54 protein-coding genes and 1 tRNA gene (1 of these 55 running past the window's edge) are annotated in these 56382 nt (G+C 66.4%); 31 read left to right on the top strand and 24 right to left on the bottom strand.

Annotation, left to right across the window (positions count from 1 at the left end):
• From murC to lpxC, 7 genes are all read left to right on the top strand, one after another.
• Window positions 1-1384: the 3' portion of a UDP-N-acetylmuramate--L-alanine ligase gene (gene murC, locus DID98_RS23035; protein ID WP_044844234.1), read on the top strand. It extends 14 nt beyond the left edge of the window; the window shows 1384 of its 1398 coding nt (coding positions 15-1398); its start codon lies off the left edge, out of view; it ends in the stop codon at window positions 1382-1384.
• 1 nt (window position 1385) lies between these two features.
• A complete protein-coding gene (locus DID98_RS23030) occupies window positions 1386-2327 on the top strand; it encodes a D-alanine--D-alanine ligase (RefSeq protein WP_124571484.1) in 942 nt (313 codons plus the stop codon).
• Between the two features lie 19 nt (window positions 2328-2346).
• Complete coding sequence (locus DID98_RS23025; protein WP_124520021.1) at window positions 2347-3099, top strand: cell division protein FtsQ/DivIB; 753 nt, start codon at window positions 2347-2349, stop codon at window positions 3097-3099.
• 26 nt (window positions 3100-3125) lie between these two features.
• The gene (gene ftsA / locus DID98_RS23020) at window positions 3126-4358 is read left to right on the top strand and encodes a cell division protein FtsA (RefSeq protein ID WP_044844232.1); all 1233 of its coding nucleotides are present in this window, start codon (window positions 3126-3128) and stop codon (window positions 4356-4358) included.
• A 111-nt stretch (window positions 4359-4469) separates the two neighbouring features.
• Entirely contained in the window at window positions 4470-5663 is a 1194-nt protein-coding gene (gene ftsZ, locus DID98_RS23010) for a cell division protein FtsZ (protein ID WP_044844231.1), read from the top strand.
• Between the two features lie 189 nt (window positions 5664-5852).
• Window positions 5853-6359, top strand: a complete 507-nt coding sequence (locus DID98_RS23005) for a peroxiredoxin (protein WP_044844230.1) — start codon at window positions 5853-5855, stop codon at window positions 6357-6359.
• 240 nt (window positions 6360-6599) lie between these two features.
• On the top strand, window positions 6600-7517 hold the full coding sequence (gene lpxC, locus DID98_RS23000) for a UDP-3-O-acyl-N-acetylglucosamine deacetylase (RefSeq protein ID WP_124571483.1): 918 nt from the start codon (window positions 6600-6602) through the stop codon (window positions 7515-7517).
• An 87-nt stretch (window positions 7518-7604) separates the two neighbouring features.
• On the opposite strand, the gene DID98_RS22995 is transcribed toward lpxC, so the two are convergent.
• The gene (locus tag DID98_RS22995; protein ID WP_124500207.1) at window positions 7605-8084 is read right to left on the bottom strand and encodes a DUF721 domain-containing protein; all 480 of its coding nucleotides are present in this window, start codon (window positions 8082-8084) and stop codon (window positions 7605-7607) included.
• A gap of 267 nt (window positions 8085-8351) precedes the next feature.
• Here DID98_RS22995 and secA point away from each other — a divergent pair, with 267 nt between their 5' ends.
• From secA to DID98_RS22975, 4 genes are all read left to right on the top strand, one after another.
• Window positions 8352-11150 carry a preprotein translocase subunit SecA gene (gene secA / locus DID98_RS22990; protein ID WP_124488223.1) on the top strand — a complete coding sequence of 933 codons (2799 nt, stop codon included), beginning with the start codon at window positions 8352-8354 and terminating at the stop codon, window positions 11148-11150.
• Between the two features lie 143 nt (window positions 11151-11293).
• The gene (gene argJ, locus DID98_RS22985; protein ID WP_124488224.1) at window positions 11294-12535 is read left to right on the top strand and encodes a bifunctional glutamate N-acetyltransferase/amino-acid acetyltransferase ArgJ; all 1242 of its coding nucleotides are present in this window, start codon (window positions 11294-11296) and stop codon (window positions 12533-12535) included.
• Window positions 12536-12554: 19 nt separating this feature from the next.
• Window positions 12555-13424 carry an ATP-binding protein gene (locus tag DID98_RS22980; RefSeq protein WP_044844225.1) on the top strand — a complete coding sequence of 290 codons (870 nt, stop codon included), beginning with the start codon at window positions 12555-12557 and terminating at the stop codon, window positions 13422-13424.
• On the top strand, window positions 13421-13864 hold the full coding sequence (locus DID98_RS22975) for an NUDIX domain-containing protein (protein ID WP_124571482.1): 444 nt from the start codon (window positions 13421-13423) through the stop codon (window positions 13862-13864). The genes DID98_RS22980 and DID98_RS22975 overlap by 4 nt, the downstream gene beginning before the upstream one ends.
• A 61-nt stretch (window positions 13865-13925) precedes the next feature.
• On the opposite strand, the gene DID98_RS22970 is transcribed toward DID98_RS22975, so the two are convergent.
• The 9 genes from DID98_RS22970 to DID98_RS22930 all read right to left on the bottom strand — a co-directional run bounded on the left by DID98_RS22970 (window position 13926) and on the right by DID98_RS22930 (window position 21896).
• On the bottom strand, window positions 13926-14126 hold the full coding sequence (locus DID98_RS22970) for a DNA gyrase inhibitor YacG (RefSeq protein WP_039317342.1): 201 nt from the start codon (window positions 14124-14126) through the stop codon (window positions 13926-13928).
• Window positions 14127-14154: 28 nt separating this feature from the next.
• Window positions 14155-14910 (bottom strand): cell division protein ZapD, encoded by a 756-nt coding sequence (zapD, locus tag DID98_RS22965; protein ID WP_044844223.1) that lies wholly within the window; start codon window positions 14908-14910, stop codon window positions 14155-14157.
• A gap of 108 nt (window positions 14911-15018) precedes the next feature.
• A complete protein-coding gene (gene coaE, locus DID98_RS22960) occupies window positions 15019-15627 on the bottom strand; it encodes a dephospho-CoA kinase (RefSeq protein WP_124571481.1) in 609 nt (202 codons plus the stop codon).
• A gap of 84 nt (window positions 15628-15711) precedes the next feature.
• Entirely contained in the window at window positions 15712-16623 is a 912-nt protein-coding gene (locus DID98_RS22955) for an A24 family peptidase (RefSeq protein WP_124488226.1), read from the bottom strand.
• A gap of 45 nt (window positions 16624-16668) precedes the next feature.
• Window positions 16669-17874 carry a type II secretion system F family protein gene (locus tag DID98_RS22950; protein ID WP_124571480.1) on the bottom strand — a complete coding sequence of 402 codons (1206 nt, stop codon included), beginning with the start codon at window positions 17872-17874 and terminating at the stop codon, window positions 16669-16671.
• Window positions 17875-17879: 5 nt separating this feature from the next.
• Complete coding sequence (locus DID98_RS22945) at window positions 17880-19157, bottom strand: GspE/PulE family protein (protein ID WP_124571479.1); 1278 nt, start codon at window positions 19155-19157, stop codon at window positions 17880-17882.
• 82 nt (window positions 19158-19239) lie between these two features.
• Window positions 19240-20526: an HlyC/CorC family transporter gene (locus tag DID98_RS22940; protein ID WP_124571478.1), complete on the bottom strand. Its 1287-nt coding sequence runs from the start codon at window positions 20524-20526 to the stop codon at window positions 19240-19242.
• Window positions 20527-20675: 149 nt separating this feature from the next.
• Window positions 20676-20752, bottom strand: a tRNA-Pro gene (locus tag DID98_RS22935).
• A 148-nt stretch (window positions 20753-20900) separates the two neighbouring features.
• Window positions 20901-21896 carry a polyprenyl synthetase family protein gene (locus DID98_RS22930; protein ID WP_044844218.1) on the bottom strand — a complete coding sequence of 332 codons (996 nt, stop codon included), beginning with the start codon at window positions 21894-21896 and terminating at the stop codon, window positions 20901-20903.
• A gap of 210 nt (window positions 21897-22106) precedes the next feature.
• On the opposite strand from DID98_RS22930, the gene rplU reads away from it, so the two are divergent.
• The 4 genes from rplU (at window position 22107) to proB (ending at window position 25216) form a co-directional block, all read left to right on the top strand.
• Window positions 22107-22418 carry a 50S ribosomal protein L21 gene (rplU, locus tag DID98_RS22925; protein WP_006025184.1) on the top strand — a complete coding sequence of 104 codons (312 nt, stop codon included), beginning with the start codon at window positions 22107-22109 and terminating at the stop codon, window positions 22416-22418.
• A 24-nt stretch (window positions 22419-22442) separates the two neighbouring features.
• Window positions 22443-22706 (top strand): 50S ribosomal protein L27, encoded by a 264-nt coding sequence (rpmA, locus tag DID98_RS22920; RefSeq protein ID WP_006476999.1) that lies wholly within the window; start codon window positions 22443-22445, stop codon window positions 22704-22706.
• 188 nt (window positions 22707-22894) lie between these two features.
• Window positions 22895-24007 (top strand): Obg family GTPase CgtA, encoded by a 1113-nt coding sequence (gene cgtA, locus DID98_RS22915; RefSeq protein ID WP_124571477.1) that lies wholly within the window; start codon window positions 22895-22897, stop codon window positions 24005-24007.
• Between the two features lie 90 nt (window positions 24008-24097).
• Window positions 24098-25216: a glutamate 5-kinase gene (proB, locus tag DID98_RS22910; protein WP_044844216.1), complete on the top strand. Its 1119-nt coding sequence runs from the start codon at window positions 24098-24100 to the stop codon at window positions 25214-25216.
• A 102-nt stretch (window positions 25217-25318) separates the two neighbouring features.
• Here proB and DID98_RS22905 read toward each other — a convergent pair whose 3' ends face one another.
• Together DID98_RS22905 and DID98_RS22900 are read right to left on the bottom strand one after the other, a co-directional pair.
• The gene (locus tag DID98_RS22905) at window positions 25319-25927 is read right to left on the bottom strand and encodes a CNP1-like family protein (protein ID WP_044844215.1); all 609 of its coding nucleotides are present in this window, start codon (window positions 25925-25927) and stop codon (window positions 25319-25321) included.
• 13 nt (window positions 25928-25940) lie between these two features.
• The gene (locus DID98_RS22900; protein WP_044844214.1) at window positions 25941-26588 is read right to left on the bottom strand and encodes an RNA pyrophosphohydrolase; all 648 of its coding nucleotides are present in this window, start codon (window positions 26586-26588) and stop codon (window positions 25941-25943) included.
• A 228-nt stretch (window positions 26589-26816) separates the two neighbouring features.
• On the opposite strand from DID98_RS22900, the gene DID98_RS22890 reads away from it, so the two are divergent.
• Both DID98_RS22890 and DID98_RS22885 read left to right on the top strand, forming a co-directional pair.
• Window positions 26817-28553: a proline--tRNA ligase gene (locus DID98_RS22890; RefSeq protein WP_044844213.1), complete on the top strand. Its 1737-nt coding sequence runs from the start codon at window positions 26817-26819 to the stop codon at window positions 28551-28553.
• Between the two features lie 21 nt (window positions 28554-28574).
• Window positions 28575-29183 (top strand): MarC family protein, encoded by a 609-nt coding sequence (locus DID98_RS22885; RefSeq protein ID WP_044844212.1) that lies wholly within the window; start codon window positions 28575-28577, stop codon window positions 29181-29183.
• Window positions 29184-29268: 85 nt separating this feature from the next.
• Here DID98_RS22885 and DID98_RS22880 read toward each other — a convergent pair whose 3' ends face one another.
• Both DID98_RS22880 and ffh read right to left on the bottom strand, forming a co-directional pair.
• Window positions 29269-29820, bottom strand: a complete 552-nt coding sequence (locus DID98_RS22880; protein ID WP_044844211.1) for a hypoxanthine-guanine phosphoribosyltransferase — start codon at window positions 29818-29820, stop codon at window positions 29269-29271.
• Between the two features lie 94 nt (window positions 29821-29914).
• Complete coding sequence (ffh, locus tag DID98_RS22875) at window positions 29915-31282, bottom strand: signal recognition particle protein (protein ID WP_039317379.1); 1368 nt, start codon at window positions 31280-31282, stop codon at window positions 29915-29917.
• Window positions 31283-31372: 90 nt separating this feature from the next.
• Here ffh and DID98_RS22870 point away from each other — a divergent pair, with 90 nt between their 5' ends.
• The 7 genes from DID98_RS22870 (at window position 31373) to DID98_RS22830 (ending at window position 39326) form a co-directional block, all read left to right on the top strand.
• Entirely contained in the window at window positions 31373-32266 is an 894-nt protein-coding gene (locus DID98_RS22870) for an inner membrane protein YpjD (protein WP_124571476.1), read from the top strand.
• A 13-nt stretch (window positions 32267-32279) separates the two neighbouring features.
• Window positions 32280-32594, top strand: a complete 315-nt coding sequence (locus DID98_RS22865; RefSeq protein ID WP_124488231.1) for a PP0621 family protein — start codon at window positions 32280-32282, stop codon at window positions 32592-32594.
• A complete protein-coding gene (ampD, locus tag DID98_RS22860) occupies window positions 32591-33181 on the top strand; it encodes a 1,6-anhydro-N-acetylmuramyl-L-alanine amidase AmpD (protein ID WP_124571475.1) in 591 nt (196 codons plus the stop codon). The genes DID98_RS22865 and ampD overlap by 4 nt, the downstream gene beginning before the upstream one ends.
• 463 nt (window positions 33182-33644) lie before the next feature.
• Window positions 33645-36641: a ribonucleoside-diphosphate reductase subunit alpha gene (locus tag DID98_RS22850; protein ID WP_124520011.1), complete on the top strand. Its 2997-nt coding sequence runs from the start codon at window positions 33645-33647 to the stop codon at window positions 36639-36641.
• 363 nt (window positions 36642-37004) lie between these two features.
• A complete protein-coding gene (locus DID98_RS22840) occupies window positions 37005-38216 on the top strand; it encodes a ribonucleotide-diphosphate reductase subunit beta (RefSeq protein ID WP_044844206.1) in 1212 nt (403 codons plus the stop codon).
• A gap of 83 nt (window positions 38217-38299) precedes the next feature.
• Entirely contained in the window at window positions 38300-38626 is a 327-nt protein-coding gene (locus tag DID98_RS22835; protein ID WP_082088468.1) for a hypothetical protein, read from the top strand.
• Window positions 38627-38654: 28 nt separating this feature from the next.
• Complete coding sequence (locus DID98_RS22830; RefSeq protein WP_124571474.1) at window positions 38655-39326, top strand: histone H1-like DNA-binding protein; 672 nt, start codon at window positions 38655-38657, stop codon at window positions 39324-39326.
• 215 nt (window positions 39327-39541) lie between these two features.
• Here DID98_RS22830 and DID98_RS22820 read toward each other — a convergent pair whose 3' ends face one another.
• From DID98_RS22820 to DID98_RS22775, 10 genes are all read right to left on the bottom strand, one after another.
• On the bottom strand, window positions 39542-40015 hold the full coding sequence (locus tag DID98_RS22820) for a glycine zipper 2TM domain-containing protein (protein WP_011883213.1): 474 nt from the start codon (window positions 40013-40015) through the stop codon (window positions 39542-39544).
• Between the two features lie 19 nt (window positions 40016-40034).
• Complete coding sequence (locus DID98_RS22815) at window positions 40035-40973, bottom strand: carbohydrate kinase family protein (protein ID WP_044844204.1); 939 nt, start codon at window positions 40971-40973, stop codon at window positions 40035-40037.
• Between the two features lie 94 nt (window positions 40974-41067).
• Window positions 41068-41571, bottom strand: coding sequence for a thiol peroxidase (gene tpx, locus DID98_RS22810; protein WP_044844203.1), 504 nt, complete (start codon window positions 41569-41571; stop codon window positions 41068-41070).
• Window positions 41572-41643: 72 nt separating this feature from the next.
• On the bottom strand, window positions 41644-43026 hold the full coding sequence (locus DID98_RS22805) for a DUF3426 domain-containing protein (protein ID WP_124571473.1): 1383 nt from the start codon (window positions 43024-43026) through the stop codon (window positions 41644-41646).
• A gap of 45 nt (window positions 43027-43071) precedes the next feature.
• Window positions 43072-43974 carry a 50S ribosomal protein L11 methyltransferase gene (gene prmA, locus DID98_RS22800; protein WP_124571472.1) on the bottom strand — a complete coding sequence of 301 codons (903 nt, stop codon included), beginning with the start codon at window positions 43972-43974 and terminating at the stop codon, window positions 43072-43074.
• A 2-nt stretch (window positions 43975-43976) separates the two neighbouring features.
• A complete protein-coding gene (accC, locus tag DID98_RS22795) occupies window positions 43977-45344 on the bottom strand; it encodes an acetyl-CoA carboxylase biotin carboxylase subunit (protein WP_044844200.1) in 1368 nt (455 codons plus the stop codon).
• An 85-nt stretch (window positions 45345-45429) separates the two neighbouring features.
• Window positions 45430-45903, bottom strand: coding sequence for an acetyl-CoA carboxylase biotin carboxyl carrier protein (gene accB, locus DID98_RS22790; RefSeq protein WP_124488237.1), 474 nt, complete (start codon window positions 45901-45903; stop codon window positions 45430-45432).
• 64 nt (window positions 45904-45967) lie between these two features.
• On the bottom strand, window positions 45968-46420 hold the full coding sequence (gene aroQ / locus DID98_RS22785; protein ID WP_040143361.1) for a type II 3-dehydroquinate dehydratase: 453 nt from the start codon (window positions 46418-46420) through the stop codon (window positions 45968-45970).
• A gap of 194 nt (window positions 46421-46614) precedes the next feature.
• Window positions 46615-47169 carry a TlpA disulfide reductase family protein gene (locus DID98_RS22780; RefSeq protein ID WP_124571471.1) on the bottom strand — a complete coding sequence of 185 codons (555 nt, stop codon included), beginning with the start codon at window positions 47167-47169 and terminating at the stop codon, window positions 46615-46617.
• A gap of 7 nt (window positions 47170-47176) precedes the next feature.
• The gene (locus DID98_RS22775; RefSeq protein ID WP_124488239.1) at window positions 47177-47821 is read right to left on the bottom strand and encodes a UDP-N-acetylmuramate--alanine ligase; all 645 of its coding nucleotides are present in this window, start codon (window positions 47819-47821) and stop codon (window positions 47177-47179) included.
• Window positions 47822-48053: 232 nt separating this feature from the next.
• On the opposite strand from DID98_RS22775, the gene mpl reads away from it, so the two are divergent.
• From mpl to DID98_RS22740, 7 genes are all read left to right on the top strand, one after another.
• Window positions 48054-49439 (top strand): UDP-N-acetylmuramate:L-alanyl-gamma-D-glutamyl-meso-diaminopimelate ligase, encoded by a 1386-nt coding sequence (gene mpl, locus DID98_RS22770; protein WP_124571470.1) that lies wholly within the window; start codon window positions 48054-48056, stop codon window positions 49437-49439.
• Window positions 49436-50005, top strand: a complete 570-nt coding sequence (locus DID98_RS22765) for a YqiA/YcfP family alpha/beta fold hydrolase (RefSeq protein ID WP_124571469.1) — start codon at window positions 49436-49438, stop codon at window positions 50003-50005. Before mpl ends, DID98_RS22765 begins: the two co-directional genes overlap by 4 nt.
• Before the next feature lie 81 nt (window positions 50006-50086).
• On the top strand, window positions 50087-52177 hold the full coding sequence (locus tag DID98_RS22760; protein WP_124520005.1) for an RNB domain-containing ribonuclease: 2091 nt from the start codon (window positions 50087-50089) through the stop codon (window positions 52175-52177).
• The gene (gene aroE / locus DID98_RS22755; RefSeq protein WP_124488241.1) at window positions 52174-53040 is read left to right on the top strand and encodes a shikimate dehydrogenase; all 867 of its coding nucleotides are present in this window, start codon (window positions 52174-52176) and stop codon (window positions 53038-53040) included. Before DID98_RS22760 ends, aroE begins: the two co-directional genes overlap by 4 nt.
• Before the next feature lie 14 nt (window positions 53041-53054).
• The gene (gene mtgA / locus DID98_RS22750) at window positions 53055-53792 is read left to right on the top strand and encodes a monofunctional biosynthetic peptidoglycan transglycosylase (protein WP_124520003.1); all 738 of its coding nucleotides are present in this window, start codon (window positions 53055-53057) and stop codon (window positions 53790-53792) included.
• A gap of 428 nt (window positions 53793-54220) precedes the next feature.
• On the top strand, window positions 54221-55831 hold the full coding sequence (locus tag DID98_RS22745) for a S10 family peptidase (RefSeq protein WP_124488243.1): 1611 nt from the start codon (window positions 54221-54223) through the stop codon (window positions 55829-55831).
• An 84-nt stretch (window positions 55832-55915) separates the two neighbouring features.
• Window positions 55916-56320 (top strand): hypothetical protein, encoded by a 405-nt coding sequence (locus tag DID98_RS22740; protein WP_044844191.1) that lies wholly within the window; start codon window positions 55916-55918, stop codon window positions 56318-56320.
• Window positions 56321-56382: the final 62 nt, after the last annotated feature.

Here is a 56382-nt window from a genome sequence, read left to right as displayed (position 1 = left end):
CAAACACATTCATTTCGTCGGGATCGGCGGCGCGGGCATGAGCGGCATCGCAGAAGTGCTCGTCAACCTCGGCTACGAGGTCAGCGGCTCCGACCTGTCGCGCAACGCGGTGACCGACCGTCTCGAGGCGCTCGGCGCGCGGATCGCGATCGGCCACGACGCGGCGAACATCGAGGGCGCGAACGCGGTCGTCGTATCGACGGCCGTGCGCTCGGACAACCCCGAGGTGCTGGCCGCGCGTAGCCAGCGCGTGCCGATCGTGCAGCGCGCGGTGATGCTCGCGGAACTGATGCGCCTGAAGCAGGGCATCGCGATCGCCGGCACGCACGGCAAGACCACGACGACGAGCCTCGTCGCGAGCGTGCTCGCGGCAGGCGGCCTCGACCCGACCTTCGTGATCGGCGGCCGGCTGATCAGCGCCGGCGCGAACGCGCGGCTCGGCACGGGCGACTTCATCGTCGCCGAGGCCGACGAGTCGGACGCGTCGTTCCTGAACCTGTATCCGGTGATCGAAGTCATCACGAACATCGACGCCGATCACATGGACACCTACGGCCACGATTTCGCGCGGCTCAAGCAGGCGTTCATCGAGTTCACGCAGCGCCTGCCGTTCTACGGCAGCGCGGTGGTGTGCGTCGACGATCCGAACGTGCGGCAGATCATCCCGTTCATCTCGAAGCCGGTCGTGCGCTACGGGCTGTCGCCGGACGCGCAGGTGCGCGCGGAAGACATCGACGCGCGCGACGGCCGCATGCATTTCACGGTGATCCGCGAAGGCCGTGCGCCGCTCGCGGTGGTGCTGAACCTGCCGGGCCTGCACAACGTGCAGAACGCGCTCGCGGCGATCGCGATCGCGACCGATCTCGGCGTGGCGGACGACGCGATCCAGCTGGCGCTCGCGGAATTCAACGGCGTCGGCCGGCGCTTCCAGCGCTACGGCGAGGTGCCGAGCGCGGACGGCGGCCAGTACACGCTGATCGACGATTACGGCCACCACCCGGTCGAGATGGCCGCGACGATCGCGGCCGCGCGCGGCGCGTTCCCGGGCCGCCGCCTCGTGCTGGCGTTCCAGCCGCACCGCTACACGCGCACGCGCGACTGCTTCGACGATTTCGTCAACGTACTGTCGACGGTCGACGCGCTGGTGCTGACGGAAGTCTATGCCGCGGGCGAAGCGGCGATCGCGACGGCCAACGGCGACGCGCTGTCGCGTGCGCTGCGCGCGGTGGGGAAGGTTGACCCGGTGTTCGTCGCGACGGTCGACGACGTGCCGGATGCATTGGCGAAGGTCGCGCAGAACGGCGACGTGGTGATCACGATGGGCGCGGGTTCGATCGGCGGCGTGCCGGCGAAGCTCGTGCAACACACTCAACAGAAGGCATGACATGAGCGGGATCGATCCGAAACGTTTCGGCAAGGTGGCGGTGTTGTTCGGCGGCGAATCCGCCGAGCGCGAGGTGTCGCTCACCTCGGGCCGCCTCGTGCTGCAGGGCCTGCGCGACGCGGGCGTCGACGCGCATCCGTTCGACCCGGCCGAGCGGCCGCTGTCGGCGCTGAAGGACGAAGGCTTCGTGCGCGCGTTCAACGCGCTGCACGGCGGCTACGGCGAGAACGGCCAGATCCAGGGCGCACTCGATTTCTACGGGATCCGCTACACGGGCAGCGGCGTGCTCGGCTCGGCGCTCGGCCTCGACAAGTTCCGCACGAAGCTCGTGTGGCAGCAGACGGGCGTGCCGACGCCGCCGTTCGAGACGGTGATGCGCGGCGACGACTACGCGGCGCGCGCGACGGACATCGTCGCGAAGCTCGGCCTGCCGCTGTTCGTGAAGCCGGCGAGCGAAGGCTCGAGCGTCGCGGTGCTGAAGGTGAAGACGGCCGACGCGTTGCCCGCCGCACTGTCGGAAGCGGCGACGCACGACAAGATCGTGATCGTCGAGAAGAGCATCGAAGGCGGCGGCGAATACACCGCGTGCATCGCCGGCGATCTCGACCTGCCGCTGATCAAGATCGTGCCGGCCGGCGAGTTCTACGACTACCACGCGAAGTATGTCGCCGACGACACGCAGTACCTGATTCCGTGCGGGCTGCCCGCCGAACAGGAAGCGGAACTGAAGCGCATCGCGCGCCGCGCGTTCGACGTGCTCGGTTGCACCGACTGGGGCCGGGCGGACTTCATGCTCGACGCCGCCGGCAGCGCGTATTTCCTGGAAGTGAACACGGCCCCCGGGATGACCGACCACTCGCTGCCGCCGAAGGCCGCGCGCTCGATCGGCATCAGCTATTCGGAGCTGGTCGTGAAGGTGCTGTCGCTTACGCTCAACGACTGACGCAGGAACGGAACGACGTATGTGGAACAACGTTCGCCAACTCAACCTTGCCGCCAGCGCGCTGTACGCGCTGTTGCTGCTCGTGTTGGCGGCGGCCGGCTGCTACTGGCTGATCCAGCGTCCGACGTTCGCGCTGCGCGAAATCCGGATCGATGGCGACACCGAGCACATCAACTCGCCGACGGTGCGTGCAGGCGTGGTCGGCCGGCTGAAGGGCAATTTCTTCACGGTCGATCTCGACGCGGCGCGGGCGGCGTTCGAGCAGATGCCGTGGGTGCGCCACGCGAGCGTGCGCCGGGTGTGGCCGAATGCGCTGGCTGTCACGCTCGAGGAGTACAAACCGCTCGGGACCTGGGGCAGTGCGCAGCTCGTGAGCGTCGACGGCGAGCTGTTCACCGCGAACCAGGGCGAACTGGATCAGGAATTGCCCGCGTTCGACGGCCCGGAGGGCAGTGCGAAGGAAGTCGTCACGCGGTATCACGACTTCGCGAACTGGTTTGCGCCGCTGAAGGCGGCGCCGGAAGAAGTGACGCTGTCGGCGCGCTACGCGTGGACGGTGAAGCTGTCGAACGGCATGCAGGTCGAGCTGGGCAAGGAACGCAACAGCGAGTCGCTGCATGACCGGAGCCAGCGCCTCGTCGCCGCTTGGCCGGCCGTCACGGAGCGTTGGGGCAACGACATCGAGTACGCGGACCTGCGTTATCCGAACGGATTCGCGATTCGTGCGGCAGGCATGCGGTTCCTGACCGATACCGACAAGCGCAAGAAGTAACGAGAGATCACACGCAAGAGCACTTTATGAGCAAAGACTACAAGGATCTGCTGGTTTCCCTCGACATCGGCACGTCGAAGGTGGTGGCCATCGTCGCCGAGCTGAAGGGCGAAGGCCATTACGAGGTGATCGGCCTCGGCCAGAGCGAGTCGAAAGGTCTGAAGAAGGGCGTGGTGGTCAACATCGAGGCCACCGTGCAGTCGATCCAGCGCGCGCTCGAGGAAGCCGAGCTGATGGCCGACTGCAAGATCACCAACGTGTTCACGGGGATCGCCGGCAGCCACATCCGCAGCTTCAACTCGAGCGGGATGGTCGCGATCAAGGACAAGGAAGTCACGCAGACCGACGTCGCGCGCGTGATCGAGACCGCGAAGGCGATCAACATCCCGACCGACCAGCAGGTGCTGCACATCCTCACGCAGGAATTCATCATCGACGGCCAGGAAGACGTGCGCGAGCCGATCGGCATGAGCGGGATCCGCCTCGAGGTGAAGGTGCACATCGTGACCGGTGCGGTCAGCGCCGCGCAGAACATCGTCAAGTGCGTGCGCCGCTGCGGGCTGGAAGTGAACGACCTGATCCTGCAGCCGCTCGCGTCGTCGCTGGCCGTGCTGACTGAAGACGAGAAGGATCTCGGCGTGGTGCTGGTCGACGTCGGCGGCGGCACGACCGACATCGCGATCTTCGCCGAAGGCGCGATCCGCCACACCGCGGTGATTCCGATCGCCGGCGACCAGATCACGAGCGACATCGCGATGGCGCTGCGCACGCCGACGCCGGACGCGGAAGACATCAAGGTCGGCTACGGGATCGCGAAGCAGGCGCTCGCCGATCCGGACGAGATGGTCGAAGTGCCGGGCCTCGGCGAACGCGGTCCGCGCACGCTGTCGCGCCAGGCGCTTGCCGCTGTGATCGAGCCGCGCGTCGAGGAACTGTTCTCGCTCGTGCAGCAGGTCGTGCGCGAGTCGGGTTACGAAGAACTGCTGAGCTCCGGCGTGGTCATTACCGGCGGGGCTTCGATGATGCCGGGCATGGTCGAGCTCGGCGAAGACATTTTCCTGAAGCCGGTGCGCATCGGCGCGCCGGAATACGCAGGCGGCCTCGCCGACGTGGTGCGCAACCCGCGCTACTCGACGGCGATGGGCCTGCTGGTCGAAGGCAGTGCACAGCGCATGCGCGGTCGCAAGGTCGCCGTGCAGTCCGGCAACGCGGGGCAGATCTTCTCGCGGATGAAGGAATGGTTCCTGAGCAACTTTTGACATACCGAATCGAAATTCGCGCCGGTGCCGGCGGCTGGCGCGCGACAGGGGGTTGCCCGATCTCCTGCCGAATAACGGCCGAGTAGTTCTATTTTCTTGACGGAGGCAACAATGGAATTCGAAATGCTGGAAACCGAAACCAACGGCACCATCATCAAGGTGGTCGGCGTTGGCGGCGCTGGCGGCAATGCCGTTCAGCACATGATCAACCGTGGCGTGCAGGGCGTCGACTTCATCGTGATGAACACCGACGCACAGGCGCTGTCGCGTGCGCGCGCACCGTCCGTGATCCAGCTCGGCAACACGGGCCTCGGCGCCGGCGCGAAGCCGGAAATGGGCAAGGCGGCGGCGGAAGAGGCGCGCGAGCGCATCGCCGACGCACTGCGTGGCGCGCACATGGTGTTCATCACGGCCGGCATGGGTGGCGGCACGGGCACGGGCGCGGCGCCGGTGGTCGCGCAGATCGCGAAGGAGATGGGCATCCTGACGGTTGGTGTCGTCAGCAAGCCGTTCGAATTCGAAGGCGGCAAGCGCATGCGCGTCGCGGAAGCAGGCTCGCAGCAACTGGAGGATCACGTCGACTCGCTGATCGTCGTCCTGAACGACAAGCTGTTCGACGTGATGGGCGATGACGCCGAGATGGACAAGTGCTTCCAGTGCGCGGACGACGTGTTGAACAACGCGGTTGCGGGCATTGCCGAAATCATCAATGTCGATGGCCTCGTGAACGTCGACTTCGAAGACGTGAAGACGGTGATGGGCGAGCAGGGCAAGGCGATGATGGGCACGGCGACGGTCGCCGGCGTCGATCGCGCACGCCTCGCGGCGGAACAGGCCGTGGCGAGCCCGCTGCTCGAAGGCGTCGATCTGTCGGGCGCGCGCGGCGTGCTGGTCAACATCACGTCGAGCCGTTCGCTGCGCCTGTCGGAAACGCGCGAAGTGATGAACACGATCAAGAGCTACGCGGCGGAAGATGCCACGGTGATCTTCGGTGCGGTGTACGACGACGCGATGGGCGATGCGCTGCGCGTGACGGTCGTGGCGACGGGTCTGGGCCGTGCGGCGAAGAAGCAGCAATCGGCTCCGATGACGCTGCTGCGCACCGGCACCGACAACCAGCCGGTGAACGTCTCGCACGGCTATGCGCAGCCGCAGCACGTCAGCACGGCCGACTACGGCGCGCTCGATACGCCGGCGGTGTGGCGCAACTCGCGCGAAACCGCGGCATCGCACGTGCAGGCGCTGCAGGAGAAGGGTGTCGACACGTACGACATCCCGGCTTTCCTGCGCAAGCAGGCTGACTGACGACGCACACAGGCGAAGCCGCGGCAAGTTTGCCGCGGTAACGCCGGCGTGACGGATGCCACGGACCACGACAGGCCGCGTCGGATGCGACGCCGGGCCGGGAAGCGTGCCCTCTTCGCTCGAGCGAGGCGGGATGGGCCGTGCTGTCCGCAACACGCTGAAAAACCGTATCGCTATGAGGGACCAGCCATGATTCAAGTGGGCGACGCGCTGCCCGACGCGCAACTGTTCGAGTTCATCGACGACGCGCGCGAAGGCTGCACGCTGGGGCCGAATGCCTTCAGCGTGCGCGACCAGGTTGCGGGAAAGCGGGTGGTGATCTTCGGATTGCCGGGAGCTTTCACGCCGACCTGCTCGGCGCAGCATGTGCCGGGCTATGTCGAGCACGCCGAGCAACTGCGCTCGGCGGGCATCGACGAGCTCTGGTGCGTGTCCGTCAACGACGCATTCGTGATGGGCGCATGGGGACGTGATCTGCACACCGCGGGCAAGGTGCGCATGATGGCGGACGGCAGCGCTGCTTTCACTCATGCGCTGGGGCTGACGCAGGATTTGTCCGCGCGTGGCATGGGAATCCGTTCCCTGCGCTACGCGATGGTGGTCGACGACGGTGTGGTCAAGACGCTGGCCGTCGAAGCGCCGGGCAAGTTCGAAGTGAGCGATGCGGCGAGTGTGCTCGCGACGTTGAAGTCCTGATCGTGCGGTGCGCCGTTGCCTGCCGGCAACGCTGCTCACCGGCCTCAGGGCAGTTGTAACACGGGCCGATGACCGGAAACGCCTCCGTTCCGGGCATCGGCCCGTCCCGTATCGGCGCGGGTAACCAGTCGAAACAGATTGATACGCAGTTTCAAACAGCGTCGAATAGGGAATTACGCTATAATCTCACCTATCGAATATAACTCCTGATTGATATTCTCAATCAAGACGAAGAACACCATGTTGAAGCAGCGCACCATCAAAGCGATCGTGAAGACCGTGGGCATCGGTCTCCACTCGGGCCGCAAGGTCGAACTGACGCTCCGCCCGGCCGCGCCGGGCACGGGGATCGTATTCTCGCGCGTCGACCTGCCCACGCCTGTCGACATTCCGGCATCCGCGATGTCGATCGGCGACACGCGGCTCGCGTCGGTGCTGCAGAAGGATGGAGCGCGCGTGTCGACCGTCGAGCACCTGATGTCGGCGTGCGCCGGCCTCGGCATCGACAACCTCTATGTCGACGTGACGGCCGAGGAAATCCCGATCATGGACGGCAGCGCCGCGTCCTTCGTGTTCCTGATCCAGTCCGCGGGCATCGAGGAGCAGAACGCGCCGAAGCGCTTCATCAAGGTGAAGAAGCCGGTCGAAATCCGCGACGGCGACAAGTTCGCGCGTCTCGATCCGTATTTCGGCTTCAAGCTGAAGTTCACGATCGACTTTCGTCACCCGGCCGTCGACAAGACCGGCCAGGAACTCGAGGTCGATTTCGCGAATACGTCGTACGTGCGCGAGATCGCGCGTGCGCGCACGTTCGGTTTTGCCCATGAAGTCGAAATGATGCGCGAGCTGGGTCTCGCGCGCGGCGGCAGCATGGACAACGCGATCGTGCTCGACGAGTACCGGATCCTGAACAACGACGGGCTGCGTTACGACGACGAGTTCGTGAAGCACAAGATGCTCGATGCGATCGGCGACCTGTACGTGGTCGGCCATCCGCTGCTGGCGTCGTACACCGCGTACAAGTCGGGGCACGGGCTGAACAACGCGCTGCTGCGCGAACTGCTCGCGCACGAAGACGCGTACGAGATCGTCACGTTCGACGACCCGCAGGCTGCGCCGAAGGGCTTCGCGTTCGACGCGCAGACGGCCTTCGCCTGATCGGCGTCCGGCGCCCCGCGATAAAAAAAGCGACCCTCGGGTCGCTTTTTTATTGGGCGGCCGGCCCGCACGGGCGGCGGTGCGCGTTCAGCGCGACGACTTCGCGCCGTGCCGTGCGGCCATCCGCGCGAGCGCGGCCTGCAGCGGCGATGGCTCGAGGTGATCGGCGAGCTCGCGCAACGCGGCGGCGCCGACGGTCGTCATGCGCGCCTGCTTCACGTGCGGCGGTTCCGGCGCGTCCTTCGGCCGCACGCGTACGCGCAGCGCCGAGACCGGCCAGCCGCGCTTCTGGAGATCGGCGAGCAGGCGCGGCTCGACCTGCCGCAGGCGGGCCGCGAGCGCATTGTGCGCGGCAAAGAGGGTCAGGGTGCCGTCCTTGATGGAGCCCGGTTCGACATGATTCGCAAGATAGTCGGGCAGGAGCGCCGCGAGGTCGCGCTGCAGCGACGCGACCTGTTCGACGCCGGCGCGCAGCGCCGCGAACGCGTCGGTGCGGTTGAGCACTTCGGACACGGGTTGCGGGCGATATGCGGGGAGCGGGCCGAAACGCTTGGAAAATCGGTTCATCGAGGCATTCTTCGGGCGCGCACGGGCGCGGGCGTTGACGCCGATTGTACCCGCGCCGGCTCCCGCACGGGCGGCTTTCGGGCCGTGCGCCCGGTTGCCTGCACGGGTTCGGCGTGCGGCGTGGGTCGGGCCGGGACACCGGCGCATGCTTCCTCGCGTGCTAAAATTCCTCGTTTGATTCCACTAATTCGCTAAGCCGCCGAGGCTCGGGCGTCGGGGCGCGCAACACGCGCCGGGCGCCGGTGCTGCGACGCAGGATCCGATCCGATGACAACCGGTTTTCTCCAGAAAATTTTTGGCAGCCGCAACCAGCGGCTCGTCAAGCAATACCAAAAGACCGTCGCGACGATCAATGCGCTCGAAACGCAGATCGAGAAGCTGACGGACGACCAGTTGCGCGGTAAGACGGATGAGTTCCGCCAGCGGATCGCGGGCGGCGAGTCGCTCGACAAGCTGCTGCCCGAGGCGTTCGCAGTCTGCCGGGAGGCGAGCCGCCGCGTGCTGAAGATGCGCCATTTCGACGTGCAGCTGATCGGCGGCATGGTGCTCCACTACGGCAAGATCGCGGAAATGCGCACCGGCGAGGGCAAGACGCTCGTCGCGACGCTGCCCGTGTACCTGAATGCGCTGGCCGGCCGTGGCGTGCACGTGGTGACGGTCAACGACTACCTCGCGCAGCGCGACGCCGAATGGATGGCGCGCCTCTACAATTTCCTCGGTCTGTCGGTCGGCATCAACCTGTCCGGCATGGAGCACGACCAGAAGCAGCAGGCCTACGCGTCGGACATCACCTACGGCACGAACAACGAGTTCGGCTTCGACTACCTGCGCGACAACATGGTCTACGAGACCGACGCGCGCGTGCAGCGGGCCCTGAACTTCGCGGTCGTCGACGAAGTGGACTCGATCCTGATCGACGAGGCGCGTACGCCGCTGATCATCTCGGGCCAGGCGGAAGACCACACCGAGCTGTACGTGCGGATGAACGCGCTGCCGCCGCTGCTCGAGCGCCAGATCGGCGAGGAGAAGGCCGATGGCACGGGCGTCGAGAAGCCGGGCGACTACACGCTCGACGAGAAGTCGCGCCAGGTGTTCCTGACGGAGTCGGGCCACGAGAAGGCCGAGCGGCTGCTCGCCGAGTGGGGCCTGATCGGCGAGGGCGAGAGCCTGTACGCGCCGCAGAACATCACGCTGATGCACCACGTGTACGCGGCGCTGCGCGCCCACACGCTGTTCCACAAGGATCAGCACTACGTCGTGCAGAACGGCGAAGTGGTGATCGTCGACGAATTCACGGGCCGCCTGATGGCGGGCCGCCGCTGGTCCGACGGCCTGCACCAGGCGGTCGAGGCGAAGGAGCACGTGAAGATCCAGAGCGAGAACCAGACGCTCGCCTCGATCACGTTCCAGAACTACTTCCGGATGTACGCAAAGCTCGCGGGCATGACGGGCACGGCGGACACCGAAGCGTACGAATTCAACGAGATCTACGGCCTCGAGACGGTCGTGATCCCGACCAACCGTCCGCCGAAGCGGATCGACAAGCAGGACCAGATCTACAAGACGGCCAAGGAGCGCTACGACGCGGTGATCCGCGACATTCGCGAGTGCTACGAGCGCGGTCAGCCGGTGCTGGTCGGCACGACCTCGATCGAGAACTCGGAACTGCTGTCGCACCTGCTGAAGCAGGCCGGGCTGCCGCACGAGGTGCTGAACGCGAAGCAGCACGAGCGTGAAGCGGCGATCGTCGCGGAAGCCGGCCGTCCGAAGCGCATCACGATCGCGACCAACATGGCCGGTCGCGGTACCGACATCGTGCTCGGCGGCAACGCCGAGAAGCAGGCCGCATTCATCGAAGCCGACGAAGCGATCCCGGCCGACGAAAAGGCGCGCCGCATCAAGCAGTTGCACGACGAGTGGGAAACGCTGCACGAGCAGGTGAAGGCCGCGGGCGGCCTCCACATCATCGGCACCGAGCGCCATGAATCGCGCCGGATCGACAACCAGCTGCGCGGCCGTGCGGGCCGCCAGGGCGATCCGGGCTCGTCGCGCTTCTATCTGTCGCTCGACGATCCGCTGCTGCGCATCTTCGCGGGCGACCGCGTGCGCTCGATCATGGATCGCCTGAAGATGCCGGAAGGCGAGGCGATCGAGGCCGGCATCGTCACGCGTTCGATCGAATCGGCGCAGCGCAAGGTCGAAGCGCGCAACTTCGACATCCGCAAGCAGCTGCTCGAATACGACGACGTGTCGAACGACCAGCGCAAGGTGATCTACCAGCAGCGCAACGAATTGCTCGAAGCGCACGACATCACCGAGACGATCTCGGCGATGCGTCACGGCGTGATCACCGAAGTCGTCCGCCAGTTCGTGCCGGAAGGCAGCATCGAGGAACAGTGGGACGTGCCCGAGCTCGAGGAAGCGCTGCGCAACGACTGGCAGCTCGACCTCGCGATCCAGGAAATGGTGAACGAGTCGTCGTCGATCACGGCCGAGGAGATTCTCGAAGCCGTGACGACCGCCGCCGACGAGCAGTACGAGGCGAAGGTCGCGCTGGTCGGCCGCGAATCGTTCAGCGCGTTCGAGCGTTCGGTGATGCTGCAGACGGTCGACCGGCTGTGGCGCGAGCACCTCGCGGCGCTCGACCACCTGCGCCAGGGCATCCACCTGCGCGGCTATGCGCAGAAGAACCCGAAACAGGAATACAAGCGCGAAGCGTTCGAGCTGTTCGCCGCGATGCTCGACGCGATCAAGCAGGAAGTCACGCGCATCGTGATGAACGTGCAGATCCAGTCGCCTGAGCAGCTCGAGGAAGCCGCCGAGCAGATCGAGGAGCGCGGCGGTCATCTCGAAAACGTCGAGTTTCAGCACGCCGACTACGCGGAATCCGGCGCGCCGGTCGCGAACGTCGCGGCCGCCACCGCGGCCACGGCGACGGCCGACATGGTCGGCAGTGCGATGACCCACAGCGGCCCCGGCGGCGAGATGCCGAAGGTCGGCCGCAACGACCCGTGCCCGTGCGGCAGCGGCAAGAAGTACAAGCAATGTCACGGGAAGCTGTCATGATCGGCGGCGGCGCGCATCCGCGTGCCGCTTCGTTCGCAGCTTCGAGTCAGTGACGTGAGTTGCGGCGGCCCGCGCGTGCGGCCGCCGGTTCTTCCAATCGATGCCGGCGCGTGCCGGCATTTTCCATCCGGCAGGTGTGCCCCATGGCTGTCAATTTTCCGTCGATCGATCCCGCCCAACTCCATCCCGTCGCCGGCGTCACGCTCGGCTGGGCGGAAGCGAACATCCGCAAGCCGAATCGCAAGGACGTGCTGGTCATCTCCGTCGACGAAGGGGCGACGGTCGCTGGCGTATTCACCGAGAACCGCTTCTGCGCCGCGCCCGTGATCGTGTGCCGCGAGCATCTCGCGAAGGTGCGCGCGGGCGGCGCGGGCATCCGCGCGCTCGTCGTGAACACGGGCAACGCGAATGCGGGCACCGGCGAGCCAGGCCTCGCGAACACCCGCGAAACCTGCGCGGAACTCGCGCGTCTCGCGGGCCTCGACGCCGCACAGGTGCTGCCGTTCTCGACCGGCGTGATCCTCGAGCCGCTGCCGATCGACCGCCTGAAGGCCGGGCTGCCGGCCGCGCTCGCGAACCGCAAGGCCGCGAACTGGTACGACGCCGCGCAGGCGATCATGACGACCGACACGCTGCCGAAGGCCACGTCGCGCCAGGTGACGATCGACGGCCATACGGTCACGCTGACGGGCATCAGCAAGGGCGCGGGCATGATCAAGCCGAACATGGCGACGATGCTCGGCTTCCTCGCGTTCGATGCGAACGTCGCGCAGCCGGTACTCGACACGCTCGTGAAGGAAGTGGCCGACCGCTCGTTCAACTGCATCACGATCGACGGCGACACGTCGACGAACGACTCGTTCATCCTGATCGCGTCGGGCAAGAGCACGCTGCCCGCGATCACGTCGACCGACTCGCCGGCTTATGCGGCGCTGCGCGATGCAGTGACGCAGGTTGCCCAGCAGCTGTCGCAGCTGATCGTGCGCGACGGCGAAGGCGCGACGAAATTCATGACGGTGCAGGTCGAGGGCGGCAAGAGTGTCGCCGAGTGCCGCCAGATCGCGTATGCGATCGGGCATTCGCCGCTGGTGAAGACGGCCTTCTATGCATCCGACCCCAACCTGGGCCGGATTCTCGCGGCGATCGGCTACGCGGGCGTCACGGATCTCGACGTCGGCAAGATCGATCTCTATCTCGACGACGTGCTCGTCGCGAAGGCCGGCGGCCGCAACCCGGCTTATCAGGAAGAGGACGGCCAGCGCGTGATGAAGCAGAGCGAAATCACGATTCGCGTGCTGCTCGGCCGCGGCGACGCGCAGGCAACGGTCTGGACGTGCGACCTGTCGCACGATTACGTGAGCATCAACGCGGACTACCGCTCCTGATCGGGAGCGCTCGAACGACATGGACAAGCTCGAACAGTTTCTGACGCGCGCGGAAGCGCTGCTCGGCCGCCTCGAGGGGATGCTGCCCCCGGCGCCGGCGGCCGTCGACTGGAACGCCGCCACCGCGTTCCGCTGGCGCAAGCGCCAGGGGCGCGGCTATCTGCAACCGGTGCCGGCAGCGTCGACGATCACGCTCGACGACCTGCACAACATCGATCGGCAGAAAGGGCTGATCGAGCAGAACACGCGACAGTTCGTGCAGTGCAAGCCGGCGAACAACGTGCTGTTGACCGGTGCCCGCGGCACCGGCAAGTCGTCGCTGATCAAGGCGTGCCTGAACGCCTATGCGAAGGACGGGCTGCGCCTGATCGAAGTCGACAAGGACGATCTGCACGATCTCGGCGACATCGTCGAGGTGATCTCGCAGCGTCCGGAGCGGTTCATCGTGTTCTGCGACGACCTGTCGTTCGAGGACGGCGAATCGGGCTACAAGGCGCTGAAGGTCGCGCTCGACGGCTCGATCGCCGCGCAGTCCGACAACGTGCTGATCTACGCGACGTCGAATCGCCGCCATCTGCTGCCCGAGTACATGAGCGACAACGAGTCGTACAAGCATCTGCCGGACGGCGAGATCCACCCCGGCGAAGTCGTCGAGGAAAAGATCTCGCTGTCGGAGCGCTTCGGCCTGTGGGTCAGCTTCTACCCGTTCAAGCAGGACGACTACCTAGACATCGTCGCGCACTGGCTGCGCCATTTCGGTTGCGCGGACGCCGAGATCGAGACGGCACGCGGCGATGCGCTCGTCTGGGCGCTCGAGCGCGGTTCGCGTTCGGGGCGTGTCGCATGGCAGTTCGCGCGCGACTGGTCGGGCCGCAAGGAGCAGGCATGAGCACGGATTCCGTAACGAGCGCCGTGCGCGCGCCCGACGGCCGGAAGGTGACGGAAGTCGCGGTCGGCGTGTTGGTGCAGCCAGACGGTCGCTACCTGCTCGCGCAGCGGCTGCAGGGCAAGCCGTATGAAGGCTATTGGGAGTTTCCGGGCGGCAAGCTGGAGGCCGGGGAGAGCGTCGAGGACGCGCTGGCGCGCGAGCTGCACGAGGAACTCGGCATCGAAGTCACGGCCAGCCACCGCTGGCATACGCTCGAGCACGATTATCCGCACGCGTACGTGCGGCTTTATTTCTGCAAGGTGACGGGCTGGACGGGTGAGCCGCACAGCAAGGAAGGGCAGGCGTTCGTATGGCAGCAACTGCCGGTCGAGGTCGCGCCGCTGTTGCCGGCGGCGCTGCCGGTGCTGGAACTGCTCGAGAAGGAAGCGGCGTCGCAATGACGCCGTGACGGCTCGCCTGGAAGGCGGGCCACATCCGCCCATGGGCGGTGCCGTGCGCCGCTCAGCTATCTCGGCGGCCGTCGGTGCCGTCTTCCTCCGACGACGGACCCTCGTCGGAGGACCCGCCGATCCGGTACTTTTCCGCGGCCCATGCACCGAGGTCGAGCTGCTTGCAGCGGGCCGAACAGAAGGGACGGAACTTGTTTTCAGGCGTCCAGCGCACTTCTGCGCCGCACGAAGGACATTTCACAACGGTAGTCATACGAAAGCGTCGAACCGGCACACGGCCGTTACAGATTGCACAGTGTCAGATGGAACGGCACGTCGATGTCCACCGCGCGCGGCCGCACGTCGCCGTCCTGCATGGTGAACCGTACCCACAACATGTATTTGTTGGCGCTCGCTTCGGGAATCACGCGCAGCTCCGGCGGCACGCGCACCTGCATCAGCTGATAGGTGCGCCCCGACAGCATCTGCTGGTAGCTGCCCTGCATCGCCATCACCTTCGACGCCTGGCCCGATTCGCGAGCGAGCCGCAGCACGATCGCCGCGGCATCGCGCAGCGGCAGCAGCGGCAGGATCCATTTCGCGATGTCCTGGCGCCGCTGTTCCGCGGGCCATTGCTGCCACGCGTAGTACGACGGAAGGTCGAACTTGCACGTGCCGCCGGGAATCACCGCGCGGCTGCGGATGCTGGCGAGCCACTCGTTGTCGACCAAATGCTGCCCGGTCTTGCCCTGCATCTGCGCAAGATTGGCGAGCGTCTGCTCGATTTCACCGAGCACGGACTCGAGCGCATTCTGTTCGATGCCCGGATTGCCGCGAAAGGGGGCGAGCGTCTGGCGTTGACGTTCGAGCTCTTTCATCAGATCCGATTTCAGGTCCGCGCGGCCCGTGACCTCGGCGATTTCGAACAGCGTCGTCAGCGCGACGTGATGCTCACGCGGGTCCTCCTGAGCCAAAAAGAACGCGAAGCGCTCGAACAGGTCTTCGAGGCGCAACAGCGTGCGAATTCGCTCGTTGAACGGATACTCGTAAAGAATCAAGCGCGCTCGCCTCTAGGGTAGGGATTGAAACAATGCAGGACATTCTAATGCTCACTGTCTACCCTAGCAACGCACCAATTTCGTACACCATCCGATCGCACGCCGCGATCAGTGCGCGGCAGCCGCCAATGCGAGATAGCGTTGGTGCAGTGCATCGACCTGCGCGGCGAGCGCATCGGGTGTCGTCGCGTCGTTGACGATCACGTCGTCGGCCGCTGCGAGACGCGCCTCGCGCGTTGCCTGTCTCGCGATGATCGCTTCGACCTGTTCGCGCGTGAAATCATTGCGTCGCATCACACGTGCGATCTGCGTTTCGACCGGACAGTCGACCACGAGCACTCGATCGCTGCGCGCCTTCCAGTTACCTGACTCCACGAGCAGCGGCACGACGAAGATCACGTAAGGGCCCCGCGCTGCGCGGGCTTCGCGATCGGTTTCGGCGCGGATCAGCGGATGCGTGATCGCCTCGAGGCGCCGGCGTGCGTCGTCGTCGCTGAAAATGAGTGCGCGCATCTTCGCGCGATCGAGCGAGCCGTCGGCCGCGACGAAGTCCGGTCCGAATGCGTGTTCGATCGCGGGCATCGCGAGACCGGCCGGGGCGGTGATGCGGTGCGCGATCAGGTCGGTGTCGACGAGCGATGCACCGCGTGCGGCGAACAGGTCGGCGACGGTCGTCTTGCCGCTGCCGATGCCGCCGGTCAGTCCTATTGCAAACATGTGAGCCTCCGCCGGGCGGCCGCGCGGAAGCGAAGCGCCTCCCCGCGACGCAGCGAACATGGCGGACGCCGGCAGCGTGTCATGTCAGCCGCCGAGCGCCGAATAGAAAGGGGTACCGAAAAACAGCGTGGCGACACCGCCTGCCGCGAGGAACGGGCCGAACGGAATCGGCTCCTCGAAGCGCATGCGACCGCGCCAGGTCGCGACGAGCCCGACGAGCGCACCCGTCACCGCGGCGAACAGCACGACCTGCGGCAGCGCGGCCCAGCCCATCCACGCGCCGAGCGCGGCGAGCAACTTCAGGTCGCCGAAGCCGATGCCCTCGATGCCGCGCAGCCACTTGAACAGCCAGTAGACCGACCACAGGAACAGGTAGCCGGCCATCGCGCCGACCACGGCCGAACGCAGCGACGTGAACGTGCCGCCGAGATTCAGTGCGAGCCCGGCCCACAGCAGAGGCAGCGTCATCGAATCGGGCAGGTAGCCGGTCTGGATATCGATCGCGCTCATCGCCAGCAGCGCGGCGCACAGTCCGAACGCGGCGAGTGCGGCAACGGTGGGGCCGAACGCGGCGAGCGAACCGGCGGCGAGCAGCGCACCGGCGAGCTCGACGAGCGGATAGCGCACGCCGATCGCATGGCCGCACTGACGGCAGCGCCCGCGCAACAGCAGGTAGCTCACGAGCGGGATGTTTTCCCACGCACGCAGCACGTGACCGCAATGCGGACAGGCGCTGCGCGGGCGCCACAGATCGTAGTGCGGCGGATAGCCGTCGTCCGGCGGCGAGCTTGCGCTGCCGGTTGCTTCCGCGATTTCGGCCTGCCACGCGCGCTGCATCATCACCGGGACCCGGTGCACGACGACGTTCACGAAGCTGCCGACGCACAGGCCGAGCACGACGGCGAACGCATACTGCACCGCGAGCGGCAGCATCGCCAGCGCGTGCAACGTGCTGTCGGGCGAGTCGAAAACGGTGGTCAGGGGCGCGGGCGTCATGGGGCTCGGGTTCGGGCTTGAAAGGCGACAGAATCGGTTGCGATGCTACACCACGTTGCCCAGCTGAAGGATGGGCAGATACATCGCGATCACGAGGCCGCCGACGAGCGCACCCAGGACGATCACGATCAGCGGCTCGCCGAGCGCGGCGAGCGCATCGAGCCGTGCGTCGAGCTGACGCTCGCATAGCGCGGCGATATCGGCGAGCATCGTGTCGAGCGCGCCGGTTTCCTCGGCGACGGCGATCGGCTGCACGACGTCGTCCGGGAAGCAGCCCGCCGCGTGCATCGCATCGGCGAGACGCGCGCCGCGCAGCACGTGCGTCGCGATCTGCGCGGTGGCCTGCTCGAACACCGGATGGCCGGCGGTGCGTTCGAGCGTGGCGAATGCATCGGCGAGCGGGACGCCCGCACCGAGCAGCGTTGCGAGCGAGCGGCACCAGCGCGCGGTGGCGAACCGCGTGAGCGCGCCGCCGACGAGCGGCGCATCCAGCACGTGCCGCGCGGCCGTGTAGCGCAGCGATGGCGAGCGCCGCAGCGCGTGACGTGCGGCGAGCCCCGCCACCGCTGCCCCGGCGACGAACGTGCCGCCCCAGGCCGAGGTCGCGGACGAGAGGGCGAGCAGGGCTCGGGTCGGCGCCGGCAAGGCCGCGCCGAAGCCGTCGAAGATCTGCCGGAACGTCGGCACGACCCACACCATCAGCGCGGCCGAGATCGCGAGCGCGAACACGATGACGGCGACCGGGTAGGCGAGCGCGGCACGCAGCTTGCGCCATTGCGCGTCGGCACGTTCGCGGTGCTCCGCGACGCGGGTCAGTATGGTGCCGAGCGCGCCCGATGCTTCGCCTACCTCGATCAACTGGCGATACAGCGTGCCGAACTGGGACGGGTAGCGTGCGAGCGCGGCGGCGAAGCGTTGCCCGCCGACGATCTCGCGTGCGAGGCCGGCGGCGATGCGCGGCAGCCCGTCGCGCGTGCGGGTGCGCGCGAGCATCTCGAGCGACGGTGCGAGCGGCAGTCCGGCCTGCAGCAGGCTCGCGAGCTGACGCGTGAAGCGCGTGACTTCCCGCGCGCCGGCCGACGGCGGCCGGGCCGTGCCGCGGACATCGAGCGACAGCACCGTGACGCCGTCGCGCGCGAGCGCCGCACGTGCGGCGGCGGCGTCGAAGGCGATGACGTTCCCGCGGCATGGCGTGCCGTCGCGACGACGGCCACGCCACGCGAAACGCGTCTCGTGCGGCGGTGCAGGCATCGCGATCACGCGTCGGGCGTCGCGGCCAGTGCTTCCGCGACGCTCGTCGTACCGTCGCGAACGTGCGCGAGTGCCGCGTCGCGCAGACTACGTACGCCCTCGGCTGCCGCGCATTGCGCGAGCGCACCGACGCTTGCGCGCGCGACGATGCGTTCCGCCATCTCCGGTGAAACCGGCATCGTCTGATGCAGGCCGATGCGGCCTCGATAACCGATGCCGTGACAGGCGGCACAGCCGCGCGCGACGAACGGGCGCCACCCGGATTCCAGTGCTGCCGGATTGCAGCCTGCTTCGCGCAGCGCGCGCACCGACGCGTCCGAACGCACGCGGCAGGTGGGGCACAGGCGCCGCACGAGGCGTTGCGCGGTGACGAGGCGCAACGCGGCGGCGAGGTTGTATGGCGCGACGCCGATGTCGAGCAGTCGCGCGACGGCTGCCGGCGCGTCGTTCGTATGCAGCGTGGACAGCACGAGGTGCCCGGTCTGAGCGGCCTTGATCGCGACGTCGGCCGTCTCCGCATCGCGAATCTCGCCGACCATGATGACGTCCGGGTCCTGACGCAGCAGCGCGCGCAGCGCAGTGGCGAACGTCAGCCCGGCTTTTTCGGCGACGCCGACCTGGTTGATGCCGTCGAGCTGGATCTCGGCCGGATCCTCGACCGTGCACACATTGTGCGCATCGCGGTCGAGCATCTGCAGCGCGCAGTAGAGCGACAGCGTCTTGCCGCTGCCGGTCGGCCCGGTCACGAGCACGAGACCGTGCGGCGCGCGTATCGCGGCTTCCATCGCCGCGGCCTGCCGCGCGTCGAAGCCGAGACGCGCGAGCGTGAGGTCGGGCGGCAGCGTTTCGAGGCGGCGCAACACGAGCTTCTCGCCGAACAGCGTGGGCAGCGAGCTGACCCGGTAGTCGCCGCGCGTGCCGCCGTCGACCGCGATGCGCAGCCGGCCGTCCTGCGGAAGCCGGCGCTCGGCGATGTCCATGCGGGCGAGCACCTTGATCCGCGTCACGAGCGCGTCGCGCAGATGAGCGGGCGGCCGCGCGTGTTCATGCAGGACGCCATCGATGCGCAGGCGGATGCGCCAGCCTGCTTCGAACGGTTCGACGTGGATGTCGGACGCGTCGCGCACGCGGGCGGCGTGCAGCGTGTCGGTCAGCAGCCGTACGGCGGGTGAGTCGTCGAGTTGCGCCGCATCGAGCGACCGCGGTGTTTCGGCGGGCGATGCGTCGGTGGAGACAGGCGGCCGCTGCGTGTGCAGCGGCGCCCCGGGAAGTGGGAAGTGCATGTGAGCCGGCGCTCGGCCGCCTGTTGATCGTGACCGGCAAATGGTCGCGTATCGTGCGCGGCGCCGACAGTCGGCCGTTCGGCTAGCGCGCGCCGCGTGCGCGCGTGCTGCGCGGCTTGAAGAGCTTGACGGTGCGCACGGCCTGGTCGTCGCTGCGCATGACCTCGAGCATCACGTCGCGGATCTTCAGGCACACGTCGCCTTCGGGGATTTCCTCGAGGATTTCGAGGATCAGGCCGTTGAGCGTCTTCGGTCCGTCGGTCGGCAGTTGCAGGTGCAGCCAGCGGTTCAGTTCGCGCAGCGGCATGCTGGCGGCGACGATGCATTCGCCGTTCTCGTTCCAGCCGCCCGCGCGTTCGCCGCGCGGCATCGACGTCGTGAATTCGCCGATCAGTTCCTCGATGATGTCCTCGGGCGTGACGAGCCCCTCGAGTTCGCCGTACTCGTTGACGACGAGCGCGGTCCGCTGGCGGCTTTCCTGGAAATACTGGAGCTGCTGGACGACCGGCGTGCCCGACGGCACGTAGTACGGCTCGGCGAGCAGCGTGCGCAACGTTTCGCGGTCGAAATCCTGGTTGTGCAGTGCGGTGAGCGTCTTGCGGACGTGCAGCACGCCGAGCACCTTGTCGATGTCGCCTTCGTAGACGACAAGGCGGTTGTGATAGCAGGTCTCGAGCTGATGCAGGATGTCGTCGAGCGGCGCGTAGAAGTTGAGCGACTCGATCTGGCGGCGCGGCACCATCACGTCGTCGACCGTGATGTTCTCGAGGTCGAACAGGTTGAGCAGGATGCTGCGGTGCTTGGTCGGCATGAAGCTGCTCGACTCGAGCACGATCGCGCGCAGCTCGTCGGCGGACATCCGCTGGTCGCGGCCCTTCTTCGTATTGATGCGCAGCATCCAGAGAACGCCGTTCGCCAGTTCATTGACGAACCAGACGACCGGCTTGAACACGCGCATCAGCGGCGCGATCACGAGACTGGCGGGCAGCGCGATGCGTTCGGGAAAGGTCGCGCCGACGATCTTCGGCGCGATTTCCGCGAACACGATGATCAGGAACGCGACGATGCCGGTCGCGATCGACAGCGCCAGGTTGTTACGGCCGAACGTGTGCAGCGCGAGCGACGTCGTCAGGACCGGGATGATCGTGTTGAACAGGTTGTTGCCGATCAGGATCACGCTGAGCAGCAGGTCGGTGCGCGTGAGGAGACCCTGCGTGGTTTTCGCGCCGAGCACGCCCTGGCCGGCGAGATGCTTCAGCCGATGGCGGTTGAGCGCCATCATCGCGGTCTCGGAAATGGAAAAGAAGCTGGAGCAGAGGAGAAGCAGGAAGACGGCGCCGATTTGCGCCCATAAGGGAATTTGGTCCACGCGTCAGAAGGGCAGTGAAGGACAGGGATGGAGGGAATATAGCAGAGGCCGGCGGCCGGGATGTGTCGTGCGCGACACGCGCGCTCGCGAGACCAGGCAGAAGAAGGCAAAAAAAAACCGTGCACACGGTGCACGGTTTTTTCAAAATCTGGTCGGGGTGAGAGGATTCGAACCTCCGGCCTCTACGTCCCGAACGTAGCGCTCTACCAGGCTAAGCTACACCCCGATTTTTTGCTCTTCCGACTTCGCCGCTTTCGTTCAGATCGCTGCGTCGTCACAAGCAAGAACGTAACTATAACGATGTTTTTTCGAAAAGGGAATACCTTGATGAAGAAATTTTTCGAAATGCGGTTCGTGTCGTGGTCGCCGCGCGCTTACGACTGTCGCGACGTCGAGTACGAGCACAGTGCGAGCAGGCTTTCCTTGTAGATCGAATCCGGGAACGCGGCGATCGCGGCCGCGGCGGCCTGTGCTTCCTGGCGCGCGCATTCGAGAGTATGGTCGAGCGCGCCCGAACGCGTGATCGCGTCGAAGATCGTGTCGAAGCGATCGGTGCCGCCTTGTTCGATCGCCTCGCGGGCGAGCGCCGATTGCTCGGGCGTGCCGCGTTCGATCAGATAGATGAGCGGCAGTGTCGGCTTGCCTTCGCGCAGGTCGTCGCCGGCATTCTTGCCCATCGCTTCGGCCGTGCCCGCGTAGTCGAGCCAGTCGTCCATGATCTGGAATGCGGTGCCGATCCGGCGGCCGTATTCGGCGGCGGCGGCTTCGGTCGGCGCATCGGCGCCGGCGAGCACCGCGCCCAGGCGGGCCGATGCCTCGAACAGCTTCGCCGTCTTGTAGCGGATCACCTGCATGTAGCGCGTCTCGTCGACGTCCGCGTCGTGCATGTTCAGGAGCTGCAGCACTTCGCCTTCGGAAATGATCGTCGTCGCTTCCGACAGGATTTCCATCACGCGCATCTTGCCGACGCCGACCATCATCTCGAACGAACGCGAATAGAGGTAGTCGCCGACCAGCACGCTCGCCGCGTTGCCGAACAGCGCGTTGGCCGTCTGGCGGCCTCGCCGCAGTTCGGATTCGTCGACGACGTCGTCATGCAGCAGCGTGGCCGTGTGGATGAATTCGACGACGGCGGCCAGCACGTGCCGCTGGTGCGACGTCTCGCCGAGCGCGCCGGCGACGAGCAGCAGCAGGGCCGGACGCAGCCGCTTGCCGCCCGCGCCGATGATGTACTCGGCGATCTGGTTGATCAGCAGCACGTCGGACGCGAGGCTTTGCCGGATAACGCGATTCACCTGCTCCATGTCGCTGGCGATCGGGGCGAGCAGGTGGGCGGCGCTGAGGGTGGGGGAGGCGGTGGACGACGACATGATGATCGAAATGGGTGATGCCGCGGATTATAAGTCGAATCCGCGATATGCCGGTCTGTCGGACGTGTCTGCCCGGTGATTTTGGCCGTCCGGCCAGGGCTTGCGGGCGGCAATCGTGGATCGGCTTTGACTTGGGTGCTAAGCCCATGTATAATCACGTGTTTTCCGCGCGTGGTGTGCGGAAAAATTGGATCCAGAGTGAGGTTCTCAATGTACGCGGTCATAAAAACCGGCGGCAAGCAGTACAAGGTTGCCGTTGGCGAAAAACTCAAAGTAGAACAGATACCGGCTGACATTGACGCTGAAATCACGCTCGACCAGGTTCTCGCAGTGGGCGAAGGCGAATCGATTAAGTTCGGTACGCCGCTGGTCAGTGGGGCTTCCGTCAAGGCCACCGTTGTGTCGCACGGTCGTCATGCCAAGGTCACCATCTTCAAGATGCGTCGCCGGAAGCACTACCAAAAGCACGGCGGCCACCGCCAGAACTACACTGAGCTGCGCATCGACGCGATCAACGCGTAAGCGCCTCGGTAAAGGAGCAATCAGATGGCACACAAAAAGGCAGGCGGCTCTTCCCGGAACGGCCGCGACTCCGAGTCGAAACGTCTCGGCGTGAAAGTGTACGGCGGCCAGGCGATCAACGCTGGCGGCATCATCGTGCGTCAGCGCGGTACGCGCATGCACGCTGGCGAGAACGTCGGCATGGGCAAGGATCACACCCTGTTCGCGCTGGTCGACGGTCACGTCAAGTTCGCGACCAAGGGCGCGGACAAGAAGCATCTGGTCATCGTTGTCCCGGCGGCTGCCTAAGTTCAGGCACCCACGGGCTTCGTAGCCGAAAGGCCCCGCAGTCTTCGCGGGGCCTTTTTTTATTTGGCCGCCGGGCGCATGTGCGCGCCGGCGGCTGTCGCGACACTGGCGGGCAATCGGCCGAACGGCAGATTGTTCAAGCGCGCCGGCGCGCGGCACAATAGCGGAAATACTGGTCGGAGTGACGAATGAAGTTCATTGACGAAGCACGAATCGAAGTCATCGCCGGCGACGGAGGCGATGGCAGCGCGTCGATGCGCCGCGAGAAATTCGTTCCGTTCGGCGGGCCGGACGGCGGCGACGGCGGCCGGGGCGGCAACGTCTACGCGATCGCCGACCGCAACATCAACACGCTGATCGACTACCGTTACGCGAAGAAGCACCTGGCGCGCAACGGCGAAAACGGTCGCGGCTCGGATTGCTACGGCAAGGGCGGGGACGACGTCACGCTGCGCATGCCGGTCGGCACGGTCGTGACCGACATGGATACGGGCGAGCTGATCGCCGACCTGACCGAGCACGATCAGCAGGTGATGCTCGCGAAGGGCGGCGCAGGCGGTCTCGGCAACCTGCATTTCAAGTCGAGCACGAACCGCGCGCCACGCCAGAAAACCGACGGCAAGCCCGGCGAACGGCGCATGCTGCGGCTCGAGCTGAAGGTGCTCGCCGACGTCGGTCTGCTTGGCATGCCGAACGCCGGCAAGTCGACCTTCATCTCGTCGGTGTCGAACGCGAAGCCGAAGATCGCCGACTATCCGTTCACGACGCTCGCGCCGAACCTTGGCGTCGTGCGGGTCGGCCCGAGCAAGAGCTTCGTGATCGCCGATATTCCGGGGCTGATCGAGGGCGCCGCCGAAGGCGCGGGCCTCGGCCACCAGTTCCTGCGACACCTGCAGCGCACCGGCGTGCTGCTGCATCTCGTCGATCTGGCTCCGTTCGACGAAAGCGTCGACCCGGTCGCTGAAGCGACCGCGATCGTCGGCGAGCTGCGCAAATACGACGAGGCGCTGTACGAGAAGCCGCGCTGGCTCGTCCTCAACAAGCTCGACATGGTGCCGGAAGACGAGCGCGAGGCGCGCGTCGCCGATTTCCTCGACCGTTTCGGCTGGGACGGCCCGGTGTTCGAGATTTCGGCGCTCACGGGCCAGGGCTGCGAAGCGCTGTGCTACGCGATCTACGATTACCTCGCCGGGCATTCGGACGCACATCGTGCGGCGGAAGAGGAAGATCTGGCCGCGGACGTGCGGTTCCGCGATGCGCCGCAAGCCGATGGCGGCGCGACGCCCGGCGACGACGCCTGAGCGGGCCCGACACGCACCGGGCATCGCGTCCGGTGCCTGAATTCAATTGCGCCCGGCCGGGCAGGCATCAGATACAGGAGACGGCGCACGATGCGTTCGATCATCGCGGATTCGAAGCGATTGGTGGTGAAGGTGGGCTCCAGCCTCGTGACCAACGACGGCAAGGGGCTCGATCATGCTGCAATCGGCCGCTGGGCGGCCCAGATCGCCGCGCTGCGCGCGCAGGGCAAGGAAGTGGTGCTCGTCAGCTCGGGCGCGATTGCGGAAGGGATGCAGCGGCTCGGCTGGAGCAAGCGTCCGCGCGAGATCGACGAGCTGCAGGCCGCCGCCGCGGTCGGCCAGATGGGGCTCGCGCAAGTTTATGAAAGCCGCTTTACCGAGCACGATATCCGCACCGCGCAGATCCTGCTGACGCACGCCGACCTGGCCGATCGCGAGCGCTACCTGAATGCGCGCTCGACGCTGCTGACGCTGCTGCGGCTCGGCGTCGTGCCGATCATCAACGAGAACGACACGGTCGTCACCGACGAAATCAAGTTTGGCGACAACGACACGCTCGGCGCGCTCGTCGCGAACCTGATCGAAGGCGATGCGCTGATCATCCTGACCGACCAGACGGGCTTGTTCACCGCCGATCCGCGCAAGGATCCGAATGCGACGCTGGTCGCGGAAGCCAGCGCGGGCGCGCCGGAGCTCGAAGCGATGGCCGGCGGCGCCGGCTCGAGCCTCGGCCGCGGCGGGATGCTGACGAAGATCCTTGCGGCGAAGCGCGCGGCGCACAGCGGCGCGAACACCGTGATCGCAAGCGGCCGCGAAGCCGACGTGCTGGTGCGGCTGGCGGCGGGCGAGGCGATCGGCACGCAGCTGATCGCGCGCACCGCGCGGATGGCCGCGCGCAAGCAATGGATGGCCGATCACCTGCAGGTGCGCGGGCACGTCGTGATCGATGCGGGCGCGGTCGAGAAGCTGACGGCCGGCGGCAAGAGCCTGCTGCCGATCGGCGTGACCGGCGTGCAGGGCGCGTTCGCACGCGGCGAGGTGATCGCGTGTGTCGGCCCCGACGGGCGTGAAGTGGCGCGCGGCCTCACGAACTACAGCAGCGCGGAAACGAAGCTGATTCACCGCAAGCCGAGCGGCGAGATCGAGACGGTGCTCGGCTACATGCTGGAGCCGGAGCTGATTCACCGCGACAACCTCGTGCTCGTGTGACCGTTCGGCCAGGCGTCGCGAGACAGCAAAAAGCCCGCATCGCGCGGGCTTTTTGTTGTGACGAAGCGAAACGAGGCCGGGCAGCCGGCCTCGGTTGTGCGGTCAGCGCAGCTGGCTCATCGCGGTGCGATGGAACTTGATGTTCTCGAGGATCTGCTGGGTCGTGCCCTGCGGCATCTTGTTCGCGCAGAAATAGTCCTGGTACAGCGCCGAGTGGTACGCGTTCAGCTCGCCGTTCTCGATGCGACGCCAGTCGTTCTCGACCGTGCGGTCCCAGCCGTCGTGATCCGAATTCAGGCCTGCATACTGACGCCATTCGTAAGTGTCGCAGCGGATGCCTTCGTAGTTCACGTTGCGCGCGCCGGCCGGGCTCGTGATGACGACTGCGTAGCGCACGACGCCGTCGCTGCCGACCGCGAGCGACTTCGCATCGACGGAGAACTTGAGCGGCGTGTTCTGCGACACGTTGAACGGCAGCAGATCGCCCGCTTGCGGCAGCGGCGGCAGCGTGTCGACCGGGTTTTCCTTCCAGTTGCCCTGGCGGTCCAGCAGGTACACGAACTCGCTGTCATCCTTGTTGGTCGGCGTCTTCGAATTCGCGCAACCGGCCAGCGTGGCCGCCGCGACGATCGATGCGAGCGCGAGAGCAATCGCTTTCAATATGCATTCCTCGTAAAAAAAGGGCGCGACACCAAGGTCGCGCCCGGTCATGCAGTCCGACTCGTCATTTGCCGACGATCACGCGGGGCGGCATCTCGTCGAGCGTGCTCGCCTCCACTTCGATCTCGGAACAGACCACCGATGTGTCGACAATCGTCAGCGTCTGCTGGGCCTGCGCGCCGATGACGCGCGGATAGCGCGACAGACGCGGCCCACGCGGCTTTTCGGCTCGCTGCGCCGGGCGGCGCAGGAAGCGCGACAGTTCCGTCAGCGCCAACTGATAGACATCCCGCTTGAACTCGATCACCGCATCGAGCGGCACCCAGTACTCGTTCCAGCGCCACGCATCGAACTCCGGGTGGTCGGTCGCGCGCAAGCAAATGTCGCAATCGCGTCCGACCATCCGCAGAAGGAACCAGATCTGCTTCTGGCCGCGGTAATGTCCGCGTACTTCGCGTTTGATGAACTTGTCAGGCACCTCGTAACGCAACCAGTCGCGAGTGCGGCCGATTATCTTGACGTGTTCCGGGTGCAGGCCCGTCTCCTCGTGCAGCTCCCGGTACATCGCCTGCATGGGGGTCTCGCCGTACTTGATCCCACCTTGAGGAAACTGCCAGGAATGCTCGCGGAGCCGCTTGCCCCAAAACACCTCGTTGCGCGCGTTCAAGAGGATGATGCCGACGTTCGGGCGAAAGCCTTCACGATCCAGCATACAACCACCTTCGAATCCTTTAAAATTGCTTTGATTATAAACAGATAACGGGCGCTGCGCACCGTGACGGAGCGAAACCGCGCGGGGTACACCGGCTGAATTGTCCCTGATTTGTCTGCTAAGTCATCTGCGCCATCGTCGTCCCTCGTCGTTCGTCGCGCGCAGCTTTTTCACCTTGAAACTTTTTCGGGCGCCCCGCCTGGGGGCGCCGTATTTGGAACCGTCCGCATGAAAGCTTCCCGTTTCTTTATCGGCACCCTCAAAGAAGCACCGGCCGACGCAGAGATCGTCAGCCACAAGCTGATGGTGCGCGCCGGCATGATCCGTCGCGTCGCCGGCGGCATCTACAACTACCTGCCGGTCGGCCTGCGTTCGATTCGCAAGGTCGAGGCGATCGTGCGCGAGGAAATGAACCGGGCTGGCGCCATCGAGCTGCTGATGCCGGCCGTGCAACCGGCCGAGCTGTGGCAGGAATCGGGCCGCTGGGAGCAGTACGGCCCCGAACTGCTGCGCTTCAAGGACCGCAAGGACAACGACTTCGTGATCGGGCCGACGCACGAGGAAGTCATCACCGATATCGCGCGCAACCAGATCAAGAGCTACCGGCAGATGCCGGTGAACTTCTACCAGATCCAGACGAAGTTCCGCGACGAGATCCGTCCGCGCTTCGGCGTGATGCGCGGCCGCGAGTTCATCATGAAGGACGCGTATTCGTTCGACAAGGACGCGGCCGGCCTGAACGAGTCGTATCGCAAGATGTACGACGCATACGTGCGCATCTTCACGCGCCTCGGCCTCGAGTTCCGCGCGGTTGCGGCCGACAGCGGCTCGATCGGCGGCAACTTCTCGCACGAGTTCCACGTGATCGCCGATACCGGCGAGGACGCGATCGCCTACTGCCCGACGTCCGACTTCGCGGCGAACGTTGAAGCGGCCGAAGCGCTGCCGCTGATCGCCGAACGCGCGGCACCCGCCGAAGCGATGGAAAAGGTCGCGACGCCCGGCAAGGCGAAGTGCGAGGCCGTCGCCGAACTGCTGTCGATCCCGCTCGAGCGCACGATCAAGTCGATCGTGCTCGCCACCGACAACGAAGGCGCCGAGCCGACCATCTGGCTCGTGATGCTGCGCGGCGACCACGACCTGAACGAGATCAAGGTGTCGAAGCTGCCGGGGCTGAAGAACCACCGCTTCGCGACCGAGCAGGAAATCGTCGAGTGGTTCGGCACGCCGCCGGGCTACCTCGGCCCGGTCGGCACGAAGAAGCCGGTGAAGGTGATCGCCGATCGCACGGTCGCGAACATGAGCGATTTCGTCGTCGGCGCGAACGAGGTTGACTATCACATCGCCGGCGTGAACTGGGGCCGCGACCTGCCGGAGCCGGACGTCGCCGACGTGCGCAACGTGAAGAAGGGCGATCCGTCGCCGGACGGCAAGGGTGAGATCGACATCTGCCGCGGCATCGAAGTCGGCCACGTGTTCCAGCTCGGCACCAAGTACTCGGAAGCGATGGGCGCGACGTTCCTCGACGAGTCGGGCAAGCCGCAGCCGATGCTGATGGGCTGCTACGGCGTCGGCGTCACGCGCATTCTCGGCGCTGCGATCGAACAGAACTTCGACGAGCGCGGCATCATCTGGCCCGAGTCGATCGCGCCGTTCGAAGTCGTGCTGTGCCCGATGGGCTACGATCGCAGCGACATGGTCCGCGAGGCCGCCGACAAGCTGTACGCGGAACTGGCCGCGGCCGGCATCGACGTGATCCTCGACGATCGCGGCGAGCGCCCGGGCGTGATGTTTGCCGACTGGGAATTGATCGGCGTGCCGCATCGCCTGGTGATCGGCGAGCGCGGCCTGAAGGAAGGCAAGATCGAGTATCAGGGCCGCCGCGACGCCGAGGCGACGCTGCTGCCGGCCGACGCGGCCGCGGCGACGGTGACGGAGAAGATCCGCGCCGCGCTCGCGCGCTAAGCGCTTCGACCGGAGGACACGGTGGAATACACCTTCCTGTCGGCCACCGTGCTCCTCGTGCTGATCACGGATCCGCTCGGCAACATCCCGCTGTTCATCACGGCGATGCGGGATGTGCCGCGCGAGCGGCGCGTGAAGCTGATCCTGCGTGAAGTCGGGATCGCGTTCGTGATCCTGCTGTTCTTCATGGTGGTCGGCGACCGCTTCCTGCGGATGATGAACCTCACCGACCTGTCGCTGCGGCTCGGCGGCGGGATCGTGCTGTTCCTGATCGCGCTGCGGATGATCTTCCCGCATCCGGACGGCGCGCTCGGCAGCGATCCGCGCGCCGGCGGTGAACCGTTCATCGTGCCGCTCGCGATTCCCGCGCTCGCCGGGCCGTCCGCGCTCGCGACGGTGATGCTGCTGACGTCGCAGGCGCCGGGCAAGATGTTCGAGTGGGTCGGCGCGCTGACGGTCACGATGATCGTCTGCGCGATCACGCTGGTGCTGGCCGAACGGATCCAGCAGTGGCTCGGCGAGCGGACCGTCGCCGCGTTCGAGCGGCTGATGGGTCTCGTGCTCGTCGCGATCTCGGTCGAGATGCTGCTCGCCGGCATCAAGGCGTTCGTGCACCAGCTGCAGATGTAACGCGTTGGTGCGTACCGACGAAAAAAAGCGGCGCTCCGGGTAACCGGAGCGCCGCTTTCCATTTATATAGCGGGCAGGGCGGCGATCAAACGTTCGCGGTCAGCGCACGGATCGTCGGCAGGTTGCGCCAGTAGCCCTTGGCGTCCATCCCGCAGCCGAACACGTAGCGGTCGGGCACCGAGAAGCCGCAGAAGTCGGGATGCAGCGGTTTCGCCTTCGTGAGCGTCTTCTCGCACAGCACCGCGGACATGAAGCGCTTCGCGCCCATGTCGAGGATGCGGTCGCGGATCGCGGCCATCGTCTCGCCTTCGTCGAGGATGTCGTCGAGCACGAGCACGATGCGGTCCTTCACCGATTCGCGCGGCGCGACGCGCCAGTGCATCTCCGGGCTGCCCTGCGTCGTGTTGCGGTAGCGGGTCAGGTGGATGTAGTCGAATTCCAGCGGGAAATCGAGATGCGGCAGCAGCATCCCGGTAAACACCGCGGCGCCGCCCATCACCGAGAGGACGAGCGGGAACGCGTCGCCGATCTCGGCGCGGATCGCTTCGGCCATCCGGGCGATCGACGCGTTGACGGCGTCCGCCGAGACGATCTCTTCGGAGTGTTCGAAAATGTGGAGGGCTTCTTCGCGGTTCATGAGTTCTGGCGGGCAGTCGGTATACAAATAAGAATGAAGCAGAACGGCTGGCGCGCGCTACGGCAAAAACCCGCGCGCCGGCCGACGGGCGGAATCAGCGCATGCCGGGCATCATGCCCTTCAAGCCGCGCATCATCTTCTGCATGTTGCCGCCCTTCAGCTTCTTCATCATCGTACGCATCTGGTCGTACTGGTTCAGCATCCGGTTGACTTCCTGCACCGGCACGCCCGCGCCGGCTGCAATGCGGCGCTTGCGCGTCGCCTTGATGATTTCGGGTTTGGCGCGCTCGGCGGGCGTCATCGAGCTGATGATGCCTTCCATCCGGCGGATCGACTTCTCGGCCTGGCCCATGTCGGCGCCGGCCGCCGCCTGCTGGAACTGCGCGGGCAGCTTGTCCATCAGCGACGACAGGCCGCCCATGTTCTTCATCTGCGAGATCTGCGCGCGGAAATCGTTCAGGTCGAAGTCGCCGCCTTTCTTGACCTTGTCGGCGAGCTTCTGCGCGGCCTGCACGTCGACGCCGCGCTGCGCTTCCTCGACGAGCGCGAGGATGTCGCCCATGCCGAGGATCCGGTTCGCCATCCGGTCCGGGTGGAACACCTCGAGGCCGTCGAGCTTCTCGGCGACGCCGACGAACTTGATCGGCTTGCCCGTGATGTGGCGCACCGACAGCGCGGCACCGCCGCGCGAATCGCCGTCGAGCTTGGTCAGCACGACGCCGGTGAGCGGCAGCGTGTCGTTGAACGCCTTCGCGGTGTTGACCGCGTCCTGGCCGAGCATCGCGTCGACGACGAACAGCGTTTCGGCCGGCTTCAGCGTGCCGTGCAGCGCGGCGATTTCCTGCATCATCGCCTCGTCGATACCGAGGCGGCCGGCCGTGTCGACGATCAGCACGTCATGGTAGTGGCGCTTCGCCCAGTCGACGGCCGCGAGTGCGATGTCGACGGGCTTCTGGTCCGGCGTCGACGGGAAGAAATCGGCGCCGACCTGTTCGCTCACCGTTTTCAGCTGCATGATGGCGGCCGGGCGATACACGTCGCACGACACCGTCAGCACCTTCTTCTTGTACTTCTCGCGCAAGAGTTTCGCGAGCTTGCCGGCGGTCGTGGTCTTGCCGGCGCCCTGCAAGCCGGCCATCAGGATCACGGCGGGCGGCGTGACCGCGAGGTTCAGCTCGGCGGCCTTGCCTTCGTAGTCGCCGCCGATCACGGCGGTCAGTTCCTTCTGGACCACGCCGACGAGCGCCTGGCCCGGCGACAGGCTGCTGATCACTTCCTCGCCGAGCGCCTTTTCCTTGACCTTGGCGATGAATTCGCGGACGACCGGCAGCGCGACGTCGGCTTCCAGCAGCGCGAGACGCACCTCGCGGAGCATCTCCTGGGTGTTCGCCTCGGTAAGCCGGGCCTCGCCGCGCAGCGTCTTGACGACGCGCGCCATCCGTTGAGTGAGATTGTCGAGCATGGGGAGCGATGGACAGTGGGGCCCGAAGGCGCAACGGAACCGTACAAAAGGGAGCCGTCGCGGGAAGGGGGCCTAGTGTAAACTTCGAACATGGATATTGTACTGTATGCCCTCACCGCATTCCTGTACGGCGGCCTCGCCGTCGCAGGCTGGCGCACGCACCGCCAGGGTGCGACGCCGCTCGTCGCGAGCGTGCCGGCCGTGCCGGTGCCGGCGTCCGCCGCGTCGGGAATGAGCGGCGCCGGCCGCGCGCTGCTGTTCGCGGCGCTCGTCGCGCACGGCGTGCTGCTGCACACGACGATCTTCCCGCACGACGCGATGGTCTTCGGCTTCGCGTTCGCGCTGTCCGCGATGTTCTGGCTCGGCGCCGGCATCTACTGGATCGAGAGCTTCTTCTTCCCGCTCGACAGCCTGCGCCTGCTCGTGCTGCCGCTCGCGTGCGGCGCGTCGCTGCTGCCGCTCGTGTTCGGTGGCGTGCGGGTGCTGCCTTATGCCGCAGCGCCGCTGTTCAAGATGCACTTCCTGATCGCGAACATCGCGTACGGCCTTTTCGCGATCGCCGCGCTGCACGCGGTCCTGATGCTGATGGTCGAGCGGCGCCTGCAGTCGCTGAGGAGCGGCGGGCGCGACGGCTCGACCGGCTGGATCGCGAGTTGGCTCGAAACGCTGCCGCCGCTGCTCACGCTCGAGAAGCTGCTGTTCCGCCTGATCGGCGCCGGCTTCGTGCTGCTGACGCTGACGCTCGCGTCGGGGATCCTGTTCAGCGAGCAGGTCGATGCACGCGCGCTGCGGCTCGATCACAAGACCGTGTTCGCGGTGCTGTCGTGGCTGATGTTCGGCGGCCTGCTGATCGCGCACAAGACGTCGGGCTGGCGCGGGCGCGGCGCCGCGCGCTGGGTGCTCGTGTCGTTTGCCGCGCTGCTGCTCGCGTATGTCGGCAGCCGGTTCGTTTTCGAGGTGCTGCTGCACCGCTCCGTGGTTTGAACGCAGGTTTCCGATGCGACAGATTCTTCTCCTGATTCTTCTCTTCTTCGCGGGTTCGTGGCTCACGCGCAAGCTGCGCCAGGCCCAGGAGCACGCGCAGGCGCGCGCCGGCCGCGGTGGCGGCAACGACGGCGCACCGGGTCCTGGCGCCGGGGCGGCACGCCCGAACGGCGACGCGCGCTCGCTGCCCGAACCGATGGTGCGTTGCGCCGAGTGCGGCGTGCATACGCCGCAGGGCGACGCCGTCGCCGCGGGCGGCGAATACTTCTGCAGCACCGAGCACGCGCAGCGCCACGGCGCACACGCGAGCGGCCACGACGCCCGATGAGCGACGCAGCGCTGCTGTCGGTCGACGCGAACGGCTGGGTGCGCGAAGCGCGCCACGCGCCGTCGCCGAATTTCGAGGCGCGGCCCGCGGGCGCGGTGCCGACGCTCGTCGTCGTCCACAACATCAGCCTGCCCCCCGGCGAGTTCGGCGGCGATGCGATCGAGGCGCTGTTCCTGAATCGCCTCGATTGCGATACGCACCCCTATTACCAGCGCCACCTGCGCGACGTGCGCGTGTCCGCGCACTTCCTGATCCGCCGCGACGGCGAACTCGTGCAGTTCGTGTCGTGCGACGAGCGTGCATGGCATGCGGGCGCGTCCGAGTTCTTCGGCCGGTCGCGCTGCAACGACTTCTCGATCGGCATCGAACTCGAAGGTGCGGACGACGTGCCGTTCGACGCGGCGCAGTACGCGACGCTCGGGGTGCTCGCACGCACGCTCGCCGCACGCTATCCGATCGATGCGGTGGCCGGGCATTCGGACGTCGCGCCGGGCCGCAAGACCGACCCGGGTCCGCACTTCGATTGGCAACGCTTCGCGAGCGATGCCGGGTTTTCCGCCGAATACTTTCCTTTCCGTCAGCACTGATCGCAGGGTTTTTGAGCGGGCGAAATTTTTTTTTCCGACCAATGCCTTGTCGCGTCTGCCCGTCCGGGCGGCCGGGTTGATGTCAATACCTCCGGCGAAAATTCTCCGTTTTGATGTCGCCGGAATGTCCACTATACTTGGTGCCAGTTGAGCGGTTCTGTACTAGATATAGTGTGTGTCGCAGGGGAAACCCGAGCGGCACCGGCCGGCGGGCAACGCCGGCGGCCAGGGTTCTCAGTGCGGCGCGCCAGGCCGGGCGGTCCGGGCGTCGCAATCAAGCGCAGCGAACTTCGACGGGGCAGCGTACACATGACGAAGCACACGACCGGATCGGTTGTCGCGCATCGACCGAACCGGCTTCCCCGACGCATCGCTCGCCTCTTACCGCTCGCGCATCCGATAGCGCAGCGTTCGTTTTAATCCGCGGTTCTCTCCGCACCATCCAACACCAGGAGCTTTGCACATGCAAACCACCGACAACGCGACGTCCCAGTACGAGAGCGCCTCGAGCCGTCCGCTCGGCGGGACCGAACAGGGCGCGCAGGCGCTCGCGCCGCAGGCCACGTTCGCCGACTACAAGGTGATCCGCCGCAACGGCAGCGTGGTGTCGTTCGAGCCTTCGAAGATCGCGATTGCGGTGACCAAGGCTTTCCTGGCCGTCAATGGCGGGCAGGGCGCGGCATCGGCACGCGTACGCGAACTCGTCGAGCAGCTCACGCACAACGTCGTGCGCGCGCTCGTGCGCAGCCGTCCGAACGGCGGTACGTTCCATATCGAAGACATCCAGGACCAGGTCGAACTCGCGCTGATGCGCGGCGGCGAGCACAACGTCGCGCGTGCGTACGTGCTGTATCGCGAGAAGCGTCACCTCGAGCGCCAGCATGCGGGCGAGGAAGCAGCGGCAGCGGGCGGCGAGTCGAGCACCGGCATCAACGTCGTCGACAACGGCGTCACGCGCCCGCTCGACCTGAACGCACTGCGCGCGCTGATCGTGTCGGCATGCGACGGTCTCGGCGCTGCGGTTAACCCTGACCCGATCGTCGCGGAAACGGTGAAGAACCTGTACGACGGCGTGCCGATGAGCCAGGTCTACGACTCGGCGATCCTCGCTGCGCGCACGATGATCGAAAAGGATCCGGCATACAGCCAGGTCACGGCCCGCATCCTGCTGCACACGATCCGTCGCGAGATCCTCGGCGAGGAAGTGGTCCAGGCCGAGATGTCGGCCCGCTACGCGGAATACTTCCCGCAGTTCCTGAAGCGCGGCGTCGACGCCGGCCTGCTCGACGACAAGCTGCTGCAGTTCGACCTGAAGCGTCTCGGCGAAGCGCTCGACGCGAACCGCGACCTGCAGTTCGGCTACCTCGGCCTGCAGACGCTGTACGACCGCTACTTCCTGCACGTCGACGGCAGCCGCATCGAAATGCCGCAGGCATTCTTCATGCGCGTCGCGATGGGCCTGTCGCTGAACGAGATCGACCGCGAAACGCGCGCGATCGAGTTCTACAACGTGCTGTCGAGCTTCGACTTCATGAGCTCGACGCCGACGCTGTTCAACTCGGGCACGCACCGCTCGCAGTTGTCGTCGTGCTACCTGACGACGGTCGCGGACGATCTCGACGGCATCTATGAAGCGCTGAAGGAAAACGCGCTGCTGTCGAAGTTCGCCGGCGGTCTCGGCAACGACTGGACCCGCGTGCGCGCACTCGGCTCGCATATCAAGGGCACGAACGGCAAGTCGCAAGGCGTGGTCCCGTTCCTGAAGGTCGTCAACGACACGGCCGTCGCGGTCAACCAGGGCGGCAAGCGCAAGGGCGCGGTGTGCGCGTACCTCGAATCGTGGCACCTCGACATCGAGGAGTTCCTCGAGCTGCGCAAGAACACCGGCGACGATCGCCGCCGTACGCACGACATGAACACGGCGAACTGGATTCCCGACCTGTTCATGAAGCGCGTGATGGAAGGCGCCGACTGGACGCTGTTCTCGCCGTCGACCTGCCCGGACCTGCACGACAAGTTCGGCGCCGATTTCGAGAAGGCTTACACGGCTTACGAAGAGAAGGTCGCGCGCGGCGAGATCAAGCTGTTCAAGAAGATTCCGGCGCAGCAGCTCTGGCGCAAGATGCTCGGCATGCTGTTCGAAACGGGCCACCCGTGGATCACGTTCAAGGATCCGTGCAACGTGCGCTCGCCGCAGCAGCACGTCGGCGTCGTCCACTCGTCGAACCTGTGCACGGAAATCACGCTGAACACGAGCGACACCGAAATCGCGGTGTGCAACCTGGGCTCCGTGAACCTCGTCGCCCACCTGGTGAAGCAGGCCGACGGCAGCTACGCGCTCGACCACGACAAGCTGAAGCGCACGATCAGCGTCGCGATGCGCATGCTCGACAACGTGATCGACATCAACTACTACGCGGTGCCGAAGGCGCGTAACTCGAACCTGAAGCACCGTCCGGTCGGCATGGGCATCATGGGCTTCCAGGACTGCCTGCACCTGCTGCGCACGCCGTACGCGTCGGAAGCGGCGGTCGAGTTCGCCGATCGTTCGATGGAAGCGGTCTGCTACTACGCGTACTACGCGTCGACCGAGCTGGCCGAGGAACGCGGCCGCTACTCGAGCTACCGCGGCTCGCTGTGGGATCGCGGCATCCTCCCGCAGGACACGCTGAAGCTGCTGACGGAAGCGCGCGGCGGCTACGTCGAGGTCGACACGTCCGAGTCGCTCGACTGGACGACGCTGCGTTCGCGGATCGCCGCGCACGGCATGCGCAACTCGAACTGCGTCGCGATCGCGCCGACGGCGACGATCTCGAACATCATCGGCGTGTCGGCATGCATCGAGCCGACCTTCCAGAACCTGTACGTGAAGTCGAACCTGTCGGGCGAATTCACGGTGGTCAACGAGTACCTCGTCCGCGACCTGAAGGAACGCGGCCTGTGGGACGAAGTGATGGTCGCCGACCTGAAGTACTTCGACGGCATGCTGTCGCGCATCGACCGCATCCCGGCCGACCTGCGCGCGATCTACGCGACCGCGTTCGAAGTCGACCCGACGTGGCTGGTCGAAGCGGCATCGCGTCGCCAGAAGTGGATCGACCAGGCGCAGTCGCTGAACATCTACATGGGCGGCGCGTCGGGCAAGAAGCTCGACGAGGTCTACAAGCTCGCCTGGCTGCGCGGTCTGAAGACGACCTACTACCTCCGCACGATGGCAGCGACGCACGTCGAGAAGTCGACGGTCGCACACGGCGCGCTGAACGCGGTGCCGACGAGCGGCGGCTCGAGCAGCGGCGGCGCGCAAGGCGCGGCAGGCGGCTTCGGTGCAGCGGGCGGCGCAGCGTCGTCGTCGGGCGCAGTCGACGCGGCACCGGCACTCGCGCCGGTTGAAGCGGACGGTCCGGTATGCACGATGCGCCCGGGCGATCCCGGCTTCGACGAGTGCGAAGCCTGCCAGTAACGCGGCGCGCATGACCTGAAGAAGGTTCGGGCGGCGCGCACGACAACCGATCGAGGTTGAAGTGTGCGCCGCTCTCAACTAAAAAAATGATAAGGAATCTGTAACGCGGCACTCGCGTTGCAGGCAGTGACAAGCGATCGAAACATCCCCGACGACGTCGCGTTTCGATCAGCGTTCGATGCGTCGAGCGCACCTCGCGATACACGTGCGACACACGTCGCGCGCTGCATGAACGACGATGCGTTGCTCAAAGTGTTGTATCGAGGTCGCAACGCGAATCGAAAAAAGGATTTTTCGTGAGCGAGCCCTTTTATCGCTCAGGAAAAGATGGTACAAACCGTTCTAAATTGATGGTGAGAATTTATGCTCAACTGGGATGACGAGAAGACTGCCGTAACCCCCGCGAGCGGAGCGCAGCAAAACGCGTTGCGCACCTCCGCAGGGATGGCTGTCGGAATGCAGGCTGCAACGCCTGCCGCCCATCAGGTCCGCGACATTTTCGAAGGCGATCTTGCGGTGCCGCCGCAAGCATCGGCTGTTCCCGCCGGCGGTTCGGAAGCGCGGGTCAACGTTGCAGACAAGCGCATCATCAACGGCCAGACTGACGTCAATCAGCTGGTGCCGTTCAAGTACAAGTGGGCGTGGGAAAAGTATCTGGCGGGTTGCGCGAACCACTGGATGCCGCAGGAAATCAACATGTCCCGCGACATCGCCCTGTGGAAGGATCCGAACGGTCTGACCGAGGACGAGCGCCGCATCGTCAAGCGCAACCTCGGCTTCTTCGTGACGGCCGATTCGCTCGCCGCGAACAACATCGTGCTCGGCACGTACCGCCACATCACGGCGCCCGAGTGCCGGCAGTTCCTGCTGCGCCAGGCGTTCGAAGAGGCGATCCACACGCACGCGTACCAATACATCGTCGAATCGCTCGGTCTCGACGAAGGCGAGATCTTCAACGCGTACCACGAGGTCACGTCGATCCGCGCGAAGGACGAATTCCTGATCCCGTTCATCCACACGCTGACTGACCCGGCCTTCAAGACCGGCACGCTCGAAGCGGATCAGAAGCTGCTGAAGTCGCTGATCGTGTTCGCCTGCATCATGGAAGGCCTGTTCTTCTATGTCGGCTTCACGCAGATTCTCGCGCTCGGCCGCCAGAACAAGATGACGGGTGCTGCAGAGCAATATCAGTACATCCTGCGCGACGAGTCGATGCACTGCAATTTCGGCATCGACCTGATCAACCAGATCAAGCTCGAGAACCCGCATCTCTGGACCGCGGAATTCCGCGCCGAGATCCGCGAGCTGTTCAAGCAGGCTGTCGAACTCGAATACCGCTACGCCGAGGACACGATGCCGCGCGGCGTGCTGGGTCTGAACGCGTCGATGTTCAAGAGCTATCTGCGCTTCATCAGCAACCGCCGTTGCCAGCAGATCGGCCTCGACCCGCTGTTCCCGAACGAGGAAAACCCGTTCCCGTGGATGAGCGAGATGATCGACCTGAAGAAGGAACGCAACTTCTTCGAGACGCGTGTGATCGAGTATCAGACGGGCGGCGCGCTGTCCTGGGAATAACCCGCAGCAGCGAACCCGTCACATGATGTGAGCAGCCGGCGGCCTCTCGGCCCCGGCCCAAGGTTTAGGAGCAAGAACGCCTGATGCAAAGCATGCCCGGTGCCTTAACGGCCCAACGACATGATCGGCACTTTGCGAACCCTTCAGTGGGATGGGCAAACTTCCCTCCGGAAAAAGCGGACGGCCGTGTGGCGGTCCGCTTGATCAAGCGATTAGGGGTGGCGGCGCGAGGCGCGCCGGCTACCGACTTGATTTGGCGCGCGAGGCCATGGGGTCACGCGCGCCATACCGTATTCATTAGCGTAAGCGCGTGGTATCCGCGTACGCCGATGAATAGCCCGCTTCGAAGCGCACGTCCTGAACAGCGTCCGCGGGAAGCGGGTTTTGACGAAGGGTGTAGTTTGAACTGACTCTCATCTGAACCTGAAGGAGAACAACATGGCTACTGCCAAGAAGAAACCGGCTGCTAAGAAGGTTGCTGCCAAGAAGACCGTTGCGAAGAAGGCTGCTGCTCCGGCGAAGAAGGCCGCTGCGGTGAAGAAGGTTGCTGCGAAGAAGGTCGCGGTGAAGAAGGTTGCCGCGAAGAAGGCAGCACCGGCGAAGAAGGCTGCTGCGAAGAAGGTCGCGGCAAAGAAGGTCGCAACGAAGAAGGTTGCTGCGAAGAAAGTCGCGGTGAAGAAGGTTGCCGCGAAGAAGGCAGCACCGGCGAAGAAGGCCGCTGCGAAGAAGGTTGCAGCCAAGAAAGTCGCGGTGAAGAAGGTTGCTGCGAAGAAGGCAGCACCGGCGAAGAAGGCCGCTGCCAAGAAGGCCGCGCCGGCGAAGAAGGCTGCCGCCAAGAAGGCTGCGCCTGCGAAGAAGGCTGCTGCGAAGAAGGCTGCGCCTGCCAAGAAGGCTGCCCCTGCGAAGAAGGCTGCCGCTGCACCGAAGGCTGCCGCACCGGCGAAGAAGGCCGCTGCACCGAAGAAGGCTGCTGCTCCGAAGAAGGCCGTCGTGAAGAAGGCTGCACCGGCAACCACCGCGTCGACCGCATCGGTCGCGCCGGCATCGGGCGTGAAGACCGCGCTCAACCCGGCAGCGGCATGGCCGTTCCCGACCGGCAGTCGTCCGTAATCGCGGCTGACCAGCACTACCCGGACACTCACGCGGTGTCCGCGGGTTGAGTAGCGCTACTCAATCGATCCCGCCATCTGGCTCAGGTGGCGGGATTTTTTTCGTCCCTCTGCATCGATGGGCCGGCCGGCTGCCGGGCACGGACGAAAAAAAACGCATGTGCAGCTTCGCACATGCGTTCGACCGCGGCTTGCGCCGCGTGCTGAGGATGCTCGTTAGTGCGTGACGCGCGTGACGCCGCCGCTCGACAGCAGTCGCACCCGTTCGCCGGCGCGGAACACTTCGCCGCTCGCCGCCTGCGTGATCGAGCGCAGGTCGCCGTTGTCGAGGCGCACGGTGATTTCGACACCGTTCGCCGTGCTGAGGTTTTCGCCGACCGCGTTGCCTGCGACCGCGCCGACGAGACCGCCCGCGATGGCCGTCAGGATCGATCCCTTGCCGCCGCCGATCGCGCTGCCCGCGACTGCGCCGAGCGCGCCGCCGCCGAGCGTGCCGATCGCGCTGCCGCCGCCATCGGACTGGATGCGCACCGCACGGACGCTTTCGACGGTGCCCATGCGCACGGTTTGCTCGCGCTGCGCCTGGCCGACGCTATAGACATCTGCCGAGCCCGGCGCCGTGAAGCAGCCGGCGAGCGTCAGCGTGGCCGTCAGCATGGCAGCGAGCGTGAGGGTTTTCTTGGTCAACATCTTTGCTCTCCCACAATATTCATTTGAGACTGTACCCGAAGGCAGCCTCGAAGCGCGCGTCGATTTCGGCGCGCGTCAGTGCGTAAGTTTGAGGCCCCTGGTGGGCGATCTTGATCGAGCCCATCAGGCTCGCGAGGCGGCCCGTGGTTGCCCAGTCGAGGCCATTCTCGATGCCGTACAGCAGGCCGCCCCGGAAGGCGTCGCCGCAGCCGGTCGGATCGACGACACGCTCGGCTTGCACGACCGGAATCTGTTCTTCGCCGTTTTTGTGAAGAATGGTGGCGCCGCGCTCGCCGCGCGTGATGATCAACGCCTGAACCCGGCTGGCGATTTCCTGTTCGGACCAGCCCGTCTTGTCGCTGACGAGCTTGCCCTCGTAGTCGTTGACCGCAACGAAGGTGGCGAGTTCAATGATGCGGCGCAGCGTCGCACCGTCGAACAGCGGCAGGCCCTGGCCCGGATCGAAGATGAACGGGATGCCGGCCTTCGCGAATTGCTCGGCGTGCTGGACCATCCCGTCGAAGCCGTCCGGCGCGACGATGCCGAGCTTCACGCCCGACACTTCGTCCGCGCGGTTCAGGTGCGACTGCATCATCGCGCCGGGGTGGAATGCGGTGATCTGGTTGTTCTCGAGGTCGGTCGTGATCATCGCCTGCGCGGTGTGCGTTTCGGGCACCACGCGTATGCTGGCCTTCGACAGGCCGAGGCTGTCGAGACGCTCGAGATAGCGATCGGCGTCGTTCGCGCCGACCGTCGCCATGATGCGCGCGTCGCCGCCGAGCATGTGCAGCGCGTAGGCGATGTTCCCCGCGCAACCGCCGAATTCGCGACGCATCGTCGGCACGAGGAAGCTCACGTTCAGAAGGTGAACCTGGTCGGGCAGGATGTGCTCGCGAAACCGGCCTTCGAAGGTCATGATGTTGTCGTAGGCGAGCGAGCCGCAAATCAGCGTAGTCAAGGCGTGCGTTCCTGTAGAGAGCAAAGGGAGGCGGCTGCCCGGCCGGCGCGCGCAGGCCGTCGGGCCTCGCGCGGCAGGGCCGGGCGGCTGCGGGTTACTTCAGTGCGGCGAGCGCTGCGTCGTAGTTCGGCTCGTCCTTGATCTCGCCGACGAGTTCCGCGTGGAGCACCTTGTCCTGCGCGTCGAGCACGACGACCGCGCGGGCCGTCAGGCCGTTCAGCGGGCCGCTCGTCACGTCGACGCCGTATGCGTTCGCGAACGCGCGGCCGCCGCGGAACGTCGAAGCCGTCACGACGTTCGCGAGGCCTTCGGTCGTGCAGAAGCGCGTGGCGGCGAACGGCAGGTCGCCGGACACGACCACCACGACCGTGTTGTCGAGCGACGACGCGGCTTCGTTGAACTTGCGGGTCGACGTCGCGCAGGTGGGCGTATCGAGGCTCGGGACGATGTTCAGCACCTTGCGCTTGCCGGCGAAGCTGGCGAGCGACAGGTCGGCGAGGTCCTTGCCGACCAGCTTGAAGTCGGGGGCTTGCGAGCCGACGGCCGGGAACGTGCCGGCGAGATCGATCGGGTTGCCACCCAGCGTAACTTTGCTCATGTTCGTGCTCCGAAATAGCGCGCCGCAGCGGCGCACGGGTTGAGACGGCGCGCATGCGCGCGCCGCGGGGCGTCACGGATAGAAGATCTGGACGCGGAAATTCGAGGCGGGCGCGCCGTTCGTGTCGAGACGGACGACCATCGTCTGCGTCGTGCCGGGCGGCAGCCCGGCGTCGATCGGCATGCCCGGGCGCACGTAGTCGCGCGGCGCGAGCACGCGGCGCACGGTCACGTGATTCGTGTCGTCGAGCAGCGTCAGCTCGAGCGACGGGTAGGCGAGCGCGACGCGGTAGCGGTTCGTCAGCGGCACCTTCAACTCCAGCACGCGCGGGCCGTCGATCTGGCGCAGGTCGGCCGCGTCGAGCCGCAGGCCGTCGATCGCGCGCGGCGGCGTCACCTTGCAGCCGAGCGGCGCGCACGCCTGCCGGAACCAGCCCTGCGTGACGGGCCAGTAGATCATCACGGTTTCGCGCTGCCACCACGCGAGCTGCGCGACGAGCAGCACCGCGAGCACGGCCGCGACGAGGCCGCCGAAAAAGCCGCCGAGCGTTCCACGTCGCTGCTGCGCGCGCGGCTCGCGCGTCACGGCGAAGGGCGGGCGGTCGTCGTCGGACAGTGCGGCGGGGAAGGGGGCGGCCGGCTGGGCGACCGGCTCGGCGGCCGGTTGTACGTCCGGTTCGGCACCGGGTTCGCTGGCGGCTGCGGCCGGTGCGGCGGCACGTTCGGCGTGGGTGTCGGGTTCGGGTTTCGGTTCGAGTCCGGGCTCGGCTTGTACCGGCCTGAACGCGAAGCGCGGTTCGCGTGGCGCGTGCTCGTCGTCGGGCACGGCGAAGCGCGCGTTGCCGACCGGTTCGACGGGCGCTGCTGCGGCGGGTTCGATCGACGGCGCGGGCGCGACGAAGCGCGGTTCACGCAGGTCGGGTTCGGTGAGCGGCGTGAGCGGTTCGTCGGTTTCGGGCGGCACTGCATCCGGTCCGGCCGATCGCGCGGCGACGGCGTGCAACTCGGCCGGCTGCGATGCGATCGGCGCCGGCGTGCCGGACAGGTGAACCACACCGGATTCCGTCGACGGCAGCGCAAGCGGGATCAGCGGCTCGGCGCGCACGGTCTCGACACTGTGCTGCAGGGACGGGTCGACGCCGCCATCGAGCCACGGCGCCCACATGTCCCAGCCTTCCGGCTGGTAATCGGAACCCGCTGCCGGTTCGACCGGTGCGTCGGTGGTGAAGAGCCGCGCGAGCGCGGCGTCGTGTTGCGGGTTGGCGGCGGCCGGCTCGACCGGCGCCGCTTCGGTCAGCGCGGATTCCGGCGGTGCCGGATCGGGTACGAGCGACTGCGATGCGTTGAAGACCTGCTGACAGTGTCCGCAACGCACGAGCCCGTCATGCAGCGCGAGCTGCTCCTGCTGCAGCCGGAAGACGGTTTCGCAATGAGGGCAGCGCGTCGCAAGAAGCATGTCGAGCCGGGCGGCCTGCTGGCCAGAGTGAAGGACAGCGCTATTCTAATGGCTTTCCCGCCGCGTTCCGGCGAGGCATACCCAACCTTCGTGTTCGCGCCAGACCGAGATGTCGACGTAGCGCGCATAGACGGCCGCGACTTCGTCCGCCTGGCGCGCGAGCACGCCCGACAGCGCGATGCGCCCGCCCGGTTTCACCTTCGATGCGAGCATCGATGCCATCAGTTTCAGCGGGGTCGACAGGATGTTGGCGACGACGATGTCGAATTCGCCGGCCGGGCACGCATCGGGCAGCCCGTACGTGACTTCCGCATGGTTGCGTTCGCTGTTCTGGCGCGCCGATTCGACCGCCTGCGGATCGATGTCGATGCCGACCACGGGGTTCGCCCCGCATTTCCGCGCGAGGATCGCGAGAATGCCCGAGCCGCAGCCGTAGTCGAGCACCGACTGGCCGGGCTTCACCGACTGTTCGAGCCATTCCATGCACAGGCGGGTGGTCGGGTGGCTGCCGGTGCCGAACGCGAGACCGGGGTCGAGTTCGAGGATCAGCGCGTCGGGGTCGGGCGCGTCGTGCCACGACGGCACGACCCAGATCCGCTCGCCGATCGGAATCGGCTCGAACTGCGACTGCGTGAGCCGCACCCAGTCCTGTTCCTCGACTTCGCGCACGTCGAACTTCGGCGTCTCGGCGACGCCGATCTCGTTCGCGGCCGCCGCGAGCAGCACGGCCGGGTCGTGATCGGGCGACAGCAGCGCGATCACGCGCGAGTGCTGCCACGCGGTGCGTTCGGGAACGAGGCCGGGCTCGCCGAAGAGCGGCTGTTCGTCGGGCGTGTCGGCGTCGGCGTCCTCGACGGACACCGACAGCGCGCCGAGGTCGAGCAGCGCGTCGGACAGCGCCTCCGCATGCTCACGGGCCAGTTCGACGACGAGTTCGCGATAGCTCATGCTTACGCTTCTTCCGGTGCGACCTGCTGCTTCTGGGCGAGCCGGTGTTCGAGATAGTGGATGCTGGTGCCGCCTTCGACGAACTTCGAGTCGATCATCAGCTCGCGGTGCAGCGGGATGTTGGTCTGGATGCCTTCGACGACCATTTCCGACAGCGCGATGCGCATCCGGCGGATCGCCTGGTCGCGCGTCGCGCCGTAGGTGATCAGCTTGCCGATCATCGAATCATAGTTCGGCGGCACGAAATAGCCATTGTACGCATGCGAGTCGACGCGCACGCCAGGGCCGCCCGGCGTATGCCACGACGTGATCCGGCCCGGCGACGGCGTGAACTTGAACGGATCTTCCGCGTTGATCCGGCATTCGATCGCATGTCCGCGGAACTCGATGTCGCGCTGGCGCAGCGCGAGCTTCTCGCCGGCAGCGATGCGGATCTGTTCCTGCACGATGTCGACGCCCGTGATCATCTCCGACACCGGGTGCTCGACCTGCACGCGCGTGTTCATCTCGATGAAGTAGAACTCGTTGTTCTCGTACAGGAATTCGAACGTGCCTGCGCCGAGGTAGCCCATCTTCTTGCACGCGTCCGCGCAGCGGTCGCCGATGCGCTCGATCAGGCGGCGCGGAATGCCGGGCGCCGGCGCTTCCTCGATCACCTTCTGGTGACGGCGCTGCATCGAGCAGTCGCGCTCGCCGAGCCAGATCGCGTTCTTGTGCGCGTCCGACAGCACCTGGATTTCGATGTGGCGCGGGTTCTCGAGGAACTTCTCCATGTACACCTGCGGGTTGCCGAACGCACGGCCGGCTTCCTCGCGGGTCATGTTGACCGCGTTCACGAGCGCGGCCTCGGTGTGCACGACGCGCATCCCGCGCCCGCCGCCGCCGCCCGCTGCCTTGATGATGACCGGATAGCCGATCGCGCGCGCAATCTTCACGATCTCCTTCGGATCGTCCGGCAACGCGCCTTCCGAGCCCGGCACGCACGGCACGCCGGTCTTGATCATGGTCTGCTTCGCGGTGACCTTGTCGCCCATCATCCGGATCGTTTCCGGGCGCGGGCCGATGAACGTGAAGCCCGACTGCTCGACGCGTTCGGCGAAGTCGGCGTTCTCGGACAGGAAGCCGTAGCCGGGGTGGATCGCCTCGGCATCGGTGACTTCCGCGGCGCTGATCAGCGCCGGCATGTTCAGGTAGCTCAGGTTCGACGGGGCCGGGCCGATACAGACGGCTTCGTCCGCGAGGCGCACGTACTTGGCTTCCTTGTCGGCTTCCGAGTAGACGACCACCGTCTTGACGCCGAGCTCGCGGCACGCGCGCTGGATGCGCAGCGCGATTTCACCGCGGTTGGCAATGAGGATTTTTTCAAACATAGCGAGTATTCGTCTCTTCGAGGGGCGCGCGAACGGCGCCTGGCGAGCATCGGCGGCGCGCGGCCGGACGGGCCGCGCGGCGGACTTAGCCGATCACGAAAAGCGGCTGGCCGTATTCGACGGCCTGGCCGTTCTCGACGAGGATTTCCTTGATCACGCCGGCCTTGTCCGACTCGATCTCGTTGAGCAGCTTCATCGCTTCGATGATGCAGATCGTCTGGCCTTCCTTGACCGTGTCGCCCACCTGGACGAACGGGTCCGCGCCCGGCGACGGCGCGCGATAGAACGTGCCGACCATCGGCGACGTCACGACGTGGCCTTGCGGGGCGGCCGGTGTGGCGGCGGCGCCTGCTGCCGGCGCGGCAGCACCTTCGGTCGGCAGCGCGACCGACGGAGCGGGCGCGCTGACTTGCGGGGCATACCCAGCCGTCGGCTGCACGTAGACCGGCGGCGCGTTCTTGACGATACGCACCTTGCCTTCGCCTTCCGTGACTTCCAGCTCGGAGATGCCGGATTCGGAAACGAGGTCGATCAGAGTTTTCAGCTTACGAAGATCCATCGGGAATTCCCCTTTCAATACGTGAAAGCGCCGGTGGGACCGGCGCTGAATCTAGATCGCGAAATCAGCCGCGCGACGCGCCTTGCAGCTTGTCCAGCGCGTACTCGAGCGCGTACAGATAACCTTTCCAGCCGAGCCCGCAGATCACGCCTTCGGCCTGGTCGGAAAAGTAGGAGTGATGCCTGAACGCTTCGCGGCGGTGCACGTTCGACAGATGAACCTCGACGAACGGGATGCCGACGCCGGCGATCGCGTCCCGGATCGCGACGCTCGTGTGCGTATACGCGGCGGGATTGATCAGGATGAAATCGGTCTGTTCCTCCCGCGCGGCCTGAATGCGGTCGACGAGCGCGCCTTCATGGTTGCTCTGGAACGACGACAGTTCGGCGCCGGCTTCCTGGGCTCGCGCGGCAAGCGCCTGATCGATCTGCGCAAGCGTGACGCGGCCGTACACCTCCGGTTCCCGGGTGCCGAGAAGGTTCAGGTTGGGGCCGTGCAGCACCAGCAATCGTGTCATGGTCGCTTCTATTTCTGCGGAATTGCGCGAACTTTAGCGCTATTTAGAGAAATTTGTCTAGTTTTGCCGAACGGCCGAGCGCGCCGGACCTGCAAGAATTACCGGTGCGGCTGCAAAGTATCAGCGAATTCACGTGAAATTGCGGCGATCGACGTACAAATCGCCGCCAACGTGCGGGCCGCCGTTCAGGGCGATCACAACGCGTCGAGGGTCTTTTTCAGCTCGGCCGGTTGGATTTGTCCTAATTTTGTCTCGCGAATCTTGCCGGTTTCGTCGATGACGACCGTAAACGGCAGCGCGCCGGCGGTATTTCCGAAATTACGGGCCAGATCGGCGCCCGCATAACCGCTGACGAAAACCGGATAGTCGACCTTCACCTTCTGCAGAAAGTTCTTCACGTTCTGGTCGGAATCGACGCCGATCCCGATGAAGCGGATGCCCTTCTGCTTGTATTGGTGCGACAGCGCGACGAGCTCCGGCATCTCCTCGACGCACGGGCCGCACCACGACGCCCAGAAATTGACCACGACCTTCTTGCCCTTGAAGGAAGCGAGCGACGCCGGCTTGCCGTCGACGCCGGTCAGCGACGCGGCCCACAGCTGGTCGACCGGGCTGCCCTGCGCAGCGGGCGCGGCGACGGCGACGCCGTCATCGGCGCTGCCGCCGCGGAACCAGTGGCCGGCGGCGAGCCCGCCGGCGACGGCGGCGGCCGCGACCACCGCGAGCGGCAACATGCGTTTCATCATCATCGTTGAATCATTCCGGTTCGGAAGGGGCGTTGCTGGCTTCGACGAGCGCACGCAATGCGGCGGCGTCCGCGCGGGCGACCCGGCCGCGCGCGTCGGCCTTGACCGCGCCGCGCAGGTCGTCGCTCGCGTAGAGCGCGACGTGAATGCCGATCGCGTCCACGTCGCGCCGCGGGCGCCACAGGAAGCTGAGCGTCTCGACGTCGGCGCGACCGGCGAAATGCCGCGTCTCGGACACGTCGTACTGAACGTTCTGGTTCAGCAGGTAGATCGCGACGTCCTTCGGGTTGTCGGTGAATATCTGCAAATGGATATCCGAATGCGCGTTCGCGGTGCCGTTCAGCACCGCGCCCGTCACATACGGATTGAACTCGGCGAGCCGGCGCATCCAGTCGAGCGCGATCTCGCGCAGGCGGCGCAGTTCGTCCGGCTGCGTGTCGCTCTGGAACAGGGCGAGGTACTCGCGCAGTTCTTCCTCGATCAGGTCGTTATCCGGCAGCCATTCGCCGGCAACGCGCGTATCGCCGAACAGCTGGCGCGCGGCCTTGCGCTTCGCGCTGGCGTAATCGAGGCCGTCCTCCGCGATCAGGCGGGCGGCGGACTGGGCGATTTCCTCGCGGGCGCGCCGCGGGTCGACAAGAGGTTTGCGAGACATGATCCGGCAATCATACTCGATCGTGCGGCGGCCGAACGCGGTGCGCCCGCGCGTCGTCCGCCGTGCCGCGCGGCATCCGGATCCGTCGTTCGGGCCGCCGGGCACGGCGGGCCGTCAGTTACAATGACGGTCTTTGTGTCGCGGCGAAAGTCGTTGGCCGGGCGGCCTGTCCGGCGTGCCGCAGACCATCTTTCCGAATCGACGGCGCCCGGCGGCGCGAAAGCATTCATCTATGCACATCCACATTCTTGGCATCTGCGGCACCTTCATGGGCGGTCTCGCCGTGCTCGCGCGCGAGGCCGGCCACACGGTGACGGGTTGCGACGCGGGCGTCTATCCGCCGATGAGCACGCAGCTCGAGGCGCAGGGCATCACGCTGATCGAGGGCTACGGCGCCGAGCAGATCGACCTGAAGCCAGACCTGTTCGTGATCGGCAACGTCGTCACGCGCGGCAACCCGCTGATGGAGGCGATACTCGATCGCGGCCTGCCTTATGTATCCGGCCCGCAATGGCTCGGCGAACACGTGCTGGCAGGCAAGTGGGTGCTGGCGGTCGCGGGCACGCACGGCAAGACGACCACGTCGTCGATGCTCGCGTGGCTGCTGGAAGATGCCGGCCTGAACCCGGGCTTCCTGATCGGCGGCGTGCCGCTGAACTTCGGCGTGTCGGCGCGGCTGACCGATTCGAGTTTCTTCGTGATCGAGGCCGACGAGTACGACACGGCGTTCTTCGACAAGCGCTCGAAGTTCGTTCATTACCGGCCGCGCACCGCGGTGCTCAACAATCTGGAATTCGATCACGCCGACATCTTCCCGGATCTCGCCGCGATCGAAACGCAATTCCATCATCTCGTGCGCACCGTGCCGGGCGTCGGCCGGATCGTGACCAACGGCCGCTCGGACGCGCTCGAGCGCGTGCTCGCGCGCGGCTGCTGGAGCGAGGTCGAGCGCTTCGGCGTCGATGGCGGCTGGCAGGCACTGCCGGCCGAGGACGGCGTGCCGGTCGACGAGCGCTTCGCGGTGTATTCGCAGGCCGAGCGTGTCGGTGAGGTCGCGTGGCAGGTGCAGGGCGACCACAACCGGATGAACGCGCTCGCGGCGATCGCCGCCGCCCGCCACGTCGGCGTGCCGCCCGCGCAGGCCGCCGAATCGCTCACATCGTTTCGCAACGTGAAGCGGCGCATGGAAGTGCGCGGCAGCGTGGATGGGGTAACCGTCTACGACGACTTCGCGCACCATCCGACCGCGATCGAAACCACGATCGCCGGCCTTCGTGCACGCATCGGCCGCCAAAACTCCCGTATTCTCGCCGTGCTCGAGCCGCGTTCGAACACGATGAAGCTCGGCGTGATGAAGGCGCAACTGCCGGCCAGTCTCGCCGACGCCGACCTGGTGTTCGGCTACGGCGCGCCGACCGGGCGCGACGCGCTCGGCTGGAACCTCGGCGACGCGCTCGCGCCGCTCGGCGACAAGGCCCGCGCGTTCGACGATCTCCATCTCTTGGTGAAGTCGGTCGTCGAGGCCGCGCGTCCGGGCGACCACGTGCTCGTGATGAGCAACGGCGGCTTCGGCGGCGTGCACCAGAAGCTGCTCGACGCGCTCGGGAGCCGCGCGTGATCCTGTACCTGCACGGGTTCCGGTCGTCGCCGGAGTCGCAGAAGTCGCGGCTCCTCGCCGCGCGCATGGCCGAGCTCGGCCGCACGCCCGAATGGCGCTGCCCGTCGCTGTCGGTGTCGCCGCTCGAGGCGATCGCCGTCGCGGAAGCCGAGGTGGCCGGGGTGCGCGACGTGACGGTGATCGGCAGCTCGCTCGGCGGCTACTACGCGACCTGGCTCGCCGAAAAGCACGGCTGGAAGGCGGTGCTGCTGAATCCGGCGATCGTGCCGCAGCGCGACCTCGAGCAGCATCTGGGCGAACAGCCGCTGTGGCACGGCGGCGGATCGATCGTCGTCGAACGCCATCACCTGCAGGAGCTCGACGCGCTGCGCGTGCCGGCGATTTCGCGGCCCGAACGCTACTATCTGTTCGCGGCGACGGGCGACGAAGTGCTGGACTACCGCGAGATGCTCGCCCACTACCCGGGCGCGAAAACGCGCGTGATCGAAGGCAGCGACCACGGAATCAGCGAATTTGCCGACTATGTCGACGACGTTCTCGCCTTTTGCGACGACCGAACGTCATGAACCCGGCGTCATGCCGATCGAATTCCCATCATCATGCGGCGCCGCCGATGCGGCGCCCGGCAGTCTGAACGAGAGTACTGAGTGAACGTTTTCTTCGAGGAATCGGGCAGTTTCAAGGCGGGCAGCGTGCTGTCGCGCCAGGGCGACGCGTTTCAAGTCGAGTTGCCCGGCGGGCGGCGGGCGAAGGTGCGCGCGAAAGACGTGCTGATCGAATTCGAGAAGCCGGCCGCGAGCGAGCTGATGCAGGAAGCCGACACGGCCGCGCAGCAGATCGACCTGGATTTCCTGTGGGAATGCGCGCCGGCCGACGAATTCGCGTATACGGCGCTGGCCGCGGAATACTTCGGCGCGACCTACGGCCCGGTCGAGCGCGCGGCGCTGGTGCTGCGGCTGCACGGCTCGCCCGTCTACTTCCGCCGCAAGGGGCGCGGCCAGTATCAGCGCGCGCCGGAAGAGCAGCTCAAGATGGCGCTCGCGTCGCTCGAGCGCAAGCGCCAGCAGGCGCTCGTCCAGGCGCAGTACGAAGAGGAGCTGAAGGCCGGCAAGCTGCCGGAAGCGTTCGCGGGCAAGGTGCTCGGGCTGCTGACGCGGCCGGACAAGAACGCGATCGAATACAAGGCGATGGAAGCGGCGGCCGGCGCGCGCGGCGTGTCGCCGGCGCGGCTGATGCTCGACTGCGGCGGCATCGCGTCGCCGCGTGCGCTGCACGAGGCGCGCTTCCTCGCGGAATTCTTCCCGCACGGCACGGGCTTCCCGGCCGTCACGGTCGGCCCGCTGCCGGACGACCTGCCGCGCGCGGACGTCGAGGCGTTCTCGATCGACGACATCACGACGACCGAAATCGACGACGCGTTCTCGGTCGAGCACCTGTCCGACGGTCGCGTGCGGATCGGCGTGCACATCGCGGCGCCGGCGCTCGGCATCGTGCGCGGCGACGCAGTCGACGCGATCGCGCGCGCGCGCCTGTCGACCGTCTACATGCCGGGCGACAAGATCACGATGCTGCCGGACGACGTTGTCGACGTGTTCACGCTGAAGGAAGGCGACTACCGCCCGGCGCTGTCGCTGTACATCATCGTCAACCGCGAGACGCAGGAGATCGTCGCGAACGAGACGCGCGCCGAACTCGTGTTCGTGAAGAACAACCTGCGCCACAACACGCTCGACGAGCTCGTCAACGAAGAGACGCTCGCCGCCGGCACCGGCGACTATCCGCACAAGGACGACATCGCCGTGCTGTGGCCGCTCGCGCAGGCGCTGTTCGAGAAGCGCCAGGTCGCGCGCGCGGGCTACGGCCTGAAGCGCGAAGTGCAGCGCAACACCGACTACAACTTCTACGTCGAAGGCGAGCACGTGACGATCACGCCGCGCCGCCGCGGCTCACCGCTCGACCTGATCGTGTCGGAGCTCGCGATCCTCGCGAACTCGACGTGGGGCGCGTTCCTGCACGATCACACGGTGCCCGGCATCTATCGCTCGCAGCGCGGCTTCGGCGCGCCGGGCCCGAAGCGCACGCGGATGCAGACGACGGCCGCGCCGCACGAAGGCCTCGGTGTCGCGCAATACGCGTGGAGCACGTCGCCGCTGCGCCGTTACGTCGACCTCGTGAACCAGTGGCAACTGCTGGCATGCGTGCAGCACGGCGTCACCGCGAAGCTCGCCGCGCCGTTCAAGCCGAAGGACGCCGACCTGTACGCGGTCGTGCAGGGCTTCGACGACACCTATACCGCGTACGCCGACTACCAGCGCCGGATGGAGTACTTCTGGTGCCTGCGCTGGCTCGCGCAGGAGCAGAAGAAGCAGGTCGTCGCGAGCGTGGTGAAGGGTGATCTGGTGCGCCTCGAGGAAATTCCGCTGCTGCTGCACGTGCCGGGGCTCGGCGTGCATGCGCGCGGCACGCGCGTGCTGCTCGACGTGATGTCGCTCGACGAGCTGACGATCGAGGCGTCGGTGCGGCTGCTTAACGTGCTCGACGCGCCGACCGTGACGAGCGGCGACGCGTCCGACGACGAAGACGAGAACGAAGGCGGCGACGACACGCTGGTCGATGCGCAGGACGCGTCGGCGCAAGCCGAGGCTGAAGCACTGGCCGAAGCGGACGGCGCGACGGCCGCGGGCGACGAGGCCGCGACCGCCAACGGCCAAGATAGCGAAGAGGGGCGCGCATCGTGAACGCAGCCGCGTCGACGAGCGGCGCCGACCGCTATGTGGTGTTCGGCAACCCGGTGGCGCACAGCAAGTCGCCGTTCATCCACGCGCAGTTTGCCGCGCAGACGGGCGAGGCGATCGTCTACGAGCACCGGCTCGCGCCCGTCGACGGCTTCGAGGCCGCCGTGCGCGCGTTCATCGCCGAAGGCGGACGCGGTGCGAACGTGACGGTGCCGTTCAAGCTCGACGCGCACGCGCTCGCCGACACGCTGTCGCCGCGCGCGGCGGCGGCGGGCGCGGTGAACACGCTGCGCATCGATGCCGACGGCGGCATCTACGGCGACAACACGGACGGCGTCGGCCTCGTGCGCGACATCGAATCGAATCTCGGCGTGTCGCTCGCGGGCGCGCGCATCCTGCTGCTCGGCGCGGGCGGCGCGGCGCGTGGCGTCGTGCTGCCGATGCTCGAGCGCGCGCCGCTGTCGATCACGATCGTGAATCGCACCGCGAGCAAGGCCGAGGCGCTCGTCGGCCAGTTCACGCAGGCCGCGCACGATGCGGGCTGCGTACTGTCGGGCGGCGGCCCGGACGCCGTGCGTGCCGAGCCGTACGACGTGATCGTCAACGCGACGGCAGGCAGCCTCGATGCGGCGCTGCCGGCGTGCGACGCGGCCGCGTTCGGCGCGGGCACGCTCGCATACGACATGATGTACGGCGCGCAGCCGACGGTGTTCATGCAGCATGCGGCGTCGCTCGGCGCGCGCACGGCCGACGGGCTCGGGATGCTGGTCGAGCAGGCGGCCGAATCGTTCTTCATCTGGCGCGGCGTGCGGCCGGACGGCGCACCGGTGCTGGCCGCGCTGCGCCAGGCGCTCGCGGCCGCCTGAGCGGAGCGCGGCACGTGGTGGCGGTAAGCGGCACGCAGCGCACGCGCACGGTCGGCGCGACGCGCTGGCTCGTCTATGCGGGTTCGGTGTTCGCGGGCGCATGGCTCGCGACGCAGCTGTTCTATCTCGTGCAGATCGCCGCGTGGTCGTTCATCAATCCCGGTTCGACCGCGTTCATGCGGACCGACGCATGGTGGCTGTCGCGCGACAAGCCGCCCGCGCGGATCCAGCACCAGTGGGTCCCGTACGACCAGATCTCGCGCAACCTGAAGCGCGCGCTGATCGCGTCGGAGGATTCGACCTTCGCGACCAACAACGGCTACGACGTCGACGCGATCCTGCAGGCATGGGAGAAGAACAAGGCGCGCGGCCGGATCGTCGCGGGCGGTTCGACGATCACCCAGCAGCTCGCGCGCAACCTGTTCCTGTCGCGCGAGAAGAGCTACATCCGCAAGGGGCAGGAGCTGATCATCACGTGGATGCTCGAGACGGTGCTCGACAAGGAGCGGATCTTCGAGATCTACCTGAATTCGGTCGAATGGGGTCGCGGCGTGTACGGCGCCGAGGCCGCCGCCCGTTATTACTACAGGATTCCCGCGAGCCGGCTCGGCGCATGGCAGTCGGCGCGCCTCGCGGTGATGCTGCCGAAGCCGCGCTGGTTCGACGCGCACCGCGGCTCGGCCTACCAGGCGCAGCGCGCGGCCGTCATTGCCCGCCGGATGGGCGCGGCCGAACTTCCGCAATCGCAGTGAGCGGCGCACCCGCGCCGTCGCATTGTCCGTTCCGTTGCCGGTGCGCCATTGGTGCACTGCAGCGCATTCGTGATGCCCGCATTTCGGGCCGCATCCATTAGACGAATTCGTCTATTTCGCTTTGCTGAGCAATGCCCGCACGCGCGGAATTTTGTTTGTCGATATGGCACGAAATCCGCGTGATTTTTAGTGCTCCGGAGTAAACACGAAAGCAATCGAAAGGCGACTGAAAAGCGACGGTTCGCGAATCGAAGCATTCCTGAAAGGTGTGCACTGCACCGGCCATCGATCGAATATTTCCAAATTTTTCAAAGCCGACCCGCTCGCGTATATTGGCCGGCGCCTCGGCTTATCGGCCGCAATCGAGGCGGGGGGCGGCTCACCCGGCTGCTCGACACAAAAAAACATTCGAGAGAAGGAAAGCAACGATGCCAGCGAGCAAAGCGAAGCTGTGGTTGGGAGTTGTGTTCTCTTCGCTGATTCTGGCGGCCTGCAACGACGACGTGACCCCGTCCTCGGCAGCAGGTACCGCCAATTCAGCCGATCCCGCCGCTCAGGTGGACAGGCCGTACAACGATCCCAACAGTTATTCATCGAGCGCGACCGCATCGCTCGACGCGTCCGCCGCGGTCGAAAAGGCCGCCGTCACCCATCACCAGATCACGCTGAACGGCAAGACGATTCGCTACACGGCCACCGCCGGCCATCTCGTCGCGCGCAATCCGCGGACGGGCGCGCCCGAAGCCTCGTTCTTCTACATCGCGTACACCGCGGACAACCAGCCCGCGGCGAAGCGGCCCGTCACGTTCCTGTACAACGGCGGCCCCGGTTCCGCATCGGTGTGGCTGCATCTCGGCTCGTTCGGTCCGAAGCGGATCCAGACGGGCGACCCGAACGCGAATGCCTCGACGTTCCCGTTCGTCGACAACGCGGAAAGCCTGCTCGATACGACCGACCTCGTGTTCGTCGATGCGATCGGCACCGGCTTCTCGGAGGCGATCGCGCCGAACACGAACCAGACGTTCTGGGGTGTCGACCAGGACGGCGGCGCGTTCCGCGACTTCGTGATGCGCTACATCGCCGTGAACCAGCGCAACGATTCGCCGAAATACCTGTTCGGCGAGTCGTACGGCACGCCGCGCACCGACGTGCTCGCGAACCTGCTCGAGACGGCCGGCGTGAAGCTCGACGGCATCGTGCTGCAGTCGTCGATCCTGAACTACAACGCGAACTGCGACATGGCGAGCGACTATGTCGGCAACTCGAACAACGGGGCGAGCCCGGTGAGCTGCGCGGGCTTCGTGCCGTCCTACGGCACCGTCGGCGCGTACTACCAGCTCGACAATCCGAACCCGTCGAGCCTGCCGCAGTACGCGGACCAGATGCGCCAGTTGACGGCCGGCAGCTACACGCCCGCCGTGAACGCCTATCTCGCGAGCCACACGCCGCCTCCGCCTGCGCTCGTCACGACGATGGTGAATTCGACCGGCGTGAAGCAGTCGCTTTGGAATGCTGACTTCAACGTGGTCCCGACCTTCTTCGACAACAGCTTCCAGGTAGCGCTGATCCCGGGCACGCTGATCGGCCGCTACGACGCACGCGTGAACGTGCCGTCGTCGAGCCCGCTCGCGGCGGACGGGGACCCGTCGAGCACGTTCATCACGAAGCCGTTCACCGACACGATCGGCAGCTACCTGCCGAACGTGCTGAAGTACAGCGCGCAGTCGGCGTATTCGCTCAGCAGCAATGCGATCGAGACCTGGGACTGGACGCACGACGGCCTCGCGATGCCCGACACGATTCCCGATCTCGCGGCTGCGCTGACGCTGAATCCGTCGCTGAAGGTGCTGTCGCTGAACGGGTATCACGACATCGCGACGCCGTTCTACCAGACCGAGCTCGACCTCGCGCGGCTCGGCACGCAACCGAACCTGACGATCAAGGACTATCAGGGTGGACACATGGTCTATCTCGACGATACGTCGCGTCCGCAGGAGAAAGCCGACCTCGTGACTTTCTACAACGCGGCCGCGCACTGATGCGATGTGCGGGCCTGGCGACGCGCGCCCGCGGCGGCGCCGTTCGCCGGCCGTCGACGACCTCATTCCAGACTGGAGCCTGACATGAAGAAACGTTTCATCGTCGTTGCCGCGGCGCTCGCATGCGCCGGGGTTGCAGCATCCGCATCGGTGTCCGCGTTCGCGCAGGCGAGCGACGCCGCCACCCCGGCGCGCGCGCGCCAGGCGCAGCTCGGCGATCCATACGTGCCGCCGGCCGCGCGCAAGCCGACCGCCGGCACGCAGACGACGGGCGCCGCGCTGCACGCGCAGGTGGTGCGCAAGCTCGCGCGGCAGTTCGGCGCGGCCGACACGCAGAACACCGGCTCGATCACCGAAGCGCAGGCGCGCGCGGCCGGCCTCGGCTACGTCGCGAACCACTTCCGGCAGATCGACGCGAACGGTAGCGGCCGCGTGTCGTTCTCCGACGTGCAGCGCTACATGCAGGCGCGCAGCACGAACCAGCAGTAAGCGCGCCGCGCGCGGATAACGGGGGCGGGACCCGCAACGTGTCGGGTTCCGCCCCCGTGCGC

Source organism: Burkholderia sp. Bp8984 (genome assembly GCF_003853755.1).
Lineage (GTDB): Bacteria > Pseudomonadota > Gammaproteobacteria > Burkholderiales > Burkholderiaceae > Burkholderia.
The sequence above is the reverse complement of the archived record's forward strand: the minus strand, read 5'-3'. Positions and strand labels throughout refer to the sequence as shown.

Bases quoted from the DNA above. Each gene is read 5' to 3' on its own strand.
- DID98_RS23030 (WP_124571484.1), top strand. From the start codon at position 1,386: ATGAGCGGGATCGATCCGAAACGTTTCGGCAAGGTGGCGGTGTTGTTC.
- DID98_RS23025 (WP_124520021.1), top strand. From the start codon at position 2,347: ATGTGGAACAACGTTCGCCAACTCAACCTTGCCGCCAGCGCGCTGTAC.
- ftsA (WP_044844232.1), top strand. From the start codon at position 3,126: ATGAGCAAAGACTACAAGGATCTGCTGGTTTCCCTCGACATCGGCACG.
- ftsZ (WP_044844231.1), top strand. From the start codon at position 4,470: ATGGAATTCGAAATGCTGGAAACCGAAACCAACGGCACCATCATCAAG.
- DID98_RS23005 (WP_044844230.1), top strand. From the start codon at position 5,853: ATGATTCAAGTGGGCGACGCGCTGCCCGACGCGCAACTGTTCGAGTTC.
- lpxC (WP_124571483.1), top strand. From the start codon at position 6,600: ATGTTGAAGCAGCGCACCATCAAAGCGATCGTGAAGACCGTGGGCATC.
- DID98_RS22995 (WP_124500207.1), bottom strand. From the start codon at position 8,084: ATGAACCGATTTTCCAAGCGTTTCGGCCCGCTCCCCGCATATCGCCCG.
- secA (WP_124488223.1), top strand. From the start codon at position 8,352: ATGACAACCGGTTTTCTCCAGAAAATTTTTGGCAGCCGCAACCAGCGG.
- argJ (WP_124488224.1), top strand. From the start codon at position 11,294: ATGGCTGTCAATTTTCCGTCGATCGATCCCGCCCAACTCCATCCCGTC.
- DID98_RS22980 (WP_044844225.1), top strand. From the start codon at position 12,555: ATGGACAAGCTCGAACAGTTTCTGACGCGCGCGGAAGCGCTGCTCGGC.
- DID98_RS22975 (WP_124571482.1), top strand. From the start codon at position 13,421: ATGAGCACGGATTCCGTAACGAGCGCCGTGCGCGCGCCCGACGGCCGG.
- DID98_RS22970 (WP_039317342.1), bottom strand. From the start codon at position 14,126: ATGACTACCGTTGTGAAATGTCCTTCGTGCGGCGCAGAAGTGCGCTGG.
- coaE (WP_124571481.1), bottom strand. From the start codon at position 15,627: ATGTTTGCAATAGGACTGACCGGCGGCATCGGCAGCGGCAAGACGACC.
- DID98_RS22955 (WP_124488226.1), bottom strand. From the start codon at position 16,623: ATGACGCCCGCGCCCCTGACCACCGTTTTCGACTCGCCCGACAGCACG.
- DID98_RS22950 (WP_124571480.1), bottom strand. From the start codon at position 17,874: ATGCCTGCACCGCCGCACGAGACGCGTTTCGCGTGGCGTGGCCGTCGT.
- DID98_RS22945 (WP_124571479.1), bottom strand. From the start codon at position 19,157: ATGCACTTCCCACTTCCCGGGGCGCCGCTGCACACGCAGCGGCCGCCT.
- DID98_RS22930 (WP_044844218.1), bottom strand. From the start codon at position 21,896: ATGTCGTCGTCCACCGCCTCCCCCACCCTCAGCGCCGCCCACCTGCTC.
- rplU (WP_006025184.1), top strand. From the start codon at position 22,107: ATGTACGCGGTCATAAAAACCGGCGGCAAGCAGTACAAGGTTGCCGTT.
- rpmA (WP_006476999.1), top strand. From the start codon at position 22,443: ATGGCACACAAAAAGGCAGGCGGCTCTTCCCGGAACGGCCGCGACTCC.
- cgtA (WP_124571477.1), top strand. From the start codon at position 22,895: ATGAAGTTCATTGACGAAGCACGAATCGAAGTCATCGCCGGCGACGGA.
- proB (WP_044844216.1), top strand. From the start codon at position 24,098: ATGCGTTCGATCATCGCGGATTCGAAGCGATTGGTGGTGAAGGTGGGC.
- DID98_RS22905 (WP_044844215.1), bottom strand. From the start codon at position 25,927: ATGACCGGGCGCGACCTTGGTGTCGCGCCCTTTTTTTACGAGGAATGC.
- DID98_RS22900 (WP_044844214.1), bottom strand. From the start codon at position 26,588: ATGCTGGATCGTGAAGGCTTTCGCCCGAACGTCGGCATCATCCTCTTG.
- DID98_RS22890 (WP_044844213.1), top strand. From the start codon at position 26,817: ATGAAAGCTTCCCGTTTCTTTATCGGCACCCTCAAAGAAGCACCGGCC.
- DID98_RS22880 (WP_044844211.1), bottom strand. From the start codon at position 29,820: ATGAACCGCGAAGAAGCCCTCCACATTTTCGAACACTCCGAAGAGATC.
- ffh (WP_039317379.1), bottom strand. From the start codon at position 31,282: ATGCTCGACAATCTCACTCAACGGATGGCGCGCGTCGTCAAGACGCTG.
- DID98_RS22870 (WP_124571476.1), top strand. From the start codon at position 31,373: ATGGATATTGTACTGTATGCCCTCACCGCATTCCTGTACGGCGGCCTC.
- DID98_RS22865 (WP_124488231.1), top strand. From the start codon at position 32,280: ATGCGACAGATTCTTCTCCTGATTCTTCTCTTCTTCGCGGGTTCGTGG.
- ampD (WP_124571475.1), top strand. From the start codon at position 32,591: ATGAGCGACGCAGCGCTGCTGTCGGTCGACGCGAACGGCTGGGTGCGC.
- DID98_RS22850 (WP_124520011.1), top strand. From the start codon at position 33,645: ATGCAAACCACCGACAACGCGACGTCCCAGTACGAGAGCGCCTCGAGC.
- DID98_RS22840 (WP_044844206.1), top strand. From the start codon at position 37,005: ATGCTCAACTGGGATGACGAGAAGACTGCCGTAACCCCCGCGAGCGGA.
- DID98_RS22835 (WP_082088468.1), top strand. From the start codon at position 38,300: ATGCAAAGCATGCCCGGTGCCTTAACGGCCCAACGACATGATCGGCAC.
- DID98_RS22830 (WP_124571474.1), top strand. From the start codon at position 38,655: ATGGCTACTGCCAAGAAGAAACCGGCTGCTAAGAAGGTTGCTGCCAAG.
- DID98_RS22820 (WP_011883213.1), bottom strand. From the start codon at position 40,015: ATGTTGACCAAGAAAACCCTCACGCTCGCTGCCATGCTGACGGCCACG.
- tpx (WP_044844203.1), bottom strand. From the start codon at position 41,571: ATGAGCAAAGTTACGCTGGGTGGCAACCCGATCGATCTCGCCGGCACG.
- DID98_RS22805 (WP_124571473.1), bottom strand. From the start codon at position 43,026: ATGCTTCTTGCGACGCGCTGCCCTCATTGCGAAACCGTCTTCCGGCTG.
- prmA (WP_124571472.1), bottom strand. From the start codon at position 43,974: ATGAGCTATCGCGAACTCGTCGTCGAACTGGCCCGTGAGCATGCGGAG.
- accC (WP_044844200.1), bottom strand. From the start codon at position 45,344: ATGTTTGAAAAAATCCTCATTGCCAACCGCGGTGAAATCGCGCTGCGC.
- accB (WP_124488237.1), bottom strand. From the start codon at position 45,903: ATGGATCTTCGTAAGCTGAAAACTCTGATCGACCTCGTTTCCGAATCC.
- aroQ (WP_040143361.1), bottom strand. From the start codon at position 46,420: ATGACACGATTGCTGGTGCTGCACGGCCCCAACCTGAACCTTCTCGGC.
- DID98_RS22780 (WP_124571471.1), bottom strand. From the start codon at position 47,169: ATGATGATGAAACGCATGTTGCCGCTCGCGGTGGTCGCGGCCGCCGCC.
- DID98_RS22775 (WP_124488239.1), bottom strand. From the start codon at position 47,821: ATGTCTCGCAAACCTCTTGTCGACCCGCGGCGCGCCCGCGAGGAAATC.
- mpl (WP_124571470.1), top strand. From the start codon at position 48,054: ATGCACATCCACATTCTTGGCATCTGCGGCACCTTCATGGGCGGTCTC.
- DID98_RS22745 (WP_124488243.1), top strand. From the start codon at position 54,221: ATGCCAGCGAGCAAAGCGAAGCTGTGGTTGGGAGTTGTGTTCTCTTCG.
- DID98_RS22740 (WP_044844191.1), top strand. From the start codon at position 55,916: ATGAAGAAACGTTTCATCGTCGTTGCCGCGGCGCTCGCATGCGCCGGG.